General features: G+C 75.2%; 50 protein-coding genes and 2 riboswitches (2 of these 52 only partly in view). Of the genes, 22 read left to right on the forward strand and 28 right to left on the reverse strand.

What is annotated here, in order from left to right; genetic code table 11:
* Positions 1-184: the final stretch of an MFS transporter gene (locus FVA95_RS00255; RefSeq protein ID WP_149662377.1), read on the forward strand. It extends 1,145 nt beyond the left edge of the window; only the last 184 of its 1,329 coding nucleotides appear in the window; its start codon lies off the left edge, out of view; the stop codon is at positions 182-184.
* A 3-nt stretch (positions 185-187) separates the two neighbouring features.
* Here the strand turns inward: FVA95_RS00255 and FVA95_RS00260 are convergent, their stop codons facing one another.
* Entirely contained in the window at positions 188-1,672 is a 1,485-nt protein-coding gene (locus tag FVA95_RS00260; RefSeq protein WP_149662378.1) for an MFS transporter, read from the reverse strand.
* Between the two features lie 107 nt (positions 1,673-1,779).
* Between FVA95_RS00260 and FVA95_RS00265 the strand changes: the two genes are divergently transcribed.
* Entirely contained in the window at positions 1,780-3,336 is a 1,557-nt protein-coding gene (locus FVA95_RS00265) for an acetolactate synthase large subunit (RefSeq protein ID WP_149662379.1), read from the forward strand.
* A 102-nt stretch (positions 3,337-3,438) separates the two neighbouring features.
* On the opposite strand, the gene FVA95_RS00270 is transcribed toward FVA95_RS00265, so the two are convergent.
* The gene (locus FVA95_RS00270; RefSeq protein WP_149662380.1) at positions 3,439-4,398 is read right to left on the reverse strand and encodes a hypothetical protein; all 960 of its coding nucleotides are present in this window, start codon (positions 4,396-4,398) and stop codon (positions 3,439-3,441) included.
* A complete protein-coding gene (locus FVA95_RS00275; protein ID WP_149662381.1) occupies positions 4,395-5,027 on the reverse strand; it encodes a hypothetical protein in 633 nt (210 codons plus the stop codon). The genes FVA95_RS00270 and FVA95_RS00275 overlap by 4 nt, the downstream gene beginning before the upstream one ends.
* 114 nt (positions 5,028-5,141) lie before the next feature.
* Between FVA95_RS00275 and FVA95_RS00280 the strand changes: the two genes are divergently transcribed.
* On the forward strand, positions 5,142-6,494 hold the full coding sequence (locus tag FVA95_RS00280; protein ID WP_149662382.1) for an MFS transporter: 1,353 nt from the start codon (positions 5,142-5,144) through the stop codon (positions 6,492-6,494).
* Between the two features lie 107 nt (positions 6,495-6,601).
* Positions 6,602-7,585 (forward strand): DUF4073 domain-containing protein, encoded by a 984-nt coding sequence (locus FVA95_RS00285; RefSeq protein WP_149662383.1) that lies wholly within the window; start codon positions 6,602-6,604, stop codon positions 7,583-7,585.
* Between the two features lie 69 nt (positions 7,586-7,654).
* On the opposite strand, the gene cobN is transcribed toward FVA95_RS00285, so the two are convergent.
* Entirely contained in the window at positions 7,655-11,299 is a 3,645-nt protein-coding gene (gene cobN / locus FVA95_RS00290; RefSeq protein ID WP_149662384.1) for a cobaltochelatase subunit CobN, read from the reverse strand.
* A 90-nt stretch (positions 11,300-11,389) separates the two neighbouring features.
* A riboswitch (cobalamin riboswitch) is annotated at positions 11,390-11,466 on the reverse strand.
* Between the two features lie 140 nt (positions 11,467-11,606).
* A complete protein-coding gene (locus FVA95_RS00295; protein WP_161992147.1) occupies positions 11,607-13,196 on the reverse strand; it encodes a PucR family transcriptional regulator in 1,590 nt (529 codons plus the stop codon).
* A 106-nt stretch (positions 13,197-13,302) separates the two neighbouring features.
* Here FVA95_RS00295 and speB point away from each other — a divergent pair, with 106 nt between their 5' ends.
* Both speB and FVA95_RS00305 read left to right on the forward strand, forming a co-directional pair.
* Positions 13,303-14,244 (forward strand): agmatinase, encoded by a 942-nt coding sequence (speB, locus tag FVA95_RS00300; RefSeq protein ID WP_193564262.1) that lies wholly within the window; start codon positions 13,303-13,305, stop codon positions 14,242-14,244.
* Between the two features lie 6 nt (positions 14,245-14,250).
* Positions 14,251-15,693 carry a sodium:solute symporter gene (locus tag FVA95_RS00305; protein ID WP_149662387.1) on the forward strand — a complete coding sequence of 481 codons (1,443 nt, stop codon included), beginning with the start codon at positions 14,251-14,253 and terminating at the stop codon, positions 15,691-15,693.
* A 28-nt stretch (positions 15,694-15,721) separates the two neighbouring features.
* Here the strand turns inward: FVA95_RS00305 and FVA95_RS00310 are convergent, their stop codons facing one another.
* From FVA95_RS00310 to FVA95_RS00330, 5 genes are all read right to left on the reverse strand, one after another.
* Positions 15,722-16,777, reverse strand: a complete 1,056-nt coding sequence (locus tag FVA95_RS00310; protein ID WP_149662388.1) for an ABC transporter ATP-binding protein — start codon at positions 16,775-16,777, stop codon at positions 15,722-15,724.
* A complete protein-coding gene (locus FVA95_RS00315; RefSeq protein ID WP_149662389.1) occupies positions 16,765-17,670 on the reverse strand; it encodes a nitrilase-related carbon-nitrogen hydrolase in 906 nt (301 codons plus the stop codon). The genes FVA95_RS00310 and FVA95_RS00315 overlap by 13 nt, the downstream gene beginning before the upstream one ends.
* Positions 17,671-17,680: 10 nt before the next feature.
* Positions 17,681-18,847 carry a hypothetical protein gene (locus FVA95_RS00320; protein WP_149662390.1) on the reverse strand — a complete coding sequence of 389 codons (1,167 nt, stop codon included), beginning with the start codon at positions 18,845-18,847 and terminating at the stop codon, positions 17,681-17,683.
* Positions 18,848-18,860: 13 nt separating this feature from the next.
* The gene (locus tag FVA95_RS00325; RefSeq protein ID WP_149662391.1) at positions 18,861-19,856 is read right to left on the reverse strand and encodes an ester cyclase; all 996 of its coding nucleotides are present in this window, start codon (positions 19,854-19,856) and stop codon (positions 18,861-18,863) included.
* Positions 19,857-19,951: 95 nt separating this feature from the next.
* Complete coding sequence (locus FVA95_RS00330) at positions 19,952-20,947, reverse strand: LacI family DNA-binding transcriptional regulator (protein ID WP_149662392.1); 996 nt, start codon at positions 20,945-20,947, stop codon at positions 19,952-19,954.
* Positions 20,948-21,071: 124 nt separating this feature from the next.
* Here FVA95_RS00330 and hisD (FVA95_RS00335) point away from each other — a divergent pair, with 124 nt between their 5' ends.
* Genes hisD (FVA95_RS00335) through FVA95_RS00345 form a run of 3 tightly spaced genes read left to right on the forward strand, consistent with a single transcriptional unit; the run spans position 21,072 to position 23,892 of the window.
* A complete protein-coding gene (gene hisD, locus FVA95_RS00335; protein ID WP_149662393.1) occupies positions 21,072-22,397 on the forward strand; it encodes a histidinol dehydrogenase in 1,326 nt (441 codons plus the stop codon).
* Positions 22,394-23,155, forward strand: coding sequence for an SDR family NAD(P)-dependent oxidoreductase (locus FVA95_RS00340; RefSeq protein ID WP_149662394.1), 762 nt, complete (start codon positions 22,394-22,396; stop codon positions 23,153-23,155). The genes hisD (FVA95_RS00335) and FVA95_RS00340 overlap by 4 nt, the downstream gene beginning before the upstream one ends.
* Positions 23,152-23,892 carry an HpcH/HpaI aldolase/citrate lyase family protein gene (locus tag FVA95_RS00345; protein ID WP_240051162.1) on the forward strand — a complete coding sequence of 247 codons (741 nt, stop codon included), beginning with the start codon at positions 23,152-23,154 and terminating at the stop codon, positions 23,890-23,892. The genes FVA95_RS00340 and FVA95_RS00345 overlap by 4 nt, the downstream gene beginning before the upstream one ends.
* A 116-nt stretch (positions 23,893-24,008) precedes the next feature.
* Here the strand turns inward: FVA95_RS00345 and FVA95_RS00350 are convergent, their stop codons facing one another.
* The 5 genes from FVA95_RS00350 to hisD (FVA95_RS00370) form a co-directional block, all read right to left on the reverse strand.
* Positions 24,009-24,701, reverse strand: coding sequence for an alpha/beta fold hydrolase (locus FVA95_RS00350; RefSeq protein ID WP_149662395.1), 693 nt, complete (start codon positions 24,699-24,701; stop codon positions 24,009-24,011).
* 3 nt (positions 24,702-24,704) lie between these two features.
* On the reverse strand, positions 24,705-25,604 hold the full coding sequence (locus FVA95_RS00355) for a carbohydrate ABC transporter permease (RefSeq protein WP_149662396.1): 900 nt from the start codon (positions 25,602-25,604) through the stop codon (positions 24,705-24,707).
* Positions 25,601-26,467: a carbohydrate ABC transporter permease gene (locus FVA95_RS00360; RefSeq protein ID WP_149662397.1), complete on the reverse strand. Its 867-nt coding sequence runs from the start codon at positions 26,465-26,467 to the stop codon at positions 25,601-25,603. Before FVA95_RS00360 ends, FVA95_RS00355 begins: the two co-directional genes overlap by 4 nt.
* 67 nt (positions 26,468-26,534) lie before the next feature.
* Entirely contained in the window at positions 26,535-27,875 is a 1,341-nt protein-coding gene (locus tag FVA95_RS00365) for an ABC transporter substrate-binding protein (RefSeq protein WP_149662398.1), read from the reverse strand.
* Positions 27,876-27,881: 6 nt separating this feature from the next.
* Positions 27,882-29,201 carry a histidinol dehydrogenase gene (hisD, locus tag FVA95_RS00370; protein WP_161992148.1) on the reverse strand — a complete coding sequence of 440 codons (1,320 nt, stop codon included), beginning with the start codon at positions 29,199-29,201 and terminating at the stop codon, positions 27,882-27,884.
* Between the two features lie 193 nt (positions 29,202-29,394).
* Here hisD (FVA95_RS00370) and FVA95_RS00375 point away from each other — a divergent pair, with 193 nt between their 5' ends.
* The 5 genes from FVA95_RS00375 to FVA95_RS00395 all read left to right on the forward strand — a co-directional run bounded on the left by FVA95_RS00375 (position 29,395) and on the right by FVA95_RS00395 (position 34,412).
* Complete coding sequence (locus tag FVA95_RS00375; protein ID WP_149662399.1) at positions 29,395-30,375, forward strand: C40 family peptidase; 981 nt, start codon at positions 29,395-29,397, stop codon at positions 30,373-30,375.
* Positions 30,376-30,450: 75 nt separating this feature from the next.
* Complete coding sequence (locus FVA95_RS00380; protein WP_240051163.1) at positions 30,451-31,650, forward strand: precorrin-3B synthase; 1,200 nt, start codon at positions 30,451-30,453, stop codon at positions 31,648-31,650.
* Positions 31,647-32,288 (forward strand): precorrin-8X methylmutase, encoded by a 642-nt coding sequence (locus FVA95_RS00385; protein ID WP_149662457.1) that lies wholly within the window; start codon positions 31,647-31,649, stop codon positions 32,286-32,288. The genes FVA95_RS00380 and FVA95_RS00385 overlap by 4 nt, the downstream gene beginning before the upstream one ends.
* 53 nt (positions 32,289-32,341) lie before the next feature.
* Entirely contained in the window at positions 32,342-33,898 is a 1,557-nt protein-coding gene (locus FVA95_RS00390; RefSeq protein WP_149662458.1) for a precorrin-2 C(20)-methyltransferase, read from the forward strand.
* A 58-nt stretch (positions 33,899-33,956) separates the two neighbouring features.
* Positions 33,957-34,412: a GNAT family N-acetyltransferase gene (locus FVA95_RS00395; RefSeq protein WP_149662401.1), complete on the forward strand. Its 456-nt coding sequence runs from the start codon at positions 33,957-33,959 to the stop codon at positions 34,410-34,412.
* On the opposite strand, the gene FVA95_RS00400 is transcribed toward FVA95_RS00395, so the two are convergent.
* Positions 34,393-35,022, reverse strand: coding sequence for an HAD-IA family hydrolase (locus FVA95_RS00400; RefSeq protein ID WP_240051164.1), 630 nt, complete (start codon positions 35,020-35,022; stop codon positions 34,393-34,395). The genes FVA95_RS00395 and FVA95_RS00400 overlap by 20 nt on opposite strands.
* Before the next feature lie 56 nt (positions 35,023-35,078).
* Between FVA95_RS00400 and FVA95_RS00405 the strand changes: the two genes are divergently transcribed.
* Positions 35,079-36,095 carry an alcohol dehydrogenase catalytic domain-containing protein gene (locus tag FVA95_RS00405; RefSeq protein WP_149662402.1) on the forward strand — a complete coding sequence of 339 codons (1,017 nt, stop codon included), beginning with the start codon at positions 35,079-35,081 and terminating at the stop codon, positions 36,093-36,095.
* 11 nt (positions 36,096-36,106) lie between these two features.
* Here FVA95_RS00405 and FVA95_RS00410 read toward each other — a convergent pair whose 3' ends face one another.
* Positions 36,107-36,862: a cobalt-precorrin-6A reductase gene (locus FVA95_RS00410; RefSeq protein ID WP_149662403.1), complete on the reverse strand. Its 756-nt coding sequence runs from the start codon at positions 36,860-36,862 to the stop codon at positions 36,107-36,109.
* An 18-nt stretch (positions 36,863-36,880) separates the two neighbouring features.
* Here FVA95_RS00410 and FVA95_RS00415 point away from each other — a divergent pair, with 18 nt between their 5' ends.
* Entirely contained in the window at positions 36,881-37,543 is a 663-nt protein-coding gene (locus FVA95_RS00415) for a haloacid dehalogenase type II (RefSeq protein ID WP_149662404.1), read from the forward strand.
* A gap of 40 nt (positions 37,544-37,583) precedes the next feature.
* On the opposite strand, the gene FVA95_RS00420 is transcribed toward FVA95_RS00415, so the two are convergent.
* The 7 genes from FVA95_RS00420 to FVA95_RS00450 form a co-directional block, all read right to left on the reverse strand.
* Positions 37,584-38,756 (reverse strand): ROK family protein, encoded by a 1,173-nt coding sequence (locus FVA95_RS00420; RefSeq protein WP_043281129.1) that lies wholly within the window; start codon positions 38,754-38,756, stop codon positions 37,584-37,586.
* A gap of 1 nt (position 38,757) precedes the next feature.
* A complete protein-coding gene (locus FVA95_RS00425; protein WP_370460807.1) occupies positions 38,758-40,260 on the reverse strand; it encodes a sugar ABC transporter permease in 1,503 nt (500 codons plus the stop codon).
* On the reverse strand, positions 40,260-41,033 hold the full coding sequence (locus tag FVA95_RS00430; RefSeq protein ID WP_149662406.1) for an ATP-binding cassette domain-containing protein: 774 nt from the start codon (positions 41,031-41,033) through the stop codon (positions 40,260-40,262). Before FVA95_RS00430 ends, FVA95_RS00425 begins: the two co-directional genes overlap by 1 nt.
* A 74-nt stretch (positions 41,034-41,107) precedes the next feature.
* The gene (locus FVA95_RS00435) at positions 41,108-42,256 is read right to left on the reverse strand and encodes a sugar ABC transporter substrate-binding protein (RefSeq protein WP_149662407.1); all 1,149 of its coding nucleotides are present in this window, start codon (positions 42,254-42,256) and stop codon (positions 41,108-41,110) included.
* A 203-nt stretch (positions 42,257-42,459) separates the two neighbouring features.
* Complete coding sequence (locus tag FVA95_RS00440) at positions 42,460-43,188, reverse strand: ABC transporter ATP-binding protein (protein ID WP_149662408.1); 729 nt, start codon at positions 43,186-43,188, stop codon at positions 42,460-42,462.
* Entirely contained in the window at positions 43,185-43,952 is a 768-nt protein-coding gene (locus tag FVA95_RS00445) for an ABC transporter permease (protein ID WP_193564263.1), read from the reverse strand. The genes FVA95_RS00440 and FVA95_RS00445 overlap by 4 nt, the downstream gene beginning before the upstream one ends.
* Positions 43,949-44,974 carry an ABC transporter substrate-binding protein gene (locus tag FVA95_RS00450; RefSeq protein WP_149662409.1) on the reverse strand — a complete coding sequence of 342 codons (1,026 nt, stop codon included), beginning with the start codon at positions 44,972-44,974 and terminating at the stop codon, positions 43,949-43,951. The genes FVA95_RS00445 and FVA95_RS00450 overlap by 4 nt, the downstream gene beginning before the upstream one ends.
* Positions 44,975-44,981: 7 nt before the next feature.
* A riboswitch (TPP riboswitch) is annotated at positions 44,982-45,071 on the reverse strand.
* Positions 45,072-45,305: 234 nt separating this feature from the next.
* Between FVA95_RS00450 and FVA95_RS00455 the strand changes: the two genes are divergently transcribed.
* Positions 45,306-46,028, forward strand: coding sequence for a hypothetical protein (locus FVA95_RS00455; protein WP_149662410.1), 723 nt, complete (start codon positions 45,306-45,308; stop codon positions 46,026-46,028).
* 8 nt (positions 46,029-46,036) lie between these two features.
* On the opposite strand, the gene FVA95_RS00460 is transcribed toward FVA95_RS00455, so the two are convergent.
* Positions 46,037-46,465: a hypothetical protein gene (locus FVA95_RS00460; RefSeq protein WP_149662411.1), complete on the reverse strand. Its 429-nt coding sequence runs from the start codon at positions 46,463-46,465 to the stop codon at positions 46,037-46,039.
* A gap of 118 nt (positions 46,466-46,583) precedes the next feature.
* On the opposite strand from FVA95_RS00460, the gene FVA95_RS00465 reads away from it, so the two are divergent.
* A complete protein-coding gene (locus FVA95_RS00465) occupies positions 46,584-48,287 on the forward strand; it encodes a choline dehydrogenase (RefSeq protein WP_149662412.1) in 1,704 nt (567 codons plus the stop codon).
* 106 nt (positions 48,288-48,393) lie between these two features.
* Here FVA95_RS00465 and FVA95_RS00470 read toward each other — a convergent pair whose 3' ends face one another.
* Entirely contained in the window at positions 48,394-48,579 is a 186-nt protein-coding gene (locus tag FVA95_RS00470; RefSeq protein ID WP_020623547.1) for a hypothetical protein, read from the reverse strand.
* Positions 48,580-48,941: 362 nt separating this feature from the next.
* Between FVA95_RS00470 and FVA95_RS00475 the strand changes: the two genes are divergently transcribed.
* Positions 48,942-49,805 carry a DMT family transporter gene (locus tag FVA95_RS00475; RefSeq protein WP_164514827.1) on the forward strand — a complete coding sequence of 288 codons (864 nt, stop codon included), beginning with the start codon at positions 48,942-48,944 and terminating at the stop codon, positions 49,803-49,805.
* Between the two features lie 394 nt (positions 49,806-50,199).
* Here FVA95_RS00475 and FVA95_RS00480 read toward each other — a convergent pair whose 3' ends face one another.
* Positions 50,200-51,927 carry a DEAD/DEAH box helicase gene (locus FVA95_RS00480; RefSeq protein ID WP_149662414.1) on the reverse strand — a complete coding sequence of 576 codons (1,728 nt, stop codon included), beginning with the start codon at positions 51,925-51,927 and terminating at the stop codon, positions 50,200-50,202.
* Positions 51,928-52,095: 168 nt separating this feature from the next.
* Positions 52,096-52,773: a class I SAM-dependent methyltransferase gene (locus tag FVA95_RS00485; RefSeq protein ID WP_240051165.1), complete on the reverse strand. Its 678-nt coding sequence runs from the start codon at positions 52,771-52,773 to the stop codon at positions 52,096-52,098.
* Positions 52,774-52,887: 114 nt separating this feature from the next.
* Here FVA95_RS00485 and FVA95_RS00490 point away from each other — a divergent pair, with 114 nt between their 5' ends.
* The 3 genes from FVA95_RS00490 to FVA95_RS00500 all read left to right on the forward strand — a co-directional run.
* A complete protein-coding gene (locus FVA95_RS00490) occupies positions 52,888-54,789 on the forward strand; it encodes an alpha/beta hydrolase (RefSeq protein ID WP_149662415.1) in 1,902 nt (633 codons plus the stop codon).
* 76 nt (positions 54,790-54,865) lie between these two features.
* Positions 54,866-55,711, forward strand: a complete 846-nt coding sequence (locus tag FVA95_RS00495; RefSeq protein ID WP_240051166.1) for an alpha/beta fold hydrolase — start codon at positions 54,866-54,868, stop codon at positions 55,709-55,711.
* A 64-nt stretch (positions 55,712-55,775) separates the two neighbouring features.
* Positions 55,776-56,257, forward strand: partial view of a GNAT family N-acetyltransferase gene (locus FVA95_RS00500; RefSeq protein WP_149662416.1) — the 5' portion only. 76 nt of this gene lie beyond the right edge of the window; the window shows 482 of its 558 coding nt (coding positions 1-482); its start codon is at positions 55,776-55,778; its stop codon lies beyond the right edge, outside the window.

Here is a 56,257-nt window from a genome sequence, read left to right on the forward strand (position 1 = left end):
GTCGATCCTGGGCGGCCTCGCACCGCTGCTGTGCACCGCGCTCGTCGCGCTGACCGGGTCGCTCTACGCCGTCGCCGGCTACGTCGTCGGGATCGCGCTGGTGTCGCTGGTCTGTTCCTGGCTGATGACCGAGACGCTCCGGTCGGGGCTGCGCGACGACGCCGTCGCCGTCGCCCGGACCTGACCCCTACCGCCGGCCGGTCGCGGTCGCCGGCGTGCCCCTGCCCCGGGCACGCCGGGCCGCGACCAGGTCGGCGACGCCGAGCACCAGGGCCAGTGCCACCAGCCCGACGGTGATGAGCAGGCCGTGCGAGATGGCGTCCGCCCAGTCGCCGCCGGACGCGGTGAGCCTGCCGAAGAACACCGCGCCGACCGCGGACAGCCCGATCGCCGTCCCGATCCGCTGCCCGGTCTGCAGCACCCCGCCCGCGGTACCACCGGAGGTGTGCGGGATCTCCGACAACGCGAGGGTCTGGTTCGGGGCGATCACCAGCCCACCGCCCGCCCCGGCGAGCAGCAGTGGCCCGGCGATCGCGAGCCCGGTCCACGGACTGTGCGCGGTCGCGGCGAGGACGAGGTCGGTGACACCGAGCCCGACCATCACCGTCGCCAGCCCGACGACGATCATCGGCTGCCCGAAGCGCGCCACCAGGCGTCCGCTCAGGGCGGAGGTGACGGCCGAGCCCAGCGCGAACGCCGTCAGCGTCAGACCGGTCTGCAACGGGGTGTAGCCCAGCCCGTTCTGCAGGTAGAGGGTGAGCACGAAGAAGATCGAGGTGAACCCGGCGAAGTAGACGGCGCCGAGCGAGGCTCCGACGGCGTAGCTGCGGGTCCGCAGCAGCGCGAAGTCGACCAGCGGGTGGCCGTGGACGCGCTTGGCCCGCCGCTCCCACGCCACGAACGCCACCAGCGCCACGACCGAGACCGCGACCAGCCACCAGGGCGCCGACGCCGGGTCCCGCTCGGCGAGCACCAGCGGCAGCATCAGCGCGACGACCGCGACACCGAGCAGCGCCGAACCGCCCAGGTCCAGCGGGCGCCGCTCCCCCGCCGGCGCGGTGTCGGCCGGCAACAGCCGGAACGCGGCGACCAGCGCCGCGACGCCGATCGGGATGTTGACGAAGAAGACCCAGCGCCAGCCGTCGGCGTCGCCGGCCCAGGCCAGCAGCAGCCCGCCGAGCAGTGGGCCGACCGCGGTGGAGATCCCGACGACGGCGCCGAACATGCCGAACGCGGTGCCCCGCTCCGGACCGCGGAACAGGTCCTGGATGAACCCGACGACCTGCGGGGACAGCAGCCCGGCCGCGACGCCCTGCACGAGCCGGACCGCGACGAGCACCTCCGGGTTCGGCGCGAACCCGGCGACGGCGCTGGTGAGGGTGAACAGCGCGAGGCCGGTGACGAACATGCGACGGCGGCCGCGGTCGTCGCCCAGACGTCCGGACGCGACCAGGACCAGGCCGAACGTGAGCGCGTAGCCGGACACGATCCACGACAGCTGCGCGGCCGAGGCCCGCAGCGCGGTCTGCATGGCGGGCAACGCGACGTTGACGATGCTGACGTCGAGCAGGCTCATGAACCCGGCGACCAGGCAGACCGACAGTGCCCGCCAGCGTCGGGGGTCGGGGTGTACACCTCGGGGGCGGTGCGGTCGTCGCTCACAGTCCCTCATTCCCCGCCCTGGCGCTGCGGGGCGCAACTCGAACCCGGGTCCTGCGGGCACGCGTCACATCGTGTGGACTCACCGACCATGTGGACCGTACAGATCGGGAACCGGTCGTGAGGGGCGCCGAGGCGCTGGTCGGGTCGCTCACCGCGGCCGGTGTCGACGTGTGCTTCATGAACCCGGGCACCTCGGAGATGCACTTCGTGCAGGCGCTCGACGCGGTGCCGGAGATGCGTGGCGTGCTGGCCCTGTTCGAGGGCGTCGCGACCGGCGCCGCCGACGCCTACGCGCCCATCGCCGGGAAGCCCGCGGCGGTGCTGCTGCACCTGGGACCGGGGCTGGGCAACGGGTTGGCGAACCTGCACAACGCGCGCCGGGCCGGGATCCCGCTGCTGTGCGTCGTCGGCGGGCACGCGACCGACCACGTCCGGTTCGACGCGCCGCTGCAGTCCGACATCACCGCGGTCGCACGGACCGTCTCCGGGTGGGTGCACACCAGCGGCGACGTCCGCGACGTCGCCGCCGACGCCATGCGTGCCCTCGCCGCGACCGGCGAGCGCGGCGGGCAGGTCGCGACGCTGGTGCTGCCCGCCGACGTGTCCTGGTCCGAGGGCGCGTCGCTCGCCCCGCCGCTGCCGGTCGCCGGGCCGATCCCGCCGGACGCCTCACGGGTCGCCGCAGCCGCCGACGCAGTCCGCGCGCCCGGCGCGACGCTGCTGCTGGGCGGGCCCGCACTGAGCGCGGCGGGCGTCGACGCCGCCGGGCGGATCGCCGCCGCGACCGGGACGCGGCTGCTGGTGGAGACCTTCCCCCGGCGCTGGGAGACCGGCGCCGGCCGGACCCGCATCGACAAGCTGGCCTACTTCGCCGAGCAGGCGATCGCACAGCTGGACGGCACGTCGTCGCTGGTGCTGGCCGGGGCACGGTCGCCGGTGTCGTTCTTCGGCTACCCGGGCGTGCCCGGGGACCTGGTGCCCGAGGGGGCCGCCGTGGTGGGGCTGGCCGACGCGACGACCGACGCGACGGCCGCGCTGGAGGCCCTCGCCGACGTCGTCGCCGGGGACGCGGCTGCCGTGCTCGCCCCGCACGAGGCACCGGAGCCCGCGCCGGGTCCGCTCGATGTGCGGGGGCTGTGCGCCGCCGTCGCCGCGACGCTGCCGCAGGACGCGATCGTGGTCGACGAGGCGCTGACGGCGACGGCGTCGCTCGCGATGTCGTTGCAGACCGCGCCGCGGCACACCCAGATCGCGCTGACCGGCGGCGCGATCGGGATGGGACTGCCCGCCGCGGTGGGCGCCGCCGTCGCCGCCCCGGACCGTCCGGTGGTGGCGGTGCAGGCCGACGGCAGCGCGCTCTACACGCTGCAGGCCCTGTGGACGATGGCCCGCGAGCGGCTCGATGTCACCGTCGTGCTGATCAACAACGCGGCGTACTCGATCCTGCGGGTCGAGCTCGCGCGCACCGGTGCCGGGGAGGCGGCCCACTCGGGGCGGGCGGGGCGGATGCTGGACCTGTCCGACCCGACGCCGGACTTCACCGCGCTGGCGACCGGGCTCGGGGTGCCCGCCGAGCGGGTCACCACCACCGAGGCCCTGCTCGACGCGCTGCGGCGGGCGCAGGCAGAGCCGGGCCCGCACCTGGTCGAGGCGATCGTCCCCGCCCTGGGCTGAGCTCCCGGAGGCCGTGGCGGCGCCGGCCCGCGTAGCCGGACGCCACACAGGTCCGCGGCGCGGCCGGAACCCGTGCGGCGCGGTGTCGGGTCCGGACGGGCGCTAGAGGGACAGCAGACGGTCGAAGAACTCGCGGTAGCGGGTGAGCGCCTGGCGCAGGTCCTCGGTCGAGGCGTCGTCGCGGGAGAACTGGGCCTCCAGGTCGTCGCGCTGACGACGGAACAGCGACTCCATCTCGTCGAGGATCTCCCCCACCAGCGCGTTCGCCCCGTGGACGGCGCGGCGGGGCTCGTCGACGAACTCGCCCTTCAGCGTCGACCAGCGGTCCTGGTACTCGCGGGACCGGTCGGCCGGGAGCAGCGACGAGCCGCCGGTGGCGGGGTCGGTCGCCGCCGGGGCGGCCCCGGCCCCCGGTCCGGTCGCGCCACCCCGCGGGTCACCGGGGTCGCGCAGGTCGTCGTGCCCGCGGCCCGGTGTCGCGTCGTGGCGACTGCCGCCGAGGGCGCCGTCCTCCCGGACGGGTGCGCCACGGGTGGTCGCCGCGGCGGCCACGCCGGCCGCGGAACCGGGCGCCGCGTCGTGGGGCGGTGCGCCCGGTCCGCCGTGGGGGTCGCCGCCGGGCAGGTACCCGCCATGGGGGTCGGCACCGCGGGGGTCGGCACCGCGGGGGTCGCCACCCGGCAAACCGCCCGCGCGCGGGTCACCGGTCCGTGGGGCGCCACCGGGAAGGTCACCGGCGTGCGGGTCGATCCCACGCGGGACCCCGCCCGGCAGGTCGCCGCCGGGGTCACCGACACGCGCAGCCTGCGGGTCCCCACCGGCCGTGCGGTCCTCGGCCGGTCGTCCGCCGGGGGCATCACCCGGCCCGGCCCCGGGACCCGCCAACGGCGGGGCGTCCGGGTCGCCGTGGCGCCCCGGTGCCCCCGCGTCCCGCTCGGCGGTGCCCGCCGCCTCGCGGCGCTCCCAGCCGGCGTCGCGCTCGTCCTCGCTGCGGTCGGTGAACGCGTCCTTGATCGAGTCGGCCAGTCGGGCCGCCTTGCTGTTGCCCTGGTGCTCGCTCATGCCGTGGTCTCCCGTCGGGTGTCCTGGTCCGGTCCGCCCTGGCGGTGGCGGCCATCGTTCTCGGGACGGCCGCCGGAACCGGTGCCGTCGCCGTCGTCGAGCAGGGCGTCGATCAGCGCGCGGTAGCTCGTCACCGCGTGCCGGAGGTCCTCGGTCCCGGCTCGCCCGGCGGAGTGCTCGCGGGAGATCGCCCGCGCCTCGCGGTAGCGCTGCGTGACGACCGGGTAGGCGACGGACAGGTCCTCCTCGCGGCGGTCGACGTCCTCGGCGGGGTACCCGCGGGCCGCCATGACGTCGGCGACGAGCGCGTCGGCGTCGTGCACCGCCCGGGACGGGTCGTCGACGAACCCCTCCTGCACCCGCTGCCACCGGCGGCGGTAGCCGTCACGCTCCTGCGGGTCGAGGGATCGCAGGGTCAGCGCTTCGTGGCGCTTGCGGCGACCGGCGAGCTCCTTCTCCGCGTCGCGGGGGTCGTCCGCGGCGCGCACGGTGCGCTCGTACTCGGGTCCGAACTGGTCGCGGAGCTCGGCGGAGCGACGACGGCGCAGCATCGTCGCGGCGGCCACGGCGAGTACGGCGACGACGATCACCACCACGGCGACGACGATGATCGTTGTGATGTTGGTCATAGCTGGGGATACCCGATTGTGCGGACCGGAAACACGGAGCGTGTTTGTTGATCACGAAAGGTGATCACTGAATCGCCTTGACCTGCACCCGGGTTCAGGGGGCAGGGTGACGCCGTGGTCGAGGCGCGGACGGACGGTGCGGGGGTCTGGTCCCCGGGCCGCGCGCCGACGACCGTCGGGATCCTGCTGCTGGTCAGCCTGACCGCATTCGAGGCGATGGGGGTGGGGACCGCGATGCCCGCCGTCGTCGCCGACCTGGGCGGAGTCTCCCGGTACGCCTGGCCGTTCGTGCTGTTCCTGGCCGCGGCGGTCTTCGGCACCGTCGCCGGCGGTCGCTGGTGCGACGTCCGGGGCCCGCGGGTGCCGCTCGTCGCCGCGCCGGTCCTGTTCGGGACGGGCCTGATCGTCGCCGGGTTCGCGACGACGATGGCCGGGCTGCTGGCCGGACGGGTCCTGCAGGGGCTGGGTGCAGGAGCCCAGGGAGTCGCGGTGTACGTGCTCGTCGCCGAGGTGTACCCCACGCGGGCGCGCCCGGTGGTGTTCGGGCTGATCTCCTCGGCGTGGGTGCTGCCCGCGCTCGTCGGCCCGCCACTGGCCGGGCTGGTCACCGAGCACCTCTCCTGGCACTGGGTCTTCCTCGGTCTGCTGCCGGTGGTGGGGCTGGCCCTGGTGCTGATCGCGCCGGTGGTGCGCGTCCTGCGACCGCCCACCGGTCCGGCGGCGGGCGACCGTGGGGCGGGTCTGGTGCCCGCGGCACTCGGTGCCGCGGTCGGCGTCGCCGGGCTGAGCTGGGCGCTGGAGAACCTGGACGTCGGCGGGGCAGTGGCCGGCGTCGTCGCCGTCGCGGTGCTGGTGCCGTCGCTGCGCCGGCTGCTGCCCCGCGGGACCGTCGTCGCGCGCCCGGGCATCGCCGCGGTCGTCGCGGCCCGCGGTCTGGTCGCCGGGGCGTTCTTCCCGGTCGTGTCGTTCCTGCCCCTGGTGCTCACCGCGACGCACGGCTGGTCGCTGACCGCCGCCGGGACGCCGCTGATCGTCGCGTCGCTGGGCTGGTCGGCGGCCGCCGCCTGGCAGGCCCGCAGACCCGACGCCGACCGCGCACTGATGCTGCGCACCGGGTTCGCGATGATCGCCGCGGGCCAGGTCGCGCTGGTCCCGGTCGCCGCCGGGCTTCTGCCGGGCTGGCTCACCGTCGGGTTCTGGGGCGTGTCCGGGCTCGGGATGGGCGTGGCGTTCTCCGCGATCGCCTACCTGACCCTGGCCCACTCCGACGCCGGTGACGTCGGTGCGCACTCCTCGGCGGCACAGCTGCTCGACCAGCTCGCGACGGCGGCGTTCGTCGGTCTGGGCGGGGCGCTGCTGGTGGCGCTGGGCTCGCCCGCGGTCGCGCTGCCGGTGCTCGTCGCGGTCGTGGCCTGCCTCTCCGGGATCGGCGCGGTGACCGCGGGGCGGACCCGCCTCCACCCCTGAGGCGACCGGTTCGGGCCGCCGTGTCCGGATCGACACCTGCCGTCGGTCTGGTGATCACCCGGCCGGGTGAGGGTGGGCGTCGTCGTCCCCACTCCCCCGGAGGTCCCGTGACCCGCCCGTCCCCCCGCATCCGCCTCCTCGCCGCAGCGGTGCTCGCCCTGTCCCTCGCCGTCGCCCCGGCCGCCCTCGCCGCTCCCCCGCCGCAGGCCGGGCCGCGGGCCGTGCTCGACGTGGTCAGCGACGTGCAGGGTGATCTGCCCGACCTCGCACACACCCTCGCGGATCTGGACGACCTCGGCCGCGACGCCGACGGCCCCGGTCCCGCCGACGCGCTCGTCGTCAACGGTGACCTGGTCCCCTCCGGCACGGTCGCCGAGTACGAGGCGTTCACCGCCGCCCTGGCCGCCGGTCCGCCGCGGGCCCGGACGCTGGCCGCGATCGGCAACCACGAGTACTACACCGGGGAGCCGGACGCCGTGCTCACCGAGCGGTTCCTGCGCTACACCGGGATGCCGGCGCCCTACCACCGCAGCGACGTCCGCGGGGTGCCGGTGCTGTTCCTCGGCAGTGTGGCGGCGCCGGACGACGACGCCTACGCCGTCCTCGGCGACGAGCAGCTGGACTGGTTCGACCGCGAGCTCGACCGCGCCTCGGCCCGGCCGGGTCCGGTGCTGGTGTTCTCCCACCACCCGCTGCTCGACACCGTGTCGGGGATCCGGGGTGCCACGGGCGCGGACAACTACTGCTGCCAGTACCCGCGACCCGAGCACGACCGGCTGCTGCAGATCATGGGCGACCATCCCGACGTCGTGTTCCTGACCGGGCACACCCACTACGACCTGGGGCTCGACGACTGGGCGGTCCGCCGCACCGTCCCGGGCGGCCACCCCGAGGGGTTCACCGCCGTCAACACCGGTTCGCTGCAGACGCAGTGGTCGACCGCGCCGGACGGCAGCGAGGTGGCCGCCCCGACCCGGGCGATGAACCAGGGGCTGCGGCTGGTCGTCGACGGCGGGCGGACCGTGGTCGAGGCGCACGACTTCGCCGCGGACACCGTCGTGAACCGGATCGAGATCACCACGGGCGGCTGACCACCGCCGACGGCCCGGGCCACGACCCGCTCGGCGAGGGGGCGTGGCCCGGGCCGGGGCACGACGGGATCAGTCCCCCTCGATGTCGCCCTCGGACTCCAGGTAGGCCTGGCGCAGCGCGTCCAGCGTCGCCTGCTCCGGGCTCTCCCAGAGCCCGCGGTCGACGGCCTCCAGCAGCCGTTCGGCCATGCCGTGCAGCGCCCACGGGTTGGACTCGGACAGGAACTTGCGGTTGTCCGGGTCCAGCACGTACTCGGCGGTCAGCGTCTCGTACTGCCAGTCCGCGATGACGCCGGTGGTGGCGTCCCAGCCGAACAGGTAGTCGACGGTCGCGGCCATCTCGAACGCGCCCTTGTAGCCGTGCCGGCGCATCGCGGCGATCCACCGCGGGTTCACCACGCGGGCACGGAAGACCCGGGCGGTCTCCTCGTGCAGGCTGCGGGTGCGCACCGCCTCCGGACGGGTCGAGTCCCCGACGTAGGCGGCCGGCGCGGTGCCGGTCAGCGCGCGCACCGTGGCGACCATGCCGCCGTGGTACTGGTAGTAGTCGTCGGAGTCGGCGATGTCGTGCTCGCGGGTGTCGATGTTCTTGGCCGCCACCGCGATCCGCCGGTAGGCGTTCTCCATGTCGTCCCGGGCCGGGACGCCGTCGAGGCCGCGACCGTAGGCGTAGCCGCCCCAGGTGGAGTAGACCTCGGCGAGGTCGGCGTCGCCGCGCCAGTCGCGGGAGTCGACGAGCTGGAGCAGCCCGGCGCCGTAGGTGCCCGGCTTGGAACCGAAGATCCGGGTGCGGGCGCGGCGGTCGTCGCCGGTGCGCTCGCGGTCGGCCTCGACGTGGACGCGGACGTAGTTCTGCTCCGGGGTCTCGTCCAGCTCGGCGACCAGCTTCACCGCGTCGTCGAGCAGGGCCAGCACGTGCGGGAACGCGTCGCGGAAGAACCCGGAGATGCGGACCGTGACGTCGACGCGCGGGCGGCCGAGCTCGTCGAGGTCGATCACCTCCAGGCTGCGGACGCGACGGCTCGCGTCGTCCCACACCGGGCGGACGCCGAGCAGGGCGAACACCTCGGCGACGTCGTCGCCGGAGGTCCGCATCGCGCTGGTCCCCCACACCGACAGGCCGACGCTGCGCGGGTACTCGCCGTGGTCGGCCCGGTAGCGCTCGACCAGCGACTCGGCCATCGCCTGCCCGGTCTCCCAGGCCAGCTTCGACGGGACGGCCTTCGGGTCGACCGAGTAGAAGTTCCGCCCGGTCGGGAGCACGTTGACCAGCCCGCGCAGCGGGGAGCCGGACGGGCCGGCCGGGATGAAGCCGCCGTCGAGGGCGTGCAGCACCCGGTCGAGCTCGTGCGCGGTGGCGTCGAGCCGCGGCACGACCTCGTCGGCGGCGAAGCGCAGCACCGCACGCACCCCGTCGGCGTCCACGGCGGGGAGCACCTCGGAGCCGACCGGGCCGGGGGTCAGGTGCTCCTCGACCACGGCGCCGACGGCGGCCGGATCCCAGCCGCGGGACTCCATCGCGGCGACGAGTGCGCGCGCCACCTGCTCGACGGCGTCGGTGCGGGCGTTGGTCTCCGAGCCGTCCTCGACCAGCCCGAGGGCCTGGCGCAGGCCGGGGACCGACTGCTCGCCGCCCCACATCTGCCGGGCGCGGAGCACCGCCAGCACCAGGTCGACGCGCTGCTCCCCGGCCGGGGCCTGGGCGAGCACGTGCAGGCCGTCGCGGATCTGGACGTCCTTGATCTCGCAGAGCCAGCCGTCGACGTGCATGAGCATGTCGTCGAAGACGTCCTCGTCGGGACGCTGCTCCAGCCCGAGGTCCTGGTGCATCTGGGCCGCGGTCATCAGCGTCCAGATCTGCTGGCGGATCGCGGGCAGCTTCGCCGGGTCCAGCGCGGAGATGTTGGCGTGCTCGTCGAGCAGCTGCTCCAGGCGGGCGATGTCGCCGTAGGACTCGGCGCGCGCCATCGGCGGGATGAGGTGGTCGACCAGGGTGGCGTGCGCGCGGCGCTTGGCCTGCGTGCCCTCGCCGGGGTCGTTCACCAGGAAGGGGTAGACCAGCGGCAGGTCGCCGAGGACGGCGTCGGTGCCGCAGGAGGCCGACATCCCCAGTGTCTTGCCGGGCAGCCACTCCAGGTTGCCGTGCTTGCCGATGTGCACGATCGCGTGCGCGCCGAACCCGCCCTCGGACTCCGGCGCGGCCAGCCAGCGGTAGGCGCCCAGGTAGTGGTGCGACGGCGGCAGGTCGGGGTCGTGGTAGATCGCGACCGGGTTCTCCCCGAAACCGCGCGGCGGCTGCACGATCAGCACGACGTTCCCGCGGCGCAGCGCCGCGACGACGATGTCGCCGTCCGGGTTCTGCGAGCGGTCGACGTAGTGCTCGCCCGGCGCCTCGCCCCAGTGCTCGACGACGCCGTCGCGGAAGTCCTCGGGCAGCGTGTCGAACCAGCTGCGATAGGTCGCGGCGGAGATCCGCACCGGGTTGCCGGCCAGCTTGTCCTCGGTGAGCCAGTCCGGGTCCTGCCCGCCGGCCTCGATCAGGGCGTGCATGAGCGCGTCGCCGTCGCCGGCCTCGACGCCCGGGAACGCTGCCTCGCCCTCGGTGGCGACCGCGTAGCCCGCCGCGGCCATCGTGCGCAGCAGCGCCACCGTCGACGCCGGGGTGTCCAGCCCGACCGCGTTGCCGATCCGCGCGTGCTTGGTCGGGTACGCCGACAGCATCAGCACGATCTTCTTGTCCGCGTTCGGGACCCGGCGCAGCGTCGCGTGCTTCACCGCGATCCCGGCGACCCGGGCGGCCCGCTCGTCGTCGGGGACGTAGACCGAGAGGCCGTCGGCGTCGGTCTCCTTGAACGAGAACGGGACGGTGATCAGCCGGCCGTCGAACTCCGGCACCGCGACCTGGGTGGCGACGTCGAGCGGGGACATCCCGTCGTCGTTGGCCTCCCAGGTGGCCCGGGAGCTGGTCAGGCACAGGCCCTGCAGGATCGGGACGTCGAGCGCGGCCAGCTCGGTGACGTCCCACTCCTCGTCCTCGCCACCGGCCTGGGCGCCGGCGGGCTTGGTGCCGCCCGCGGCGAGCACGGTGACGACCATGGCGTCGGCCTCGCGCAGCCGCTCCAGCAGCGCGGCCGGGGCCTGGCGCAGCGACGCGCACCAGATCGGCAGCGCGCGGGCACCCTTCGCGGCGATCTGCTCGCAGAGGGCCTCGATGTAGCGGGTGTTCCCGGCGAGGAACTGGGCGCGGTAGAACAGCACCGCGACCGTCGGACCGTCGACGTCGGTGGCAGGCAGGGACAGCTCGCCCCACTCGGGCAGCTCCACCGGCGGCGCGAAGCCCTCACCGGTGAGCAGCACGGTGTCGGAGAGGAACGCGTGCAGCTGCGCCAGGTTCTCGGTGCCGCCCTGCGCCAGGTAGGTGTGCGCCTGGGCCGCGACGCCCGCGGGCACCGAGGACAGCTCCATCATCTCCGCGTCCGGGGCCATCTCCCCGCCCAGGCAGACCAGCGGCGTCGCGCGGGCCCGCAGCAGGTCCAGGCCCTCCTCGAAGTAGCGGTACCCGCCGAGGACGCGGACGACGACGACGTCGGCGGCGTCGGCCATCTCGGCCAGCTCGTCGTGGGTGACCCGGTTCGGGTTGGCGAGGCGGTAGTCCGCGCCCGAGGACCGGGCCGAGAGCAGGTCGGTGTCCGAGGTGGACAGCAGGAGGATCACCGGAGGGCTCCGGGCACAGCATGGGCGCGCGTCATCGACGGACCTTCCTCGGGATCCTCGTCCCGGGTGGGGTGGCGCGGCGAACGGGCGCAGTGTCTGGCTCCCCCCGGCCGTGGCCGGGGGTCACAGTGGCGGGACCGCGCCGGACTCGCACCGGCTTCCTGGTTCCCGCTCGCCGTCTTCGGTTGTCGTGAGTCACCTTCGGTGGCGGCCCCGGGTCCCGTCAAGGTGCGCTGGACCAGGGTGGTGATCCGCACGTGCGACGGCGTGACGGGCGGGTCGGGAGCGGGACGGGAGCACCTCGCCGTCAGAACCGATCGGCGCCCGCCCCGCCCGCGGGCGGGGTGTCGTCACCGGCCCGGCCGAGGTCGCGGGCCTGCAGCGCCAGCCACAGCTCGTGGCGGTCCTGGGCCGAGGACAGCCGGCGACCGCTGAGCCGCTCGGCCGCGGCGATCCGGTTCCGCACGGTGTGCCGGTGCACGCCCAGCGCGGCAGCGGTGGCCTCCCAGTGGCCGTTGCGCTCGACGAACGCGGCCACCGCGCGCAGCAGCTGCGCGCCGCGCGGGTCGGCGTCGAACGGGCCGAGGACGGCGTCGGCGAACCCGCCGAGGCGGTCGTGGTCGAGCAGCGCGAGCAGCATCCGGCTCGACGCCACGTCCTCGGCGTGCACGGTCCGCCCGGTCAGCCGGGCCACCGGCAGCGCCGAGCGGGCCTGGCGCAGCGACACCGCCAGCGCGCCGGGGCGCACCGCGATCCCGATCCCGGCCGGGCGGCCCGCGGCCAGGGTGGTGAGCACGGTGTCCAGGTCGACCGGCGCGGGCACGGCCAGCTCGACCCGGCCCGCGGGGTCGGCGGGCTCGGTCCCCGGGCCGTCGCGCACCACCCGCACCAGGGCGTCGGGCAGCACGGCGGCGAGGTCGGCGGCCAGCTCGTCCGGGCGCGGCGCGGCGACGACCGCGGCCCGCAGCGGCTGTTCGGACAGCCCGGCGGCGGCCAGCCTGCGGCCGGCGGCGGCGTCGTCGACCACTCCGCGTTCCAGGAACGCGAGCAACCGGGCCCGGCCACGGCGCACCGCGGCGTCGAGACCGGCACGGCGTTCCAGGTCCAGCGACAGCAGCGACACCAGGTCCCCGGTGACCTGGTTGGAGTGCGGTCCCGCGGCGGGCCCGTCCACCAGCAGCAGCGCCCGGATCCGGTGTGAGCCCAGCGGGTGCACCTCGCGGCGGCGCCCGCCGCCGGTCTCGACCGCCGCCCCCAGCAGCCCCTGGGCACGCACGGCGGCGACGGTGCCCGCCAGGCCGGCGGCGAGGGCGTCGGCGCCGTCCGGCGGGGCGGCGGCCAGCACCCGTCCGAGCAGGTCGACGACCACCGCGGTGCGCCCGGTGGCCTGCGCGTGCACCGCGAGCACCGCCGCCGGTCCACCCGGGACGACGGCGGCCGCGGTCAGCGCACGCTGGGTGCGCAGCGCCCACTGCAGCCGGGCCCGCTCGGCCGCGTCGCGGTGGGCGAACACGGCCCGGGTCACCGCGACGAACGGCACACCGTCCGGGACCCCCAGCAGCGGCAGCCCGGCCCGGCGGGCAGCGGTGACCAGCTCGGCCGGGACCCGGCGGAGCGGCAGGTCCGCACCCAGCCCGAGCCCGAGCGCGACGACGCCGTGCGCGCGCAGGTGCCGGGCGTAGGCGGTGAGCCCCTCGACGTCCGACGGCAGCAGGAACCCCACGGTGAGCACCAGCTCCCCGCCCTCCAGCCACGAGCCGGGCTCGGTCAGCTCCGACACCGCGGCCGCCGCGACCACGACGTCGAGGTCGGTGTCGTCGACGGCGGCGCGCCCGAGCCGCAGCGCGGGATCGGCGAGCAGGGTCGCGAGCGTGACACCGGACGACGGGATGGACACCACGTGGAGGATCATCGCGCGGACTTGGACGTTTCGTCACTTCCCCCCGCGCGCCCGGTGCCCGACCGTGGGCGCACCCGAGACCGCCGCCCCGAGGAGGCCCACCGTGACCGTCGGCCCGGTCGACGCCAGCGTCGTCCCCCGTTTCGCCGGACCCACCACGTTCGCCCGGCTCCCCCGCCTCGACGAGGTGGAGCACGCCGACGTCGCGGTGCTGGGGCTCCCGTTCGACGCCGGGGTGTCCTACCGGCCCGGCGCCCGGTTCGGCCCGGCGCACGTGCGGGCGGCGTCGAAGCTCCTGCGGCCCTACCACCCGCCGCTGGGCGTCTCCCCGTTCGCCGCGCAGCAGGTGGCCGACGCCGGTGACCTCGGCATCAACCCGTTCTCGATCGACGAGGCGATCGCCACCGTCGAACGGGCCGCGGACCGGCTGCGCGCCGGCGGCACCACGCTGCTCGCGCTCGGCGGGGACCACACCGTGGCGCTGCCGCTGCTGCGGTCGGTGGCCCGCACCCACGGGCCGGTCGGCGTCGTGCACTTCGACGCCCACCTCGACACCTGGGACACCTACTTCGGCGCCGACATCACCCACGGCACCCCGTTCCGCAACGCCGCGCAGGAGGGGCTGCTCGACCCGCGGCGCTGCGTGCACGTCGGCATCCGCGGCCCGCTCTACAGCGAACAGGACCTCGCCGACGACGAGGTCCTCGGCTTCCAGGTGATCGGCACCGACGACATCCAGACCGACGGGGTGGCCGCCGTCGTCGAGCGGATGCGACGCCGGCTGGGCACCGGGCCGGTGTACGTGTCGGTCGACATCGACGTGCTCGACCCCGCGCACGCCCCCGGCACCGGCACCCCGGAGGCCGGCGGGCTGACCAGCCGTGAGCTGCTGCACTGCCTGCGCGGGCTGGTGGGGGTCGACGTCGTCGGTGCCGACGTCGTCGAGGTCTCCCCCGCCTACGACCACGCGGAGATCACCGGGATCGCCGCCGCCCACGTCGCCTACGAGCTGGTGTCCGTGCTCGCCGCCAACCGGAAGGGCTGATCCGCCATGGACGTCGCCGTCGTCGTGCTCTACCTCGCCGCCATGATCGCCTTCGGGTTCTGGGGGCGGCGCCGCACCACCGACCGGACCGACTTCCTCGTGGCCGGTCGCCGGCTCGGGCTGTGGCTCTACTCCGGGACGATGGCCGCGGTCGTCCTCGGCGGTGCCTCCACGATCGGCGGGGTAGGCCTCGGCTACCAGTACGGGCTGTCCGGGATGTGGCTGGTCGTCGCGATCGGTTCCGGGATCCTGGTGCTGCCGCTGGCGTTCTCCGGGCGGATCCAGCGGCTCGGGGTGTTCACCGTCGGGCAGATGCTGGAGCTGCGCTACGGCACCGGGCTCGGCGCCCCGTCCGGGATCGTCATGTGGGCCTACACGCTGATGCTGGCCGTCACCTCGACGATCGCCTACGCGACCATCTTCGGGGTGCTGCTGGACCTGCCGCGGGTGCCGTCCATCCTGATCGGCGGTGCGGTCGTGGTCGTGTACTCCACGCTGGGCGGCATGTGGTCGGTGACGCTCACCGACTTCGTCCAGTTCCTGATCAAGACCGTCGGGATCTTCCTAGTGCTGCTGCCGGTCGCGCTGTGGCGGGCGGGCGGCTGGGACGGGCTGGTCGCCGCGGTCCCCGCCGACGCGCTGTCGCTCACCTCGATCGGCGGCGGCACGATCCTCACCTACTTCGTGACCTACGGCTTCGGGCTGCTGATCGGCCAGGACATCTGGCAGCGGGTGTTCACCGCCCGCTCCCCCGGGGTGGCGCGCTGGGCCGGGTTCGGCGCCGGGCTGTACTGCCTGGCCTACGGCGTGGTGGGCGCGCTGATCGGCACCGCCGCGCAGGTCGTCGTACCCGGCCTGGACTCGCGCGACGACGCGTTCGCCGCGATCGTCGAGGCCGCGATGCCGCCGGTGCTGGCCGGACTGGTGCTCGCCGCCGCGCTCTCGGCGGTCATGTCGACCTCCAGCGGCGCGCTGCTGGCGACGGCGACGGTGTTCGACCAGGACCTGCTCGGCGCGCTGCGCCGCCGGCGGGGCGCGGCCGTGGGGGCCGCGGACCCGGCCCACGACGAGCTGTCCGGGAACCGTTGGGCGGTGGCCGCGTTCGGCGTCGTCATGGTCGGGATCGCCTGCCTGCTGCGCGACGTCGTCGCCGCCCTCACCCTGGCCTACGGGATCCTGGTCGGCGGGCTGCTGGTGCCGGTGCTGGGCGGGCTGCTGTGGCGGCGCGCCACCCGGGCCGGGGCGCTCGCCGCGATGGGCACCGGGACGGTGGTCACGCTCGCGACGATGCTGGCGCTGGGCGACCTCTACGCCAACGAGCCGGTGTTCGCCGGGCTCGGGACGGGGCTGGTCGCCTTCGTCGTGGTGTCGCTCGCGACCCGCCCGGTCGAGGCCGACGTGCGGGCCGGGTGGGACGAGCGGGTGGGCGCCGCCGCGGGCCGGGACTGAGCGACGACCGGCGGGCCCACCCGCACGGTCAGCCGAGACGGGCGCCGTCCGCCGCGAACAGGTGCGTGCGCGCCGGGTCCGGCGCGAGGTGCACCCCGGTGCCCCGCGCCGGTGGGCGGCGTCCGTCCACCCGGGCCACCATCGGGTGCTCGACGCCGTCGACGCGGGCGCGGCCGTAGACGTAGGCGTCCGCGCCGAGCTCCTCCACGAGGTCGATCTCCAGCGGGATCCCGTCCTCGGCCAGGCGCAGGTCCTCCGGGCGGACGCCCACGGTGACCGTGTCCCCCGCCCCGCGTGGCACCGCGACGTCGACGCCGCCCAGCCGGACCCCGTCGGGGGTCACCGGCAGGCTCAGCAGGTTCATCGCCGGCGAGCCGATGAACCCGGCGACGAACGCGTTGGCCGGCCGGGCGTACAGCTCGCCGGGGGCGGCGCACTGCTGCAGCAGACCGTCCTTGAGCACGGCCACCCGGTCGCCCATCGTCATCGCCTCGACCTGGTCGTGGGTGACGTAGACGGTGGTGACCCCCAGCCGTCGCTGCAGCGACGCGATCTGGGTGCGGGTCTGCACGCGCAGCTTCGCGTCGAGGTTGGACAGCGGCTCGTCCATCAGGAACACCTGCGGCTGGCGGACGATCGCGCGGCCCATCGCGACGCGCTGACGCTGCCCGCCCGAGAGCGCCTTGGGCTTGCGGTCCAGGTAGGCCTCCAGGTCGAGGATGCGGGCGGCCTCGGCGACCCGGTGGGCGATCTCGGCCTTGGCGGTGCCCGCCATCCGCAGCGCGAAGCCCATGTTCTCGGCGACCGACATGTGCGGGTAGAGGGCGTAGTTCTGGAACACCATGGCGATGTCGCGTTCCTTGGGCGCGACACCGGTGACGTCGCGCTCGCCGATCCGGATGTGGCCGCCGTCGACGTCCTCCAGCCCGGCGAGCATCCGCAGCGAGGTGGTCTTGCCGCAGCCCGAGGGCCCGACCAGGACGAGGAACTCGCCGTCGGCGATCTCGAGGTCGAGTGCGTCGACGGCGGCCCGGGTCGACCCGGGGTAGCGCCGTGTCACCGCGTCGTAGGTCACGCCGGCCATGGTGGTGGTCCTTCCGGTGGGGGGTCGGGCTCGCGGTACAGGTCGGGTCTGCGGTCGCGCAGGACGTGGTTGTGCGAGGTGAGGTGCTTGTCGCGGGCGGCGGCCGGGTCGAGGGCGGCCAGCAGCACGCCGGGCTCCCCCGGCGGCGGCCCGCCGGGCCCGGCGAGCAGGTTCCCGTCGGCGTCGGCGATCACCGGCGCCTCGAACCAGGCGACCCCGCGCTCGGTGCCGCAGCGGTCCGCGGCGACCACGTGCACCCGGTACGCCCCGGCGACGGCGCGGACCTTGGCGACCTCCAGCGGGTCCTGCCCGTCGGGGGTCGGGCGCCACGGCCAGTTCACCGGCGCGGCGACGATCTCGGCACCGTCCTGCGCGGCCCGACGCACCCACTCGGGGAACTCCAGGTCGTAGCAGACCATCGGGGCGATCCGGCCGGCCGCGGTCGCGACCACCGGGGGTGCGGCGTCGCCGGGGGTGAACAGCGTGTGCTCGCGGTCCCACAGGTGGACCTTGCGGTAGACCGCGCGCCGCAGCCCGTTCTCGACGACGACGGCGCTGTTGTAGACCCGGCCGTCGGCGCCGAGCTCGGCGAACCCGGCCACGACGACGCAGCGCAGCTCCGCCGACAGGGCCGCGAGCCGGGCGACGGTGGGTCCGTCGGCCGGTTCGGCGGCGGCCCGTGCCTCGGCGGCGTCGGCGAAGGCGTACCCGCAGACGGCGAGCTCGGGCAGGACGACCAGCCGGGAGCCGCCGGCGACCGCCTCGCGCACCGCGCGCTCGGCGATCGCCGGGTCCGGGGCGTCGATCCGCGCCGGGATCCGGCACGCCGCCACCGTCACCCGGCCGTCGGTGGCCGCAGCCGGTGCGGGGACCGTGGGGTCCGTCGCCGACATCCCGGCCGCCTCAGTCGTCCTCGGCCGCGAACGCCAGCACCGCGGCCGGTGCGAGATAGCCGTCGGCGTCGAGGACCCGGCCCCGGTCACGGGCACCGGCCACGACCTCGCGCGCCCACTCGTGCCGGACCCGGCCGTCACCGCCGGTGACCACCAGCAGCTCCGCGGTGCCGGGGGTGGCGGTCCGGCCGCCCTCGGCGTCGAGCGCCGTCATCGACCGCCAGGCGCCGGGCGGCACCGACAGGGTGTCCCGCGGGCCGAGCTCGACGGTGCGCGCGTCGTCGCCGGTGTTGAGGGTGACCGCCCAGTGCCCGGCCTTCACCGTCAGCACCTGGGTCGCGTCGTGCCGGTGGGTGAGCACGCCGTCGCCGGGCAGGGCCCGCAGCCACGCCAGCGCGAACCCGTGCGGGTCGAGCAGCCGCGGTACGGCGGCCCGGCTCTCCACGCTGCCCCAGCCGATGACCGGGGCGAGCTCGGCGCCGCCGCCGGGCAGCCGCGAGCACAGGTAGGGCTCGGCGACCCACGGCCGGTCGGCGGCGTGCACCACGCGGCCACGGAACTGCTCGCGGGTGTAGACGTCGAGCCGGTCGATCTCGGCCTGCTCCATCGGCCGGATCAGCGCGACGTCGTCGGGCAGCGCGTCCCCGGCGACGGTGTCGACGAGCCGGTTGTCCGCGGTGAGGTGCAGGCCGTGACCGGCCGCCTCGGCCAGGACCGTGGGGCCCCAGATGATGCCGCCGGTGTCGTCGCGCCCCAGGACGGTGAGCAGGATGCCGTCGTCGTCGCCGACGTTGGTGAAGCCGCGGAAGATCCACGGCGGGACCGAGACGACGTCGCCGTCGACGCTGCGGTAGGTGCCCTGGGTGCCGTCCGGGCCCCAGCGCAGCTCGTAGTCGCCGTCGAAGTTGATGAAGACCTCGGCGGTGAAGTGCAGGTGCAGGCTGTTCGTGGTGCCGTGCGGCATGCCCGCCGCACCGAGGTTGAAGCCGTGCGGCTCGCGCAGGTTGACGTGCTGGGACGCGTTCTGTGTGACCCCGGGGCCGATGAAGGAGTAGTTGTCCTTGCGGTCCGAGCCCGGGGTGCGGCAGTCGATGAACGCGGCCTTGCACGGGACCCAGTCCGCGTGCCGGACGGTGCGGCGGGCGAGCTCGCCCGCGCTGACCACCGTGTCGTGCATGTCGGTGCTCCGGTCAGTAGATGTTGGTGTCGGTGAACGCCTCGGTCCGGCCGGCGTCGATCTGCGCGCGCAGCGCGATCTCGTCGAACACCCGGACCTCCTTGACGATGCGGCCGCCCTGGACCAGGAACTGCGAGACGCCGAGCAGCTCCACCTCGCCGCCGGTGAGCGCACCGAACGCGGGCGTGCCGCGGTAGGTCCCGCGCATCACCCAGGTCACCGCGATCCGCAGGCCGGCGTAGCGCTCGGCGTGGTTGGTCTGGACGTCGCGGACCTCGAACCGGGCGTCCGGGAACGGCGCGACGAGCGCGAGCAGGTCGCGCTGGTAGCCGTCCGGGCGCACGACGGTCCGGTCCCCGACGGTGTGCAGGAACAGGTCACGGTGCATGTAGTCGGTGACCTTCTGGTAGCGCCGGGAGTTCCAGACCTCCTCGAGGAACTCCAGCACCATCTCGCACTCGGGCCGGAAGTCGTCCGGTCGCGGGCCGCTGTCGCCGACCGCGAGCACGTCCTTCGGCGGCTGCTCGGTCATCGAGCCCTGGTAGCCGCGGAACCGCAGCTCCCGGGCGGCCTCGGCGGGGTCGATGCCCCGCTGCAGGCAGTCGGCGAGCTCGTCGCGCACCACCCACTCCTCCACCATCCGCCCGCGGCGGTAGAGACAGTTGGCGATGGTGCGCTTGCGGATCCGCCGCACGACGCCGTCGACGAGGATCTCGTCGGCGGAGAAGACCAGGTGCGAGCTGAGGAACGCGTCGTCGCCACGGGCCTCCCACACCACGTCCTCCGCCTGCCCGACGTGCTGCGGTGTGCCCGCGATGCGCATCAGGCTGCCCTCGATCACCCCGTCGCGGCCGACCACGGTGCCGAGCCCGCCGTGGACGATCGAGTCCGGCTCGTAGTTGTCGACGATGTAGGACACGTCCCGCTGGACCCAGATCCGGTCGGTCACCTCCCGGATGAAGTCGTCCGGGTCGTTGTAGGGCTCATACGCGACCGGGTCGAGCGCCATGGTCGTCCTTCCTCGTCGGGATCCGTACCGCGACTGTATGCGTATGCACACCTATCGGGCAAGAGTCGCGCGAGGATTTCCGACGACCGGAGCGGCTACGCCCGGGGAGCGGCCACGGTGGCGCGGGCGACGTAGTGCGTCGGGTACACGACGTGCCGCGGCTCGGCCGCGGGGTCGGTCAGCCGCGCGACGACCAGGCGGGCGGACTCCCGGGCGACCTCGTCGAGGTCGTAGGCGACGGTGCTGAGGCGGACCATGGCCCAGCGCGAGGTCGGCAGGTCGTCGAAGCCGACCACCGAGGTGTGACCGGGCACCGGGACGCCGGCCTCGGCCGCGGCGTCGAGCACCCCGAGCGCGACGACGTCGTTGCCGCACAGCAGCAGGGTCGGTCCGCCGGCCCGCTCGTACAGCGTGCGGAACCCCTCCCGGCCGGTGGCGAAGTCGAACGGGCCGTACAGCACGTCGCGCTGGGCGAGCGTCAGGCCGTGCTCGTCGAGCACCGTGCGCACGACCTGCTCGCGCACCTCACCGGTGCTGGTGTTGCGCGGCCCGAAGATCGCCCCGATCCGGGTGTGGCCCAGCCGGACGGCCTCGTCGAGCACCTCGCGCACACCCTGCTCGGGGTCGACGGTCACCGCGTCGGCGGCCACGCTGGGCGCGATCCGGTTCAGGTAGACGAACGGCACGCCGCGGTCGCGCAGCCGGGCGGGCTGGATGGAGTCCAGCGTCGTCGTGGACAGCACCACCCCGGCCAGGCCGTGCGCGGCGACCCGCTCGGGCAGCGGCGCGCTGCCGGCCGACTCGGTGATCAGCACGAGCTCGTGGCCGAGCCCCTCCAGCTCGTGGTGCAGCGGGCCGATCATGTTCGCGTAGAACTGGTTCTCCAGGTCGGCGACGACCAGCCCGATCCGGTTCGAACGGCCCACCGACAGCGCCCGCCCGATCGCGTTGGTCGAGTAGCCCAGGGCCAGGGCCGCCTCGCGGACCTTGCGCTTGGTCGCCTCCGACACCCGGGGGTGGTCGGTGAGCGCGCGCGACACCGTCGGCTGCGAGACCCCGGCGAGCCTCGCCACGTCGCGACTGGTGACCATGTCCGCCCTTCCCCCGACCGGCCGTCGAGCCTAGTGCTCCGCCGGACACACCCTTGACAGCGGCGCGTCGCCGCCGTTCACTGCTGAGCCGTAGCGCATACGTATGCTACCAAGAGAGGGCGGTATGGCGCAGGAACTGAAGAGTGCGACGGGGACGGCCCCGCGCCGCAGCGACGCGGGCGTCGCCGAGCGGGTCCGGGCGATCGTGGACGACGTGCGCACGCGCGGCGACGCGGCGGTGCGGGAGCACGCGGACCGGTTCGACGGCCGCGCCCCGGAGCGCCTGACCCCCGAGCGGGTCGACGAGCTGGTCGCGTCGCTGCCGCAGCAGGTGGTCGACGACATCCGGTTCGTGCAGGACCAGGTCCGGAACTTCGCGCGGGTCCAGCGGGAGTCCCTGCACGACGTCGAGGTCGAGACCCTGCCGGGTGTGGTCCTCGGGCACCGGCACGTCCCGGTCGGCTCGGCGGGTGCGTACGTGCCGGGCGGGCGGTACCCGCTGACGGCGTCGGCGCACATGACGATCGTGACCGCGAAGGCCGCGGGCGTGCCGCACGTGGTCGCCTGCACGCCCCCGATCCGCGGCGAGGTCCCGGCGGCGACGGTCGCCGCGATGGCGCTGGCCGGCGCCGACGAGATCCACGTCCTGGGCGGGGTCCAGGCGGTCGCGGCGATGGCGCTGGGCACCGACTCGGTCTCCCCGGTCGACATGCTGGCCGGGCCGGGCAACGCCTACGTCGCCGAGGCCAAGCGGCAGCTGTTCGGCGAGGTCGGCATCGACCTGTTCGCCGGGCCGACCGAGATCCTGGTCGTCGCCGACGACACCGCCGACCCGCTCACCGTCGCCGTCGACCTGCTGTCGCAGGCCGAGCACGGCCCGGACTCCCCCGCCGTGCTCGTCACGACCTCCGCCGCGCTGGGACGGGCGGTGCTCGACATGGTCGACCGGCTGCTGCCGGGGATGCCCACGAACGACCTGGCCGGGCCCGCGTGGCGCGACCACGGCCGGATCGTGGTCTGCGACGACGCCGACGAGATGTGGCGCGTCGCCGACGACCTCGCCGCCGAGCACGTCCAGGTCCTCACCGCCCGGCCGCGCGAGGCGCTGGACCGGATGCGGAACCACGGGGCGCTGTTCCTCGGCGAGAATACCTGCGTCTCCTACGGCGACAAGGTGATCGGCACCAACCACGTGCTGCCCACCCTGGGCGCGGCCCGCTACACCGGCGGGCTGTGGGTCGGGAAGTACCTCAAGACCTGCACCTACCAGGAGGTGCGCGACCCGTTGGCGAGTGCGGAGCTGGGCCGGGTGTGCGGGCGGGCGTCGCGGGTGGAGCTGTTCGAGGGGCACGCCCGTTCCGGGGACCTGCGGGCCTGGCGGCACGGTGGCGACCGGTTCGACTGGCTGGACGCGGTCGCCCCGGCCGGGAGCACGGTGGCGGGGTCGTGAACGCGGCGGTCACGGGGCGCACCGCGCTGGTGACCGGCGGCGGCAGCGGGCTGGGTGCGGCGATCGCGTCGCACCTGGCCCGCGCCGGCGCCCGGGTCGTGCTCGCCGGACGGCGCGCCGACGCCCTCGCCGCGACCGCGGCCCGGATCGGGCCCGCCGCCCGGGCCGAGACGTGCGACGTCGCCGACCTGGACTCCGTCGCGGACCTGGCGGACCGGCTCGCCGACGAGGAGGTCTCGATCGTCGTCAACAACGCCGGGATCGCCGGGCCGGTCGCCCCGCTGGTCGAGGTGAGCCCGCAAGAGTGGGACGAGGTGTTCGCGGTCAACGTGCGCGGCACCTACCTGGTGTGCCGGGCGTTCCTGCCGCCGATGCTGGAGCGCGGCGACGGCGACGTGGTCAACGTGGCCTCGGTGTCGGGGAAGCGACCGCTCGCCCGGCGCACGCCCTACTGCGCGTCGAAGACCGCGGTGCTGGGGCTGACCTCGACGCTCGCGTTCGAGGCCGGCCCGGCCGGGGTGCGGGTCAACGCCCTGTCGCCCGGCCCGGTCGAGGGTGACCGGATGGAGCGCAACTTCGCCCTCGAGGCGCGGCGGACCGGCACCGACGTCGCCGCGGCGCGCGCGGCGTTCGTCGGGCGGGCCGCGCTCGGCCGCATGATCACCGCCGACGAGGTGGGTGCGGCCGTCGTCGCGATGCTCGCCATGCCGGGGCTGTCGGGCGCCGACGTCGACCTGTCGGCCGGGATGATCGCGTGAGGGCGCGGGTCGCCGCCGGGGAGCGGCTCGCCGGGGCCCTGGTGCGGATGCCGTGCGAGGAGATCGTGGAGATGCTCGCCGTCGCCGGTCTGGACTTCGTCCTGATCGACTGCGAGCACGGCCCGGCCGACGTGTCGTCGCTGCGGACCCACATCGCGTTCGCCGACGCGCACGGGCTCCCGGTGCTGGTCCGGCCCGGGGAGGGCGAGCACCACCTGGCCCAGCGCGCGCTCGACCAGGGCGCCCGCGGGATCGTCGCCCCGCACGTGGAGGACGCGGAGCAGGCCGCCGCGCTGGTGCGGGCGCTGCGGTACCCACCGCACGGGACCCGCGGGTTCGCGACCTACCCGCGGGCGGGCCGGTTCGGCGAGGTCACCGCGGCCCAGCACCGGGCGTCGGCGCAGGACGTCCTGGTCGTGGCGATGCTCGAGTCACCCGGCGCCCTCGCCCGGGCCGGGGAGATCGTCGGGGTGGACGGGATCGACGGCTGGCTCGTCGGCGTCGCGGACCTGGGCGCGTCCCGCACCGACGCCGACCCGTCCGTCGCGGAGCTGCTGGAGGCGGTGCGCGCCGACCCGGCGCTCCGCGGCGCCGCGCGGGCCGACCTCGCGGGTTCGGCGGACGCGGCCGCGGCGTCGTTCGACGGCGGGGCGCAGCTGGTGGTCTACAACCTGACCGCGGTGATGATGGCGTCGTTCCGGGAGCTGGCCGCGGCGACGGGCCGAGACCGGCCGTGATCGCCCCGAGCGAGGGTTCCGGTGCCACGGACGGCACCGGAACCCTCGCTCGTGCTGATCGTGCGGCCGGGTGGGCGACTCGGCTCCCCACCGCGCGGGCGTCGTCGGACCCGCGATCAGCGTGCGTACCGCTCGTGCACCTCGGACAGCCATTCCCCCAGCAGTGTGGCCACCGTGTCCTGGGCCTCGACCGGGAGCAGGTGACCGACGCCCGGCAGCACCTGCAGCCGGGCGTCCGGCGCCAGCTCGGCGATCTCGGTGTGCCGCTCGACCGGGCACAGCCGGTCCTGCTCACCGGCCAGCACCAGGGTCGGCACCGCGACGGCGGGCAGGGCCGGGCGCTCGTCGACGCGGGTGCCCTGCAGCCGCAGCTGGGCCGCGAGGCGCCGCTCCCCCGTCTCGTCGGCCATCTGCAGGGCGGTGGCGTCGAGCGACCGGTCGTGCAGCAGCAGCTCCAGCGGCTGCAGGGCCCGGGCGGGGGCGCCGTCGTCGAGCCGGGTCAGCGCCGCGTCCCAGCCGGCGCGCTGTTCGGGGGTGGGCGCGCGGGCGTTGGTCGCCATCAGGCACAGCCCGGCGACCCGCTCCGGGGCCCGCCGGGTCAGTGCCATCGCGACGATCCCGCCCAGGCTGAGCCCGCCGAGGGCGAACCGGTCGGGCAGCGCGTCGAGGAGCGCCTGGACCTGCTCGTCGAGGGTCGGCCGGTCGAGGACCGGGTGCAGCGCTCCGGCCCCCGCCGGGCCCCACAGCCGGGCCGAGCAGTTCATGCCCGGCAGCAGGACCAGCGGCGGGGACGACGGGACGGCGGGCACCGCTCAGCCCTTGACCGAGCCCGCGCCCAGACCGGCGACGAGGTAGCGCTGGGCGACGAAGGCGAACCCGATCACCGGCAGCGTCAGCAGGATCGCGACGGCGCCGGCCTGCTGCAGCATCGGCAGGGTCTGCCCGAGCTGGGTGGCGATGAACACCGGGACGGTGCGGGCGACGACGTCGGTGAGCACGTTGGCCGTCAGGTACTCCTGGAACGCGAACAGGAACATGAAGATCCCCGCGGTCAGGATCCCGGGGCCCATCAGCGGCACCATGACCCGCCAGAGGATCTGGAAGCGGCTGCAGCCGTCGAGCATCGCGGCCTCGTCGAGCTCCTTGGGGATCTCGGCGAAGAAGTTGCGCAGCAGCCAGATCGAGAACGGCTGGTTGATCGCCACGAGCGCGGCGGCGACGGCGAAGGTCGTGTCGTAGATCCCCAGCGAGCGCGACAGCTCGTACATCGGCAGCACGACCGCGAAGCGGGGCAACGCACGGAAGATCAGCGCCGTGATGAGCAGGGCCACCGACACCCAGCCCGGGTAGCGCGACAGCGCGTAGGCGGCGGGGATGCCGATGAGCAGCGCGATCACCGTGCTGATCAGCGCGACGACCAGGGTGTTGATCAGGTACCGGTAGAACTCGGTGGTCTGCCACAGGTCGACGAACGCGGTGAACGTCGGGGTCCAGGTGAACACCGGCGGGTCGAGGAAGGCGACGTCGGTGGGCTTGGTGACCGACATGGCCGTCCACAGCACCGGGCTCAGCATCACCCAGCAGACCACCAGCAGCAGGCCGCCGACCAGCACGGTCCTCCCCCGCGGGCGGCGGCGGGCCCGGGCGGGGCCGGGATCGTCGGACGGGCCGGGGGCGGTGGTGGCCGGCGGGGTGGTCTGCACGCTGGTCACTGGCGGGCCTCCTTGGCCATGTCCCGGATGAACGGGGAGAGCAGCAGCACGATCAGGACGATGAGCAGCACGTTGATCGCGCTGCCGAGCCCCAGCTGCTGGCCGCCGTCCTGGAAGGCGATGTTGTAGATGTAGAGCATGATCGACTCGTTGCCGATCTGCGGTGCCTGTGGCGAGAGCGGGACGAGCTGGTCGAACGTCCGCAGCACGTCCATGATCGAGATGATCGAGACGAAGGTGAGGACGCCCCGGATGCTCGGCACGATCACGTGCCAGTGCACCCGCCAGCCGGTCGCGCCGTCGATCCGGGCGGCCTCGACGATCTCCCCCGGCACGCCCTGCAGCCCGGCGAGGATCACCAGCATGGCGAACGGCAGCATGAACCAGACCGTGTCGAGCCCGATCATGACCCGGTTCGCCCACGGCTCGGTGAACCAGAGGATCTCGGCCCCGGTGAGCTCGGTGATCAGGTAGTCGACGACGCCGCCGAAGTTGGAGTCGAACAGCCAGGAGAACATCGTGGCGCCGACGACGTTGGGCACGACGTAGGACACCAGCAGCACGCCGAGGACCCAGGGGCGGGACCGGCCGAGCCCGTTGACCAGGACGGCGAGCAGGTAGCCCCCGACCAGCAGGACGGCGACGACCGCGGCGGTCAGGCCGACGGTGAACAGCACGGCCCGCCCGAGCCGGGGGTCGGACAGGGCCTGGGCGTAGTTGTCCAGGCCGAGGAAGGTGCCGGGTTCGCCGTAGTTGACCCGCTGCAGGCTCCACTCCACCGTCTTGTAGAGCGGGAACAGCAGCAGGCCGAGCATCACCAGCAGGCTCGGGGAGACCAGCCCCAGGAACTCGCGCCTGCGCATGATCGCCTCACCTCGCTCTCGTGGGTGGTGGGAAAGGGGGCAGCGCCAGTACCTCAGCGCCGGTACGTCAGCGCCGGTAGTCGGCGACGATCGCGGTCGCGATCTCCTGCATCTGCCGCTGCCCGTCGGGGATCGTCGTCCGGCCGGCCAGCACGTCGGCGACGACCGGGCGGGTCTCGTTGCTGATCCGTGAGGTCCACGGGAACGGCTCCGGCGGCGGGGCCTTCCCCAGCGCCGTCAGCTGCGCCGGTGCGAACGGGCTGCTCGACGGCGTCACGCTGCCCTCGCGGGCCGGGAAGGCCGCCGGCACCGCGGCCCGCGACGCCTCCTCGCCCACCGAGGCGGCGACCAGCCGGAACAGCAGGTCCTTGTCCACCTCGGTGTTCTCCGGGATGGCCCACCCGTCCACCGACAGGGCGTTGTAGAGGACGTCCCCACCGGCGACCGAGGGCGGCGCGGCGAACCCGAAGTCGGTCGCGAACCGGCTGTTGGCGGGGTCGGTGAGATCCAGCATGCGGCCGCTGAACATGATCGCGATCGCGGCCGAGCCGTTGTACATCTGCTGCTGCACCGCGGGCTGGGCGAACGTCGTCACCTGCGGATCCATGAACGGCAGCAGCGACCGCAGCTCGGTGAAGGCCCGCGCGGCCTGCGGGGTGTCGAAGTTCGGGCGGCCGGTGTCGCGGTCGACGTAGTCGGTGCCCAGCGAGCCCAGCGCCGCGTCGTAGGCGGTCGCGACGTCCGAGCTCGCCAGCAGCGGCAGGGCCAGCGGGTAGCGGATCCCGCCCTCGCGCTGGATGCGGTCGGCGGCCTGGCGCAGCTCGGCGAAGGTCCGCGGCGGGGTGATGCCGAGGCGGTCGAACACGTCGCGGCGGTAGGCCATGACGAAGGTCTGGGCCTGCATCGGGATGCCGTAGAGCTTCCCGTCGTAGGACAGCGCCTCGCGCATCTCGGGGTTGAGCCGGTCCAGACCGAGCTCCGCGCCGTAGCGGGCCATCAGGTCGTCGAGCGGGTGCAGCTTGCCGGTCGAGGCCTGCTGCGGGACGACGAATCCGTAGGTCTCGAGGATGTCGTAGGTGCCGTAGCGCCCGGCCAGGGTGGCCGTCGTCTTCTGCGACTGGCCCGCGTAGTCGACCGGCTCGTGGTGCAGGGTCACCCCGTCCTTGGAGCAGCTGCGCACCATCGAGTTGGTGAACGGGTCGATGGCCGAGGAGTTGTAGGCCAGGACGTTGACGTCCACCGACGACGGTGGCGGCGGGAAGTCACACGGGACGAGCGTGGCGGTGGCGGCGGGGGTCCGCGACCCGGCGCCGCACCCCGCGAGGAGCAGGACGACGGCGAGCCCCACCGCGACCACCGGCAGGCGTGCGCCGCGACCGCCGACGGTGCCCCGTGTATACATACGCATGCGCGTTCAGCTCCTGAGCGCGTCGAGTCGAATGCGGGCGCTGTCACGGTGTCCGACGAGCTGCTCGAAGTCGGACACGGTCACGGTCGGCTCGGCCTGGGCCCGGGTCGCCTCGCGCGTGGCCCGCTGGTAGGTCAGCTGCTTGAGGAAGCCGGCCACCGACAGCCCGCCGGTGTAGCGCGCGCCCCGGGTCGTCGGCAGCACGTGGTTGGTGCCGGACATGCCCTTGTCGGCGTAGGCCACCGTCGAGTGCGGACCGAGGAACAACGAGCCGTAGTTGCGCAGCCGCCCCAGCCACCAGTCGAGGTCCTCGGCGATCACCTCGAGGTGCTCGGGGGCGAGGGTGTCCATGACCCGGGCGACGGTCTCGCGGTCGGGTGCCAGGTAGACCGTGCCGTGATCGCGCCAGGCCGCGCCGGCGATCTCCGCGGTGGCCAGGCCCGCGAGCTGCTTCTCGATCTCCCGCGGGACCTCCTCGGCCAACCGCTCGGAGGTGGTGGCCAGCGACGCGGGCGAGGTCGGCCCGTGCTCGGCCTGGGCCAGCAGGTCCGCGGCGACGGTTGCGGCGTCGGCGGTGTCGTCGGCGATCACCGCGACCTCCGACGGCCCGGCCAGCACGTCGATGCCCACCTGCCCGTAGAGCTGGCGCTTGGCCTCGGCCACGTAGGCGTTGCCGGCGCCGACGATCATGTCCGAGGGCGTCCCGTCGAGCAGCCCGAACGCCATGGCGGCGAGTGCCTGCACACCGCCGACGGCGTACACCGCGTCGGCACCGCTGATGTGCGCCGCGTAGAGCACGGCCGGGTGCGGGCGCCCGTCGCGCGAGGGCGGCGTGGCCGCGACGATGTTCGGCACACCCGCCACCCCGGCCACCCCGACCGTCATGAACGCGCCGGCCAGCAGCGGGAACCGGCCCGCCGGGAGGTAGGCGCCGACGTTCCCGACCGGGATCAGACGCTGACCACACACCACCCCGGGCAGGACCTCGGCCTCGAAGTCCTGCAGCCGGTCCCGCTGCATCTGCGCGAACCGGCGGGTCCGGTCCGCGCCCGCCTCGAGCGCCTCGCGCAGGTCCGCGGGCAGCTCGTCCCCGGCACGGGCGAGCTCGGCGGGGCCGACGAGCAGGTCGGTGCCGGTGAACCCGTCGAGGTCCCGGGCGTAGCGCAGCACCGCGTCCATCCCGCCGGCGGAGATGGTGCGCAGCATCTCCGAGACGGTGGCAGCCACGGCCGGGTCGCGCAGGTCCGCGCTGTCGACGACGGCCGGCGCCTTCGCCACGGTGACGGGCGACCCGATGCGACGCAGGTCCGCTTCAGTAAGATGCATACGCATACACTAAGAGCAGCGGGGGGACCTGACAAGAGGCTGACGACGTTCGGGCCGCTCGGCCCACCTCCCGGTACCCGGCGACGACCTGCGAGGCGGGTCGTGAACGGTGGGCGGGGCCACCCCACTCGTCGTGGTGACCCGGCGGTGTGGCTGCTTGCCCCGGCGCCCCCGGCTGTCGAGAGTTCCCACCGTGCCCCGTGTCCTGTCCGTCCTGTTCGCCGCGGTGCTCGGTTGTGCCGTCCTGCCCGCGGCCGCCGTCCCCGCGGCCGCCGAGGGGCCGGGACGGACGTTCGTCGCCGTGTCGGTCGCGACCGTGTGGACCTCACCGGACAGCCCGCGCCCGCGGGACCGGGCCGCCGTCGCCACCCCGGCCGACCCGGCCGGGTGGCTGGGGTCGATGAGCAGCGCGGACCGCCGCGAGCTCACCACCGCCTCGCGCACCCAGACCCAGGTGCTGCTCGGCGCCCCGGTGACCGTGACCGCGCGTCGCGACGGCTGGGCGCAGGTCGTCGTGCCCGGCCAGCCGTCGGGCAAGGACCACCGTGGCTACCCCGGCTGGGTCCCCGAGGCCCAGCTCGTCGACGACCCGGCGTTCGGCGCGCTCGCCGCGGAGGCACCCGCCGGCACCGTCGACGGCGTCGCGACGGCCTGGCTGTACCGCGACGCGGCCCGCACCGAGCGGCTGCGCGAGGTCAGCGTCGGCACCCGGCTGCCGGTTGTCGGCGAGGCGGGCGACGCGGTCCGGGTCGCGCTGCCCGGCGGCGACCAGGCATGGACGGCGGCGGAGACCCTCCGGCCGGGGGCGCCGCCCTCTCCGACCGGGGAGGGGCTGGTCGCGACCGCGCGGCTGTTCCTGGACCGTCCGTACCTCTGGGGCGGGCGCTCCGGGTTCGGCCCGGACTGCTCGGGCCTGACCGGGCTGGCCCACGCGCTGCACGGGATCACCGTCGGGCGCGACGCTTCCGACCAGTCCCGCGGTGGACGGCAGGTCGACGACCCCGCCGACCTGCGGCCCGGTGACCTGCTGTTCTGGAACTCCCCCGCGACGCACGTCGCGATGTACGCCGGCGGCGGCACGATGATCGAGGCGTTCGACGCGGCCACCCCGGTCCGGGTGACCCCGGTGCGGTTCGACGCGACGTACTCCGGGGCTCGCCGGTACCTGCGGTGATCTGAACACCTGACGAGGTGTGACCGCCGCCCCGGCAGGTCCCTTCGGCGGTCTCGGATGCCTACAGTGTCCGGCGTGCCGTCGCCGACCACCCGTACCCGCACCGACGCCTGTCCCGGCGTCGTCTCGCCGCACGCGGCCGCGGACGGGGCGCTGGCGCGGATCCGGCTGCCGGGCGGGACCGTCACCGCGGCGGCGCTGCGGGCGGTCGCGGCCCTGGCCCGCGAGGCCGGGGACGGCGCCGTCCACCTGACCTCGCGCGGGAACCTGCAACTGCGCGGCCTCGACCCGGCCGACCCGCGCCCGGTGGAGCGGCTGACCGTGGCCGGGCTGCTGCCGTCGACGACCCACGAGCGGGTCCGCAACGTGCTGGCCTCCCCGCTCTCGGGTCTCGCCGGCGGCCTCGCCGACGTCCGCGGTCTGGCCACCGCGCTCGACCGCGGCCTGTGCGCGCGCCCCGCGCTGTCGGCGCTGCCCGGCCGGTTCCTGTTCGCCCTCGACGACGGCCGCGGCGACGTCGCCGCCGAGCGTGCCGACCTGTGCTGGCGGGCACGGGGCCCCGACGAGGGCGAGCTGCTCGTGGCGGGCGTCCCGACCGGCCTGTGCTGCTCCCCCGCCGAGGCGCCCACGCTGCTGCTCGACGCGGCCACGGCGTTCCTCGACCTGCGGGCCGCGCACGCCGCCGACCCGGCCGCGCGGGCCTGGCGCGCCGCGGAGCTGCCCGGCGCCGCGACCGGGGTGGCGGCCCGGCTGCGCGGACACCGGTCGGTGTCCTCCCCCGGTCCGGGGCACCACGACAGCACGCCCGGGGATCCCGGCCCGGTGCTCGTCGGAGCGCTGGGTGGCGGTGCGCTGGGGGTCGCGCCGGTGCTCGGGGAGCTGTCGGCCGGGCAGCTGGACCTGCTGGCCGAGTCGGCTCCGCAGCTGCTGGTCACCCCGTGGCGCACCCTGGTCCTGCCCACCCCCGCGCCCGGTGCCGCGGCCCGGCTGGCGGCGGCAGGGCTGGTCGTCGACCCCGGGCACCCGGCGGTGCGGGTCAGCGCCTGCGCGGGCGCTCCGGGATGCGCGAAGTCCCTGGCCGACGTCCGAGCGCACGCGCTCGTGCTGATCGCGCAGGGCGGGCCGCGGGCGGGCGCGGGGCCCGACGCGGTGCACGTCGTCGGCTGTGGCCGGCGCTGCGGCGCCCCGCACACGGCGCACCGCGACGCGGTCGCCACCGGGCCGGACACCTACGTCATCGACGGACAGACGATCACGACCGAGGAGCTCCGCTGAGCGGGTACGACTACATCACCGACGGCAACGAGATCTACCGCCGCTCGTTCGCGACGATCCGCGCGGAGACCGATCTCTCCGGGCTCCCGCCCGGTGTCGACGACATCGCCGTGCGCATGATCCACGCCTGCGGCCAGGTCGACCTCGTCGACGACATCGCCGCCTCCGACGGCGTCGTCGCGGCCGCCCGCTCCGCGCTGCGGGCCGGTGCCCCGATCCTGTGCGACACGATGATGGTCGCCTCCGGGGTCACCGCCGCCCGGCTCCCCGCGGACAACGAGGTGCTCTGCCTGCTGCGCGACACCCGGGTCCCCGACCACGCGCGCCGGATCGGCAACACCCGGTCCGCGGCCGCGCTGGAGCTGCTCGCCGACCGCTTCGAGGGCGCGGTGGTCGCGATCGGGAACGCCCCGACCGCACTGTTCCACGTGCTGGACCTCATCGACCGCGGCGACGCCCCCCGCCCGGCCGCGATCATCGGCATCCCGGTCGGGTTCATCGGCGCCGCCGAGTCCAAGGTGGCCCTGTCCGAGCGGACCGACCTGGAGCACCTCGTCGTCCACGGCCGTCGTGGCGGGTCGGCGATCACCGCGGCGGCGCTGAACGCGCTGGCCCACGAACAGGAGATCATCGCGTGAACGCGCAGCAGCACAGCGTGAACGAGCCTGCGAGTGACGCGCAGCGACACAGCGTGACGGGCACCCTCTACGGCGTCGGCCTCGGTCCGGGCGACCCCGAGCTGACGACCATCAAGGCCGCCCGGCTCGTCCGCGACGCCGACGTCATCGCCTACCACTCCGCGCGGCACGGCCGCTCCATCGCGCGCCGGATCGCCGAGCCGCACCTGTCGGGCACCGCGATCGAGGAGGCCCTGGTCTACCCGGTCACCACAGAGGCCACCGACCATCCCGGCGGCTACCAGGGCGCGATCGACGCGTTCTACGCCGAGGCCGCCGCCCGGCTCGCCGCGCACCTCGACGCGGGCCGCGACGTCGTGCTGCTCGCCGAGGGCGACCCGCTGTTCTACGGCTCCTACATGCACATGCACAAGCGCCTGGCGGGGCGCTATCCCACCGAGGTCGTGCCGGGTGTCACCTCGATCAGCGGTGCGGCCGCGGCGATCGGGCAGCCGCTGGTGGAGCGCGACGAGGTGCTCACCGTACTCCCGGGCACGCTGCCCCGTGAGGAGCTGGCCCGGCGGCTCGCGGGGACCGACTCGGCGGCGGTGATGAAGCTCGGGCGCACCTTCACCGCGGTCCGCGGGGCGATGGCCGACGCCGGCGTGCTCGACCGGGCCCGCTACGTCGAGCGGGCGACGATGGAGGGCCAGCGGACGGGGGCGCTGTCCGACGTGGACCCCTCGGACGTGCCCTACTTCGCGATCACCCTGGTGCCCGGCGAGGTCGCCGCATCGGTGCCCGAGGAGGCCGTCGCATCCGTCGCGGAGCGCGGGGGCGCGGCGGCCGAGGAGCGGTCGGTGCGCGGGCCGGGTGAGGTCGTCGTGGTCGGGACCGGGCCCGCCGGGCGGGACTGGCTGACCCCGCAGGTCGCCCGCGCGCTGTCCGAGGTGGACGACCTCGTCGGCTACGGCCCCTACCTGGACCGGGTGCCGCCGAACCCGCGTCAGACCCGGCACGCCTCGGACAACAAGGTCGAGTCCGAGCGGGCCGCGCACGCGCTGGACCTCGCCGCCTCGGGCCGGCGGGTCGCCGTCGTCTCCGCCGGGGACCCGGGGGTGTTCGCGATGGCGACCGCGGTGCTGGAGGTCGCCGCGGAGCCGAAGTACCACGACGTCCCGGTCCGGGTGCTGCCCGGCATGTCCGCGGCGCAGGCCGTGGCGGCCGCCGTCGGCGCCCCGCTGGGGCACGACCACGCCCTGATCTCGCTGTCGGACCGGCTCAAGCCGTGGGACGTCGTCGCGGACCGGCTGCGTGCCGTGGCCGCGGCCGACCTGGCGATCGCGATCTACAACCCGCGCTCGAAGGCCCGGCCGTGGCAGGTCGGCGCGGCCCGCGACGTGCTGCTGGAGCACCGCGCCCCGGACACGCCGGTGGTGCTGGGCCGCGACGTCGGCGGCGCCGGGCAGCGGGTCGTCGTCACCACGCTGGGCGAGCTGGACCCGGAGCAGGTGGACATGCGGACCCTGGTGGTCGTCGGCTCGTCGACGACCCGGGCGGTCGAGCGCGGCGGCACGACCGTCGTGTTCACCCCCCGGCACTACGGCTCCGGCGGCACGACGACCGACTGATCACATCAGCTCGTTGACGACATCCTGACGGATGCCGGTTCCGCGCTAGCGTCACGCCGTGCAACTGCGGGTGAGGCGATTCGGGCCCGACGACTGGGAGCAGGCCCGCGTGGCCCGCCTCGCGTCGGTGCGGGACGGGTTCGGTGAGGACAGCGACTTCTACCGCGAGCAGGCCGCGCTCGAACCGGCCGCCTGGCGGGTGGTCCTGACCGAGCACGTCCGCTTCGGTGCCTTCGACGGCGACCGCCCGGTCGGCACCGCGTGCTGGCGGGCCGGTGACGACGGCGACGGCCGGCTGTACGGCATGTGGGTGCACCCCGACCTTCGCGGCACCGGGGTGGCCGACGCGCTGGTCGACGCGGTCACCGCCGTCGCGCGCGAGCACGGGTCGCGCACGCTGTCGCTGAAGGTGGAGCCGGACAACGCCCGCGCGATCGCCTTCTACCTCCGGTCCGGGTTCGTCGCCGACGGCGTGCCCGGTCCGGGGCTGACCGTCATGAGCCGCCCGGTCTGACCGCGTCCGCGAGCCCCAGCAGGGCCGTGAGCTCGGGCAGCCCGGAGGGTCGCAGGTCCCCGTCGAGTCCCCGCAGCGCCGCGGTCGCCGCGCCGGCGGCCCGGACCGCGTCGAGCCCGGCCTGCGCGTCCTCGACGACGAGGCAGGTGGCCGGGTCCACCCCGAGCTCGGCCGCCGCGGCGCGGTAGCCCTCCGGGTCCGGCTTGCCGTGCCGCACGTCGTCGCGGGCGACGAGCACCGGTGCGACGATCCCGGCGGCGCCGAGGCGGGCCTCGGCGAGCCGCCGGTCGGCGCTGGTCACGACGGCCCACGGGATCCGCGTCGCGTCGAGGGCGGCGAGCAGCGCGTGCGCGCCGGGCAGCGCGACGACGTCGTCGAGGTCGTCGTACTGCAGCTCGAGCTGGCGGGCCACGGCCGCGTCGAGCGCCGCACCGGTGAGGTCCGGGCGCAGCAGCCGGATCGTGCCGTCGCTCGGCACCCCGTGCGCGACGCGGACCAGGTCGGCCTCGGCGACGCCGTACTCGCGGGCCCAGGCGGCCCAGGACCGGGCGACCGCCTCGTCGGACTCCACCAGGGTGCCGTCCATGTCGAACAGGATCGCGGCGTACACCGCACCACCTCTTTCCCTCGGACGGCGAGCATATCGAGCCTGGAAGGATCCCCTCCATGCGAGCAGTACGGATCACCGCGTTCGGTGCGCCACCCGAGGTCGTCGACCTGCCGGACCCCACCCCGCCCGCGGGCGGGGTGGTCGTGCGGGTGGAGGCGACCGGGTTGTGCGCCAGCGACCGCTTCGCCTGGGCCGGGCACGACGGCGACGTGACGCTCCCCCACGTCCCCGGCCACGAGCTGGTCGGGCGCGTGGTCGCGACCGGCACCGGGGGCACCCGGTTCCGGGCCGGTGACCGGGTCACGGCGCCGTTCGTCTGCGGCTGCGGTGTGTGCCCGGACTGCCGAGCGGGCCGCGCACAGGTCTGCCCGCACCAGCAACAGCCCGGCTTCACCCACGACGGCTCCTTCGCCGAGCTCGTCGCGCTGCACCATGCCGACCACAACCTGGTGCCGGTCCCCGACGACGCCGACGCCGCCGGGGCCGCGCTGCTCGGCTGCCGGGTCGCCACCGCGCACCGGGCGCTGGTCGGGCGCGGCGGGCTGGTCGCCGGGGAGCGGGTCCTCGTGCTCGGCGCGGGCGGGGTCGGGCTGGCCGCGGTGCTGATCGCGGCGGCGCTGGGTGCCGAGTCGGTCGTCGCGGACCCCTCGCCCGCGGCCCGGGCCCGGGCGGTCGAGCTGGGCGCGGTGGCTGCGGTGGACACCGCCCACGGCCCGGACGCGGTCCGCGAGGCCATCGGCGACGGCGGCGCCCGCCTCGCGGTGGAGGCCGCGGGCCGGGCGGACGCCCTGGACCTCGGCGTCCGGTCGCTGCGCCGGCAGGGGACGCTGGTGCAGGTCGGCCTGCTCGCCCGGGAGCCGGTGGTGCCGGTGCCACTGATGATCGCGCACGAGCTGACGGTCACCGGGAGCCACGGCATGGCCGCCGCGGACTACCCGGAGCTGATGGCACTCGTCGCCGACGGGCGCCTCGACCCGGGCCGGCTGGTCACCCGGCGGGCCGGGCTGGAGGCGCTCGCCGAGGCGCTGGCCGCGGCCCCGGAGCCGGGCGGGATCCTCGTCGGCCTGCCCTGAGGTCGCGCTGGTCAGGCCCCGAGCAGCCGGGCCAGTGCCGCCTCCACCGTGGACTCCACCGCGACCCCACCGGGCAGCGGCGGCCGGTCGACGACGAGGACCGTCACCCCGCGCTCCCGGGCCGCGGCGAGCTTCGGCGCGGTCGCCGCGCCGCCGGAGTCCTTGGTGACCAGCACGTGCGGGACGACGGCGTCGAACAGGGCGCGCTCGTCGTCGAGGGCGAACGGGCCCCGGTCGAGCAGCAGCTCGTGCCGGGCGGGCAGCGGGCCGTCGGGCGGGTCGACCGCCCGGATCCAGAACGCCGCGTCGACATCGGCGAAGTGCGCCAGTCCCCCGCGGCCGGTCGTGAGCAGGACCCGCCCGGCGGGGCCGGGGAGCAGGTCGGGCAGCGCGGCCGCCGCGGCGGCGACCGAGGGGACCCGGTGCCACCGGTCCCCCGGCCCGGGCGTCCAGCCCGGCCGGCGCAGCACGACCAGCGGCACCCCGGTGCCCGCGCAGGCGGCGGCCGCGTTCGCGGTCATCGTCGATGCGAACGGATGGGTGGCGTCGAGCACCGCCGCCACCCGCTCGGCACGCAGGTGCGCGGCCAGCCCGTCGGCACCGCCGAACCCGCCGATCCGGACCTCGCCGTCGGGCAGGGTCGGGCTGCGCACGGCCCCGGCCAGCGACGACACGACCCGGACGTCGTCGCGGACGGCCAGCGCGGCGGCCGCGGCACGGCCCTCGGTCGTACCGCCGAGGACCAGCACCGTGCGGGGAGCACTCACACCCGTCAGGGTAGGGGGATGGCGATCACGACCGTGGTGTTCGACGTCAACGAGACCCTGTCGGACCTGACACCGATGGGGGCCCGGTTCGCCGAGCTGGGCGCACCGGAACGGCTCGGGCCGCTGTGGTTCACCGCGACCCTGCGCGAGGGCATGGCGCAGGCCGCGGGCGGGGAGCTGACGACCTTCGCCGAGCTGGCGACGGCCACCGCGGCCGGGCTGCTGCGCCGGCACGGGGTCACCGACCCCGACCGGGGCGCCCGGCACGTCGTCGACGGGTTTCTGGAGCTTCCGGTGCACGACGACGTGCACGGCGGCGTCGCGGCGCTGCGGGCCGCGGGGCTGCGGCTGGTGACGCTGTCGAACGGCGCCGCGTCGGTGGCCGAGCGGCTGCTCGGCGACCACGGCCTGCGCGAGCAGTTCGACGCCGTGCTGTCGGTCGAGGACGCCGGGATCTGGAAGCCGGCGCCGGAGTCCTACCGGTACGCGCTGCGGGCCTGCGGGGTCGACGCGGACGAGGCGGTGATGGTCGCGGTGCACCCGTGGGACCTGCACGGCGCCGCCCGGGTCGGGATGGCGACGGCCTGGCTGGACCGCCACGGCGACACCTGGCCCGGGTACCTGAGCCCACCGACGTTCACCGTCGGCGCGCTGGCCGAGCTGGCCGGCCACCTGAGCTGAGCCGCGGGGCGCGGAAGTGATCCCGGCCCCCTGCCCTCGGTCAGACCGCGGCCAGCACCGGCTCGAACGCGATCTCGGCCGCGCCGACCAGCGCGCCGTCGCGGCCGAGCGGGGACACCGCGAGCCGGGTCCCGCCCGTGGCCCGGCTGACCAGGCTGCGCCGGCGCAGCTCGGAGCCGACCCGTTCGACGACCGACGGCGGCAGCGCCCCGAACAGGTCCCCCAGCACGACGAGCTCCGGGGCCAGCATGTTCACCACCGTGACGAGCCCGGCGGTCATCCATCCGGCGTAGTCCGCCAGCAGCCGGTCGGCCCGGCCCGGTACCGCGGCCAGGTCGCGCAGCTCGGCGACGAGCACCCCGCGCGGGGTGTCCTCGGGCAGCCCCAGCGCTCGGCACAGCGCGGGCTCGCCGACCTCGGTCTCCCAGCAGCCGTGCGAGCCGCAGAAGCACTCCCGCCCGTCCGGTCGGACCATGAGGTGCCCGAGCTCGCCGACGTAGCCGCCGGTGCCGCGCAGCGGCGTCCCGCCGGACACGACACCGCCGCCCACGCCGACGTCGGCGGACAGGTAGACCATGTCGGCGACGTCGCGGCCGATCCCGCGCAGGTGCTCGGCGAGCGCGCCGGCCTCGGCGTCGTTGGCGACCTGCACCGGCCGGGCCAGGACCGCGGCGAGCCGGGTGCCCAGGTCGACGTCGCGCCAGCCGAGGTTGGGTGCCTCGTGCACGAAGCCGTCGGAGCGCCGGACGACGCCGGGCACCGACACCCCGACCGCCTGCTCGGCGACGCCCAGCTCGTCGCGGAGCAGGGCGGCGGACTCGGCGAGGTGGGTGATCACCTCGCCGGGCAGCCGGGTGGTGCGGTGCAGGTTCCAGCTGTGCCGCCCCAGGATCTGGCCGCCGATGCCGACCATCGCCAGCGCCACCTGCTCGACCCGGATGTCGACGGCGAGCACCACCGCCGCCTGCGGGTCGGGCAGCACCAGCAGCGACGGCCGCCCGGCCCCCGAGCGCCGGGCCGGGACGGCCTCGGTGACGACGCCCGCCTCGGCGAGCCCGTCCACCACCGCCTTGATCGTGCTGCGGTTGAGGCCGAGCTCGCCGGCCAGCGTCGCGCGGGTGCAGGGTCCCTCGACGTGCAGCCGACGCAACAGGACGGCCCGGTTGTGCCGGCGCGCGTCGTCGGGTCGGGTCCCCGATCCGGGCTGGGTCATGTCACCGGCCGGTGGCCGCCGCCCGGCGCCGTGACGCCACGTCGACACCGGCCGCGAGCAGCAGCACCAGGCCGGTCACCACGAACACGACGGCCGCGGGCTGCTTGAGCAGACCGAGACCGTTCTGCACCGTGGCCAGCACCGTGCCGCCGATGACGGCGTTGCTGATCCGGCCGCGTCCGCCGAACAGCGAGGTGCCGCCGATGACCGCGGCGCCGACCGCGAACAGCAGGGTGTTGCCGCCACCGGCCGCCGGGTTCACCGACCCGATCTTCGACGAGTAGACGATCGCGCCGATCGCGGCGAACGCGGTGGAGATGACGAACACCGACGCCCGGATGCGGGCGACGTCGATGCCGGCCCGGCGCGCGGCCTCCCGGTTGCCGCCGACGGCGTAGACGTGGCGGCCGAACCGGGTCCGGTCGAGCACCCAGGTGCCGAGCACGAGCAGGACGAGCACGATCGGGACGACGTAGGGCACCCCGGCGATCGAGATGACGCCCGGCGAACGGTCCTGGACCAACGCGAACGTCACCAGGCCGCCGAGCACCACCACCGCTCCGATCTTCAACGCGACCAGTCCCGTCGGCGGCGCGACCAGCCCGCTGCGCAGTCGGGTCCGCAGCCGGACCGTCTGGACCAGCGCGTAGCCACCGGCGACGATCACGAACAGCACCCACGACGCCGTGACCGAGAGATTGCCGTTCGCCACCGCGTTGATCAAGGGGTCGCGCAGCGCGATGGTGCCGCCGTCGCCGATGAGCTGCAGGATCACCCCCTGCCACGTGATGAACAACGCCAGCGTCACGACGAACGACGGCATCCCGATCCGGGCCACGAGGAACCCGGTGAGGCAGCCGATCACCACCCCGACGCCGACGGCGAGCCCCATCACGGTGAACGCGTTCGCCGGGACCCCGATCACGAGCACGACCGCGGTGAGCAGGCTGATCACGGACCCGGCCCACACCCGGACCAGCGCCGCGAGCACGGCACCGGCCAGCATGACCGCCACCAGCAGGACGAACACGGTGGTGCCGGTGGCGCCGAGCACGTTGCCGTCGCTCATCAGGTGCAGCGCCATCAGCGCCGCGGCCAGCCCGGACGCCGTGCCGGCGGCCAGGTCGATCTCCCCGGTGAGCAGCACGAACACCAGGCCCATCGCGATGATGGTCGGACCGGCGCCCTGCTGGAGCAGGTTGGCGAGGTTGAGCAGACTCGGGAACGTGCCGCCCGAGTCGAGCACGCTGAACAGCACGAACAGCGCGGCCAGGCCGAGCAGCGCGGGCAGCGAGCCCAGGTCGCCGCCACGCAGCCCGCGCAGGTAGGCCGTGATCGCCTCGCGGGTGGTGCGGGCGGTGGTGTCGATGCCGAAGTCGGCGGCCCGGTTGCCGGGGTTCGCCCGGCGGGCCGCGCTCTGCTCCTGCTCGGGCGCGGGCGTCCGTTCGGTCACGGTGTCTCCTCCCGGGCCGGCCGGGCCGGACGGGTCGGAGTGGGGGGCCATCAGGACACCGCCTGCTCGGGCCGCGGCAGCCCGAGCTCGCCGGAGCGGCCCGCGGTGATGAGCTGGACGACATCGGAGTGGGTGACCTCGCGGGTCGGGACCTGCGCGACCATCCGGCCGAGGTAGAGGCAGGCGATCCGGTCGGACACCTCGAAGACGTCGGCCATGTTGTGGCTGATGAGCACGACGCCGAGGCCCTGCTCGGCCAGCCGTCGCACGAGGTCGAGCACCTGGCGGGTCTGGGCGACGCCGAGCGCCGCGGTCGGCTCGTCGAGCAGCACGACGCGCGAGTCCCAGAGCACCGCCTTGGCGATCGCGACGGTCTGGCGCTGCCCGCCGGACAGCGACGCGACCGGGGTCCGGACCGAGGTGACGGTGCGTACCGAGAGTGACGCGAGGGTGTCGCGGGCGGCCTGCTCCATCGAGCCCTCGTCGAGCATCCAGGAGCGGCCGCGCTCGCGACCGAGGAACATGTTCTGGACGATGTCGAGGTTGTCGGCGAGCGCGAGGTCCTGGTACACGACCTCGATGCCGAGCTTGGCGGCGTCCGACGGGCCGGCGACGGTCACCGGAGCCCCCTCGAACAGCACCTCGCCGGAGTCGATCGGGTGGATCCCCGCGACGCACTTGACCAGGGTGGACTTTCCCGCGCCGTTGTCGCCGACGAGCGCGGTGACCTCGCCGGCGCGCACGGTCAGGTCGACGTCGTGCAGGACCTGCACGGCGCCGAAGCTCTTGGACACACCGCGCAGGGAGAGGGTGGGGTCGGCCACTTCGGGCACCTTCCACGTGGGCGCCGGCCGGGCCGCGGCGGGGTCACCGCCGCGGCCCGGACCGGCTGCGGGTCCTACTTGATGCCGAGCTGGCCGCAGGCGGCCTGGGTCTCGGCGTTGCAGATCTCCGAGGCCTTGACGTAGCCGGCGTCGGTGACCTTCTTGACCGAGTCCTTGGTGATCAGCTGCGGCTCGAGCAGCACCGACTTGACGTCGCGGTTGCCCTTCGGGTCCGTGACCGTCTGGGTGGCGACGCCGTCGGCGGCCGCGGTGTCGCCCTTGGCCAGGGCACCGGCGAGCTTCGCGGCGGCCTGCGCCTCCTGCTCGATCGGCTTGAACACCGTCATGTACTGGTCCCCGCGCAGGATCGCGGCGAGCCCGTCGGCGGTGGCGTCCTGGCCGGTGACCACGACCTTGCCGTTCAGGCCGTACTTGGCCAGCACCGTGACGATGGCGCCGGCGAGGCCGTCGTTGGCGGCGACGACACCGTCGACCTTGCCGCCGTTGCCGGTGAGGATCTGCTCGAAGGTGGTGCCGCCGACCTGGTTGTCCCACTTGTCGATCTTCTGGCTCTGCACGAGCTTCAGGGCCCCGGACTCGTACTTGGGCTTCAGCACGGTCTGCTGGCCGTTGTAGAACAGTGTCGCGTTGTTGTCGGTCGGCGCGCCCTCGATCTCGATGACCTGGGCGCCCGGCTTGTTGCCGATGCCCTGGACCAGGCCCTCGCCCTGCAGGGCGCCGACCTTCTCGTTGTCGAAGGAGACGTAGTAGTCGCTGACGCCGCCGAGGTTGAGCCGGTCGTAGTCGATGACCGGGATGCCCTGGGCCTTCGCCTTCTGGGCGACGGCGGTGCCGCCGTCGCTGCTGATCGAGGCGATGATCATGACCTTGACGCCGCTGGAGATCATGCCGTCGGCCAGGGTGGAGAACTTCTGCTCGTCGCCCTGGGCGTTCTGGATGTCGGGGTCCATGCCCTCGGCGCGCAGCGCCGCGTCCAGCATGGGCTTGTCGAAGCCCTCCCAGCGGGCCGAGGAGTCGGTCTCGGGGAGGATCACCCCGACCTTCACCCCGCCGCCGGACCCGCCGGAGCCACCGCCGGCGGTGTCCCCGCCGCCGCCCGCGCTGTTCTGTCCGCAGCCCGCGACGGCCAGCAGCAGGCCGAGGCCCGCCGCCGCGACCGCCCGACGCAGCCGGGGACCGCGCCCCGTGTTCCGTGCCCCCATCGGGGTCTCCCTCCACGACGTTGTGGACCGCTCGCATGATCACGAACGGGTGAATGTTGCGAGCGCCAACGTATTGGGCGGAACCGGCTCCGCAACAGCCTTCTGAATCGAGACAGTTCCCGTTTCGTCATCACGATCCGGTCACGAACGCCGACTTTGTTGCCCTCCGACACGATCCGGAGCACCGGAACGTCGGCCCTGCCTCAGCCGCGCAGGGTGTCCAGCAGGTCCGCCTCGACCGCGGCCAGCACCGGGTCGGTACGGCGGCGCGGGCGCCCCGCGTCGACGACGAGCTCCCGCACCACCGTCGCCGGGCGCGGCGAGAACACCAGCACCCGGTCCGAGAGCAGGGCCGCCTCCCGCACGTCGTGGGTGATCAGGACCGTCGTCCAGCCGTAGCGGGCGCGCACCGACTCCAGCCAGTCCTGCATCGCGGTCCGGGTGAGCGCGTCCAGCGCGCCGAACGGCTCGTCGAGCAGCAGCACCTGCCGGCCCGCGACGACGGTGCGCAGCAGCGCCGCGCGCTGGCGCATGCCGCCCGAGAGCTCGCCCGGGCGGGCGTCCTCGAAGCCGGCCAGCCCGAACGGCTCGAACAGCGCGCGGGCGCGCTCGCGGGCCTCGCGGCGCGGCACGCGGGCGACCTCCAACCCGAGGGCCGTGTTGTCGAGGACCGTGCGCCACGGGAACAGCAGGTCCTGCTGGGGCATCAGACCGAACGGGGCACCGCGCACCGGGCCGCCGTCGACCTCGACGTCGCCGGTCACCGTCGCCCCGTCGAGGATGCCCGCCAGCGCCCCGAACAGCGTCGACTTGCCGCATCCCGACGGCCCGACGAGCGACACGAACTCCCCCGGTGCGACGTCCAGGCTCACCCCGGACAGCACCGGCAGGTCGCCGTAGGACACCGACAGGTCGCGCACCACGACCTTCACCGCGCACCTCCTCCGTCGTGGTCGGCCACGTACCAGGGCGTGACCAGGCGCTGGAGCAGGAAGGTCAGCGCGAACAACGTCACCGACAGCACGGCGGTGACGCCGACCGCGGCGAGCACCAGGTCGGTGCGGAACTGGTTCTTCTGGAGCTGCATGAAGATGCCCAGGCCGGCCCGGGCGCCGACGTACTCGGCGAAGATCGCCCCGGTCACCGCGTAGGTGATCGCGATCCGCAGCGCCGTGAAGAACGACGGCAGCGCCCCCGGCAGCCGCACGTAGCGGAACCGCTGCCAGCGCGAGGCACCCATCGACCGCAGCAGGGCGGTCGCGGCGCGGTCGGTCGCGGCGAAGCCCTCGATCAGCCCGACCGCCACCGGGAAGAACGTCACCAGCGCGATGACCAGCACCTTCGGCAGCAGGCCGAAGCCGAACCAGATGATGAGCAGCGGGGCGATCGCGACCACCGGCAGCGTCTGCGAGGCCACCAGGAGGGGGGTCAGCGCCCGCCGCAGCCAGGGCGAGAAGTCCACCGCGACCGCCGCGGCCCAGGCCAGCGCCATCGAGACGGTGAACCCGATCAGCGTCACCTGGATCGTCGGGAGGGTGTTCGCCCAGAGCTCGGCCCGGAACGCCCAGCCCTGCTCGACCACCCGCAGCGGCGAGGGCAGCACCTGGGGCCGGGTGCCGGCGAGGGTGACCGCGACCTGCCAGCCGAGCAGCAGTGCGGTGACCAACGCGGCGGCCGGCCACAGCCGGCGGGTCACGGTGCCAGGTAGTCGTTGGTGAACCAGGTCGAGAAGTCCGGCTTCTGCCGCACCGGGGCCCCGTCCGGCCCCGCGACGGTGCCGGTGTCGTAGAGGAACCCGGAGAAGCCGGCCCACTGCTGCGGGGTCTGGAACCCGACGCGGCCCTGCGCGTCGCGCAGGAAGCGCTCGCTGAGCATCTGCGCGCCCCGGTCGACCAGCTCGTCGGAGGTGAACGAGCCGGGGTTGGCCTCCTTCAGCATCCGCGCCGCCGTCGCCGGGTCCTGCGCGGCCAGCGCGTAGCCCTTCTGGACGGCCTGCACGAACCTGCGGGCGGTGTCCGGGTTGTCCCGCAGCCAGGTCGAGTTGCCCAGCAGCAGCACGTTGTAGGAGTCCGGGAAGCCGTAGTCGGTGTAGCGGAAGGTACGGATCGGCTCGCCCCGCAGCTGCGCCTCGATCCCCTCGACGTTGACGAACGGCTCGGTGAAGTCGGCCTGCCCCGAGTAGAGCGCCTCGTAGGCGGCGGTGGACAGCACCTCGGTGCGGAAGTCGCCGCGCCCGCCGTCGGCCCGGATCACGGCCTGCATCTTCTGGTTCTCGCCGGGCCCGCCGAACCCGGCGTAGACCTTCCCGTCGAGGTCGCGCGGCCGCGTGAGATCGGAGCGGTCGGCGCGCACGGCGATCTCGGTGGCCCAGTGCTGCAGGATCGCCATCACCGAGGTGATGTCGGCACCCGCGGCCTTGGAGAAGGTGAACGAGTCCTGGAAGCCGATGCCGAAGTCCGCGGCGCCGGAGCCGACCAGGGTGTCCGGCGAGGTCTGGTTGTAGGGCAGGAACTCGACGTCGAGACCGGCGTCGCGGAAGTAGCCCGCCTGCTGGGCGGCGAACAACCCGATGTGGTTGGTGTTCGGCGTCCAGTCCAGCGCGACGCGGATCGGCCCGCCCCCGGCCGCGGCCCCGGAGCCGTCGCCCGCGGCGCAGCCGGACAGGGCGAGCGCGAGCGCCAGCACGACGGCCAGTGGACGGAGAACACGTGACAGCACGGGGCGGCCTCCCTACGCCGGTGTGACCCGGATCAGGTTCGAACGGTCGGCGGCCGGTCCTGCCGCCCTCTCAGCCTCGGTGCGCGGGCTCCCGCGGTACGTCCGGAGACCTTACGCGGCCCGCCCGGTCCCGCCGGGGCGACGTCGGTCGCACCGGGCCGTCCGGACACCCCCCGTCACCAGAGTCGCGGCTTCGGTCACCTGCGGTGATCGGTCGGGTGCGCCGGGCGAGCCGCCGTCCGCGGCGGTGACCACGATCGTTATCCTCGCCACCACACGCGCGACGCTGTGTCACGGACCCGCTCGCGGGAGCTGACGCGGAAGGGACGAGATGGCGGCCTCGCTCTGGACCTCCGGCACGACCGGGCGGCCGACGCCCGACCCGGCGCCCGCCCTGGTGCGGGTCGCGTTGCAGGCCGGCTCCGTCTCCGTCGCGCACGCGGACGTCGCCGCGATGCTGTCCGGGATCTGCGTCGCGCTGGTGCCCGCCGCACGGGTCGGAGGTGCGGCGCTGCTGCTGCGCGAGCCCGCCGACCCCCGCGACCCCGAGGCCCGGCGGGTCTTCGGGTCCGACACCGCGGCCCTGCGCCTGGGTGAGCTGCAGCGCCGGGCCGACGCCGGGCCGGGCCCCGCCGCCGAGCGCGGCGACCGCACGCTGACCACCCCGGACCTGACCCGGACCGGGCCGCCCGAGCTGGCCGCGGCCGCGGCCGACTGCGGCCTGGTCCGCTCGCTGTCGGTGCCGGTCCCGGTCGCCGGGCGTACCGCGGGCGCCCTGCAGCTGTTCGCCCGGGGCGGGCCCGACGACCCGCTGGGCGAGCGGCTGGTCGTCGCGCTGGCGCCGGTGGTCACCGCACTCGCGGCCCGGCTCACCGACGTCCGCGAGCTGGCCCGGCTGCAGCTGCGCACCGCGGCGTCCGCGGTGCCCGAGCAGTCCGACGCGATCGACCGCACCGCACTGATCCCGGCGGCTCGCCGCTCCCCCGCGGCACCGGTGGCGCCGCGGGTGCCCGCCCAGCGGCAGGCCCGGCACCGCCGGCGCGACCAGACCTGAGCCCGGGGTCAGACCTCCGGGCGGTCCTCGCGGGCCGCGCCCCGTTCGAGGAGCTGCTGGTGCTCCTGCAGGTAGGCCGACGCGCGCTGGCGGCTGACCCCGAACAGCCTGCCGATCCCGGCGATCGACTCGCCCTCGCCGTGCAGCGCGACGGCCTCCTCTCGGCGGAACCGGCCACCCACGGCGCCCAGGCCGTCGAGGGTGCGGGTGAGGGTCTCGACGATCAGCGGCCGTGCCTCGCGCGGGACGATCTCCCGCCAGCTCAGCCCCTGTGCCCGCAGTTCCTGCAGCTCGGCCACCCGTCGGCGGGCCGAGGACAGCGCGGCGACCGACGTGTCCAGCTGGGCCGCGAGGGCGGCCAGCGCGGTGTCGGCGTCGTCCGCGGGCCGGTCGCGGAGGTCCGCTCCGTCGTCCGCACCACGTTCGGTCGTCGTCACGCCGTCGAGCGTACGGGGGCGGCGACGACGGGCGGTGGCCGCGGCGTACCGTGATCCACGCAAGGGGGGTTGCTCCCTCGAACAGGGCAATCCCGACAGTACGTGTGGAGGACGCGCAATGGGCCGGTACGACGTCGTCATCGTCGGCGGAGGATCCGCGGGGGCGGTGCTGGCCTCCCGGCTCACGGAGGATCCCACACGCCGGGTGCTGATGCTCGAGGCGGGCCGCCCCGACCACCGCTGGGACCCGATCATCCGGATGCCCGCCGCGCTGTCCAAGGCGTGGGGCAACCCGCGCTACGACTGGTGCTACGTCACCGAGCCCGAGTCGGGTCTGGCCGGACGGCGGATCGCCGTCCCGCGCGGGAAGCTCCTGGGCGGCAGCAGCAGCATCAACGGGATGGTCTACCAGCGGGCCCACCCGGGCGACTACGACCGCTGGTCCCGTCTGCCCGGCTGCGAGCAGTGGAGCTCGGCCCACCTGCTGCCCTACTTCCGCCGCCTGGAGCGTCGGACGTCCGAGCACGGCACCCCGCTGCCCGACGGCGGCCACGGCCCGCAGGTCCTCGAGCGCGCCCCGGCGGCCGGCCCGCTGAACGCGGCGTTCCTGGCCGCGGCCCAGCAGGCCGGGCACGCGCTGGTCGACTCGACGAACGGCCCGGTCCAGGAGGGCTTCTCCCGCACCGAACGCACGATCTCGCGCGGGCGCCGCTTCTCGGCCACCGACGCGTGGCTGCACCCGGTCGCCGGCTCCCGGCCCAACCTGACCGTGCGCACCGGCGCCCTGGTCCGCGCGCTGCGCACCGACGCCCGCGGCACCCGGGTCATCGGGGTCCGCTACCGCGCCTCCGACGGCACCATCCGCGACGTCGACGCCGGCGAGACGATCCTGGCCGCCGGTTCCATCGCGACCCCGCAGCTGCTCCAGGTGTCCGGTTTCGGCGACCCGGAGCACCTCGCGGGCATCGGCGTCGAGACCCGGGTGGCGCTGCCGGGGGTCGGCGCGAACCTGCAGGACCACCTCGCGGTGCACCTGCAGCACGCCTGCTCCCAGCCGATCTCGCTGGCGCCGCAGCGGGCACCGCACCGGCTGCCCGCCGCGGCGGCCCGCTGGCTGGTCTCGGGCACCGGGGTCGGGGCGAGCAACCACTTCGAGATCGGCGGGTTCGCCTCCACCTCGATGGCCGGGGGCATCCCGGACGTGATGATGCTGTTCGCGCCGGTCGCGATGCGCTTCGCGCCGGACGTCCCGCCGGTCGGACACGGCTACGAGATGCACGTCTCGGTGATGGCGGGCGACGTCCGGGGGACGGTGCGCGCGGTGTCCCGCGACACCGCGCTCCCGCCGCGCCTGGTGCAGAACTACCTGGTCACCGACGGCGACCGGCGTCGCTGGGTGGAGGCCGTCGGTCTGGCCAGGGAGATCCTGAACCAGCCGGCGTTCGCCGACCTCGACGCCGGGGAGACCTTCCCCGGGGAGGCCGTCCGCTCCGACGCCGAGATCCTCGACTGGGTGTCCCGGCGCGCCCAGAACGGGCTGCACCCGACCAGCACCGCGCGGATGGGCACCGACGCCGACGCCGTCGTGGACCCGTCGACGCTGCAGGTGCACGGCACCGAGGGCCTGCGGGTCGTCGACGCGTCGATCTTCCCGGACGTGCCCAACGCCAACACCTACGGCCCCGTGGTGGCGGTGGCCGAGCGGGCCGCCGACATCGTCACCGGCGCGACCCCGCTGCCCGCCGACCCGGCGCCGTCGCGGCGGGCCGGGACGCACGAGGGCACGGGCTCCGGACAGGAGCCGTTCGCGCCGGCATCCTGAGGCGTCCGACCTCCTGACACCCCCGACATGCCGAACGGGGCGGGGATCCGATCGGATCCCCGCCCCGTTCGCGGGTCTGTGTGTGGGGCCACGGCGGCCCCGGGCGTCACTCCCCGGTCTGCACCTGCACCCCGGACTCACGCAGCTTCTCGGCGTGGGCACGACCGTGGTGGTTGCAGAACAGGAGTTCCCCACCGGAGGGCAGGATCGCGCGCACCTTGGCAGCCGCACCGCAGCGGTCGCAACGGTCGGCAAGGGTCAGTTCGGGCCGGGTCAGCGTTTCGGGCTGCATAGCGGTCTCCCTCCGTCGCGGCGGCGGGCTTCGGGCGCTCGCCGCCGTATCACTGTGACGACCGCACGAGCGGCTCGCCCACACCTGTACAGACGCTCGAGGCCCCTGTACGTGTTCCCGGGATGCGTCGCGACGTCCGTCACGTGTGGCGCGGGCCGCACGGTCTGGTGGCGCCGCGATGTACCCGCGGTGACCGATTGCGTATGAAGTTGACTGCGTGTGAATCATGCGGGGAACTCGGCCGACGTGCAAGCGCGCCACGGTAAATACGGTGTGTCGCGGACTACGGTGGGCGGGTGAGTCCCCGCCCGTCGCCCGATCGTGTTCCCGCTCCGCTGCTGTTCCTGGCCGGTGGGGTCTCGATGTACGTGGGGGCCGCACTGGCCGTCGGGCTGTTCGACCGGCTGGCGCCGTCGGCGGTCGCCGAGCTGCGGCTGATCGGTGCCGCACTGCTGCTGCTGGCCTGGCGCCGCCCCGGCCGTGACGCCTGGCGCGGTGCCCGCCTCGTCCGCGCGGGGGTGTTCGGGCTGGCCACGGCCCTGATGAACGTCGCCTACTACGAGGCGATCTCCCGGCTGCCGCTCGGCACCGCGGTGGCGGTCGAGTTCACCGGCCCGGTCCTGGTCGCGGCGCTCGCCTCCCGCCGGTTCCGCGACATCGGGGCGGTCGGCCTGGCCGCCGTCGGTGTGCTCCTGATCGCCGACGTCCGCTGGTCCGGCAGCCCGGTCGGGGTGCTGTGGGCCTTGGGCGCGGCGGCGATGTGGGCCGCCTACATCGTGCTGGGCAAGCGGGTCGCCCGCGCCGGTTCCGGCATCGACGACCTGGCGACGGGGTTCACCGTGGCCGCCGTCGTCCTGGTCCCGTTGCTGTTCGTCGGAGGTCCGGGCGCCACGACCGGGTTCGGCGTCGCGAACCTCGCACCGCTCGCCGATCCGGCGGTGCTCGCCCTGTCCATCGGGCTGGGTGTGCTCAGCTCGCTGATCCCCTACGTGCTGGACCAGGTCGTGCTGCGCCGGGTCGGGCAGGCCCGGTTCGCGGTGCTGCTGGCGCTGCTGCCCGCCACCGCGACCCTGGTCGGGCTCGTCGTGCTCGGTCAGCTGCCCGGGACGCTGGAGGCGGTCGGGATCGGCCTGGTGGTCCTCGCCGTGGCCCTGCGGTCCCGCGACGGCGACGAACCGGTCCCCCTCCCCGCCACGTCCGTCCGGGACCGGGCCGCCCCGTCCTGACCGATCCGCCCTGACCCGCTCCGGCGACGCGACGTCCGCACGGTGATCCGTGCCGCGAGCGGTGATCCGGAGTCCGCACGCTGATCCGCGGCGCGCGCTGATCCCCAGTCCGCGCGCTGATCCGCGGTGCGCGCGTGTCCGGACGCGCGCGTCGAGCGGATCAGCGCGCGCGGAACGGATCACCGTGTGCCCGGCCGCACCGGCATCCCGGTGAGCTGCGGTGACGCTGCGGCCCCGCGACGGCGACACACCGCCCCCATCGTCCCGGCACGGGCCGCCGGGCCCTTCCGGCCCGGCCTGCGCGGTGGTCCCGGCACGACAGTGCTGCCTGCCGGCCCCGCCTCCGCGGCGTGGGGGGCCCAGCCTGCGCGGTCGCGGCCCGCGAGGGCGGCTCTCAGCGCCAGGAACGCAGGGTCGCGATGCGTTCCTCGAGCTGCTCGATGGTCGCCATCGCCACCGGCGGGCCGCCGCAGTGCGCCCGCAGTTCGTTGTGGATCTTCCCGTGCGGCTTGCGGGTCTTGTGGTTGTGCAGCGCGACCAGGGTGTTGAGCTCCTTGCGCAGGGTCTGCAGCCGCTCCCGGACGCTCTGCCCGCGTTCGGCGGCCGGCGGCGGGGTCGGTTCGGTCGCCGGCGTCGCGCGGGCCTGGGCACCGGTGCGCGGCGAGCCCTTCGCGATCCACTCCTCCTGTCGCTGGGACAGCAGGGTGCGCACCTGGTCGGGCTCCAGCAGACCTGGCAGCCCGAGGTAGTCCTCCTCGTCGGCGGAGTAGGTGGCGCCCTCGTAGATCAGCTGGTCCAGCTCGGCATCGGCGCCGAGGGAGGTGAAGGCCTGCTCCTGCTCACCGGGCTCGTCCTTGACCTTGTTGGCCTCGTTCAGCTCGGCGTCGTTCCAGACCTCCTCGGGCCGCTGCGGCTTGCCGAGGACGTGGTCGCGCTGCGCCTCCAGCTCGCTGGCCAGGCCGAGCAGCACCGGGACGCTGGGGACGAACACCGACGCGGTCTCGCCCTGCCGGCGCGACCGCACGAAGCGGCCGATGGCCTGGGCGAAGTACAGCGGGGTCGAGGCGCTGGTGGCGTAGACGCCGACGGCGAGGCGCGGCACGTCGACGCCCTCGGACACCATCCGGACCGCGACCATCCACCGCTCGGTGGAGCGGGAGAACTCCGCGATCCGCTCCGAGCCGCCCGCCTCGTCGGACAACACGACCGCGGGCCGCACCCCGGTGATGCCGGTCAGCAACGCGGCGTAGGCCCGCGCCGCGGTCTGGTCGGTGGCGATGACCAGGCCGCCCGCGTCGGGCATGCCGCCGTCGCGGTGGCTCTGCAGACGGCGGTCGGCCGCGGCGAGCACCGCGGGCATCCAGTCCCCCGAGGGGTCGAGCGCGGTCCGCCAGGCCATCGCGGTCTGCTCGCGGGTCAGGGGCTCCCCCAGCCGGGCCGACATCTCCTCGCCCGCGCTGGTGCGCCAGTTGGAGGTGCCGGAGTAGGCCAGGAAGACGACCGGCCGGACCACGTTGTCGGCGAGCGCCTCGGCGTAGCCGTACTGGTGGTCGGCGCGGCTGCGCGGGGCGCCCTCGGCGTCGGGGACGTACTCGACGAACGGGATCGGGTTGTCGTCGGAGCGGAACGGGGTACCGGTCAGGGCCAGGCGGCGGGTGGCGGGCTCGAACGCCTCGTAGACACCCTCGCCCCAGCTCTTGGCGTCGCCGGCGTGGTGGATCTCGTCGAGGATCACCAGCATCCGGCGGTTCTCGGTGCGGTTGCGGTGCAGCATCGGGTGCGCGGCGACGCCGGCGTAGGTGATCGCGATGCCCTGGTAGTCCCGCGAGGTGCCGCCCGCGGAGTTGCGGAACTCGGGGTCGAGCGCGAGCCCGGCGGCCGCGGCCGACTCGGCCCACTGGTACTTCAGGTGCTCGGTCGGGGTGACGACGGTGATCGCGTCGACCACCCGGTCGCGCAGCAGCTCCGACGCGACGCGCAGGGCGAAGGTCGTCTTGCCCGCGCCCGGGGTCGCGACCGCGAGGAAGTCCCGCGGCGAGGTCGCGAGGTAGCGGGCGAGTGCGCTGCGCTGCCACGCGCGCAGCGGGCGGGTGTCGGGCGACACGAGCTGGGTCTGCGACACACGTCTCCCCTGGTCCGTGGGTCGTTCCCGGGTGGGAACCGGCGATTCCCCGCCACGTCCGCGCGTCGACGCCGACACGGCTGCGGGGCGCGGATCAGGGTAGCCGGGCGTTGTGGCGTCACCGCCCGGTGGGCGGGCCGGGAGCCTCCCCGGCGGTGACGGGCCAGGTCAGCCCTGGGGCGGCCGCGGGCGGCGGGCGGTGAGGACGAACGCGGGCGGGAGGTTGGCGAGCACCGCGCGGCCGTGCACGACCTCCTCGAAGGCAGCGGCGAGCCGGCGCCGGAGCCGGCGGGCGGGCGGCAGGGCCCGGGTCACCGAGTAGCCGAACTGGGTCAGGGCGCCGTCGGGATGCAGACAGCCGGCGACGACGTCGGTCAGCCACGGCTCCTCGCGCGGGTAGGCCGCCCACGGCAGCCCGGACACGACGACGTGGGCGCGGGCGAGCCCGCGGGCGGCCAGCAACGCGGGCAGCTCGGCCGCGTCGGCGACGGCGACGTCGAGGCCGGGGTGGCGGGCCCGCAGCAGCGCGGCCAGGCGCGGGTTCAGCTCGACGGCCAGATGGTGGCCGCGGCCGCCGAGCCGCTCGGCGATGACGTCGGTGAATGCCCCGGTCCCCGGCCCCAGCTCGACGACGACCGGGTCCCCGGTCGCGGGGACCGGCGCCGTCGCGGCGAGGGCCAGCGCCCGGGAGCTCGGCAGCGCCGACGCCGTGCGCAGCGGGTCGCGCAGGAACTCCCGCAGGAACGCACCTGCCCCGGCCGTGGAGGTCCGCGCTGCCGTCTGCGGTGACGTCTGCGCTGCCGTCTGCGGTGCCGGGGACGGGGTGGACGGTGCGACGGTGCTCATCGGGCTCCGGGTTCTCGTGCGACGCGACCGGGCCACCGTGCCGGTCCGGTCCGAACGCCGCCCGACGACGGGGTGAACGCGCCGCGACCGGTCGCGGTGGGGATGATGGAGGCGATGAGCGAGCGCGACCGCACCCCAGCCGACGCCGGCCCCCTCGCCCTGTCCGCGGCGGGGCTGCGGCTGGCGGCCGCCGTGTCCGCACGGCCGCTGCTGCTACTGCGCCGCGGCGGCGGCTGGGTCGCCGAGCTGGGCCGGGTCGGGCTGGGCCGCTCCGACCTGGCTCCGGACGTGCCGGCCGGCCCGGTCGCACCGGTGGCGCGGTGCGTGGCCCAGGTGCTGCTCGCGACGACCGGGGCGGTGTCCGGGCTGCTCGACGACGCCGTCGCGAGCCCCGACATGCCCCTGCCCGCCGCGGACGCCGAGCGGCTGCGCGCGACCCTCGCGGGCCTCACGTCCCTGCTGCTGCCGGGCGCGGGCCCGCTCGTGACCACCGGATCAGCGGGAGCCGGTGCTGCGAACGGCACCGCTGCCACGGCCAGGACCGGTCCCGGCCGGCAGGACGACCGCGGGCGGGCCGCCACCGCCGCCGTGACCGACGCCACCGCGGCGACCGACGCAACCGGCACCGCGGCGACCGACGCGGCCGACACCGCGGCGACCGACCCCGTCAGCCCCGACACCGTCACCGCCGACGGCGTGGTCACCGACGGCGTGGTCACCGACACCGTGACCGCCGACGTGGCCTGCCCGGCCCCGGCCGAGGCCGCCGAACGGGTCTTCACACCTCCCGGCGCCGACACCCCCTCGGTCCCGTTCGACACCGGCGCCCGCGACGCCCGGGGCGGCCCCGTCCCCGGCCGCGACGTCGCCGCCACCCCCGGCGCGGTCGTCCTGCGCACCCCGATGTTCGAGCTGCTGCAGTACCTGCCGCGGACCGAGAAGGTGCGCGACACCCCGGTGCTGGTCGTCCCGCCGCTGGTGCACCGCTACTGGCTGGCCGACCTCGCGCCGGGGTACTCGCTGGTCGAGCACCTGCTCGAGAAGGGTCTGCAGGTGTTCGCGCTGTCCTGGCGCCCGGCGGGTCCCGCCGACGCCGACCGGGACCTCGACGCGCACGCCGCCGCCGTCCTCGACGCCGTCGACGCCTGCGGGCGGATCACCCGCGCCCCGCGGGTGTCGCTGCTCGGGGTACGCACCGGCGGGCTGCTGACCGCGGCGGTGCAGGCCCACCAGGCCGCGATCGGGCTCGACGACCGGGTCGCCGCGGTCGCCTACCTCGCCACCGTCCTCGACCAGTCCGACGCGCTGCCCGGCTTCGCACCCGACCCGGCGACCGTCGCCGAGACCGCCGACCTGGCCGCCCGCGACGGCGTCCTCGACGGCGCGACGGCGGTGCGGGCCTGGGCGTGGCGGCGCGGCCCGGACCGGGTGCTGCCGTGGGCGGTGCCGCACGGTGGCGGGACCGCCGACCTGGACGGCCGCGCCGCGCGGGCGATGCGGGCCTGGGTCGCCGACCTGCTGCCACTGCCCGCCGGGCTGCACACCGACCTCGCCGCGCTCGCCTCGGCCACCGGCGGCGACGCGGACCCCGACCGGCCCGACGTACGGGTCCTCGGCACCCCCGTCCGGTTCGCCGAGCTGCGGCGCGACAGCTACCTCGTGGCCGCCGACGACGACCCGGTACAGCCCTGGACGGGCGGGTACCGCACCGCGCAGCGCCTCGGCGGCGGCTGCCGGCTCGTGCTGGCCCCCGGTGACCAGGCGGGGGCGCTGATCGCGCCGCCGTCGACGGCGACCGGGTTCCGGGCCGCCCCCTGCTCCACCGGCGAGGGTGTGGCGCAGCGCTGGCGGGCCGGGGCCGAGGCCGTCGAGGGCTCCTGGTGGGACGACCTGGCCCGCTGGCTGGTCGAGCGGTCCGGCACGGTGCGCGACGCACCCCCCGAGTTGGGCGGACGCCGCCTGCGCCCGCTGTTCCCCGCGCCGGGCACCTACCTGGGCGAGCCCGCCCCCGTCTGAGGGCGGGCCCGGGATCGTCACACCCCGGCCTTTCCGGCACCCCACCGCCCGGCCACGCCGCCTAGGCTCGGCGGTGATGACCACTTCCAGCTCCCGTCCCGTGGGCGGGGCAGGCCTCGAGGAGCACGACGTGCTCGTCGGCGGCCGGGCCCTGCGCGTCGTGCGCCGCCCCGCCTCCGGCCCGGGCCCCCGCCGTACCCCGCTGCTGCTGTGCAACGGCATCGGCGCCGCCACCGACGTGCTCGACCCGCTGGTCGCGGCGCTGCCCGCGGACCTCGACGTCATCCGGTTCGACCCGCCGGGCATCGGCGGGTCGGCGGTGCCGCGGATGCCGTACCACCTGACGTGGATGGCGCACCGGCTCGGCCAGGTGCTCACGAAGCTGGGCGTGCGCGAAGCCGACGTCCTGGGGTTCTCCTGGGGCGGGATGCTGGCCCAGCAGCTGGCGATCAGCCGTCGGCGACGGGTCCGCAAGCTCGTGCTCGTCGCGACCGGGCCGGGGGCGCTGATGATCCCCGCGTCGCCGCGGGTGATGGCCGTCATGACCTCGCCGAAGCGCCACCAGGACCCGTCCTACATCGACGCCGTCGCCCCCCACATCTACGGCGGCTCGCTGCGCGACCACCCGGAACGGGCCGCGGAGGCACTCGGCGCGGGCGCCCGGCGCGGCCCGATGCGCGGCTACTACTACCAGCTGATGGCGCTCTCGGGCTGGACCAGCCTGCCGCTGCTGCCGGCGATCACCGCGGACACCCTGATCATCGCCGGCGACGACGACCCGATCGTCCCGCGCGGCAACGCCACGATGCTGCACCGCGGGATCCGCCGCTCCCGGATCAGTCGCTACCCCGGTGGGCACCTGGAGCTGCTGCTCGACCCGGAGCCGTTCGCCGCGGAGATCGACGCCTTCCTGCGGTCCTGATCCCGGTCCCACCCGGCCCCCCGGCCGAGCGGGTCCGCGCGGGTGGACGCACGATGGCCGGGTGGTGACCCCCGCACGAACGACCGGCGCACGCACGACGCCCGCCCACCCGACCCGCGACACGGTCCTGCGCCCGTGGCGCGGCCCGGCGGACTCGGCGGCACTGGCCGCGCTCGACGACGGCGCCCCCGGCGTCGGCGACACCACCGGACCGGAGTGGCACGACGACGCCGCGGCCGACCCGGCGCGGATGCACCTGGTCCTGGAACGCCCCGGCGAGCCCGGCCCGGCGGGCTACGCCGTGCTGGCCGCGCCGCGCGGCCCGGAACCGGGCGTCGAGCTGCACCGGCTCGTGGTCCATCCCGACCGGCGCGGCACCGGCGCCGGGCGGGCGCTGCTCGATGCCGCCCTCGCCGTCGCCGGGGTGCCCGGTGCGACCGGGGAGACCCCCGAGCGGCCACCGTGGGCGGGGACGGGGCGGCTGTGGCTCGAGGTGGCCGCGGACAATGCCGCGGCGCTGGCGCTCTACCGGTCGGCCGGGATGGT

Source organism: Pseudonocardia sp. EV170527-09 (genome assembly GCF_008369905.1).
Lineage (GTDB): Bacteria > Actinomycetota > Actinomycetes > Mycobacteriales > Pseudonocardiaceae > Pseudonocardia.

What these genes read in the sequence shown, in the direction of transcription:
- FVA95_RS00455 (WP_149662410.1), top strand. Translation starts at nt 45,306, where the DNA reads ATGGCGGCCTCGCTCTGGACCTCCGGCACGACCGGGCGGCCGACGCCC.
- hisD (WP_161992148.1), bottom strand. Translation starts at nt 29,201, where the DNA reads ATGCATCTTACTGAAGCGGACCTGCGTCGCATCGGGTCGCCCGTCACC.
- FVA95_RS00485 (WP_240051165.1), bottom strand. Translation starts at nt 52,773, where the DNA reads ATGAGCACCGTCGCACCGTCCACCCCGTCCCCGGCACCGCAGACGGCA.
- FVA95_RS00260 (WP_149662378.1), bottom strand. Translation starts at nt 1,672, where the DNA reads ATGAGGGACTGTGAGCGACGACCGCACCGCCCCCGAGGTGTACACCCC.
- FVA95_RS00315 (WP_149662389.1), bottom strand. Translation starts at nt 17,670, where the DNA reads ATGTCGGCGACGGACCCCACGGTCCCCGCACCGGCTGCGGCCACCGAC.
- FVA95_RS00405 (WP_149662402.1), top strand. Translation starts at nt 35,079, where the DNA reads ATGCGAGCAGTACGGATCACCGCGTTCGGTGCGCCACCCGAGGTCGTC.
- FVA95_RS00490 (WP_149662415.1), top strand. Translation starts at nt 52,888, where the DNA reads ATGAGCGAGCGCGACCGCACCCCAGCCGACGCCGGCCCCCTCGCCCTG.
- FVA95_RS00330 (WP_149662392.1), bottom strand. Translation starts at nt 20,947, where the DNA reads ATGGTCACCAGTCGCGACGTGGCGAGGCTCGCCGGGGTCTCGCAGCCG.
- FVA95_RS00320 (WP_149662390.1), bottom strand. Translation starts at nt 18,847, where the DNA reads ATGCACGACACGGTGGTCAGCGCGGGCGAGCTCGCCCGCCGCACCGTC.
- FVA95_RS00275 (WP_149662381.1), bottom strand. Translation starts at nt 5,027, where the DNA reads ATGACCAACATCACAACGATCATCGTCGTCGCCGTGGTGGTGATCGTC.
- FVA95_RS00365 (WP_149662398.1), bottom strand. Translation starts at nt 27,875, where the DNA reads ATGCGTATGTATACACGGGGCACCGTCGGCGGTCGCGGCGCACGCCTG.
- FVA95_RS00435 (WP_149662407.1), bottom strand. Translation starts at nt 42,256, where the DNA reads ATGGGGGCACGGAACACGGGGCGCGGTCCCCGGCTGCGTCGGGCGGTC.
- FVA95_RS00310 (WP_149662388.1), bottom strand. Translation starts at nt 16,777, where the DNA reads ATGGCCGGCGTGACCTACGACGCGGTGACACGGCGCTACCCCGGGTCG.
- FVA95_RS00415 (WP_149662404.1), top strand. Translation starts at nt 36,881, where the DNA reads ATGGCGATCACGACCGTGGTGTTCGACGTCAACGAGACCCTGTCGGAC.
- hisD (WP_149662393.1), top strand. Translation starts at nt 21,072, where the DNA reads ATGGCGCAGGAACTGAAGAGTGCGACGGGGACGGCCCCGCGCCGCAGC.
- FVA95_RS00475 (WP_164514827.1), top strand. Translation starts at nt 48,942, where the DNA reads ATGTACGTGGGGGCCGCACTGGCCGTCGGGCTGTTCGACCGGCTGGCG.
- FVA95_RS00325 (WP_149662391.1), bottom strand. Translation starts at nt 19,856, where the DNA reads ATGGCGCTCGACCCGGTCGCGTATGAGCCCTACAACGACCCGGACGAC.
- FVA95_RS00270 (WP_149662380.1), bottom strand. Translation starts at nt 4,398, where the DNA reads ATGAGCGAGCACCAGGGCAACAGCAAGGCGGCCCGACTGGCCGACTCG.
- FVA95_RS00360 (WP_149662397.1), bottom strand. Translation starts at nt 26,467, where the DNA reads ATGCGCAGGCGCGAGTTCCTGGGGCTGGTCTCCCCGAGCCTGCTGGTG.
- FVA95_RS00470 (WP_020623547.1), bottom strand. Translation starts at nt 48,579, where the DNA reads ATGCAGCCCGAAACGCTGACCCGGCCCGAACTGACCCTTGCCGACCGT.
- FVA95_RS00425 (WP_370460807.1), bottom strand. Translation starts at nt 40,260, where the DNA reads ATGGCCCCCCACTCCGACCCGTCCGGCCCGGCCGGCCCGGGAGGAGAC.
- FVA95_RS00465 (WP_149662412.1), top strand. Translation starts at nt 46,584, where the DNA reads ATGGGCCGGTACGACGTCGTCATCGTCGGCGGAGGATCCGCGGGGGCG.
- FVA95_RS00305 (WP_149662387.1), top strand. Translation starts at nt 14,251, where the DNA reads ATGGACGTCGCCGTCGTCGTGCTCTACCTCGCCGCCATGATCGCCTTC.
- FVA95_RS00420 (WP_043281129.1), bottom strand. Translation starts at nt 38,756, where the DNA reads ATGACCCAGCCCGGATCGGGGACCCGACCCGACGACGCGCGCCGGCAC.
- FVA95_RS00495 (WP_240051166.1), top strand. Translation starts at nt 54,866, where the DNA reads ATGACCACTTCCAGCTCCCGTCCCGTGGGCGGGGCAGGCCTCGAGGAG.